Here is a 56,786-nt window from a genome sequence, read left to right as displayed (position 1 = left end):
CGCACTGATCGAGGAAGCTCTTCAGCGCCGCCACGTCCTGGCCGGCGCTCGCAAGCCGGTTTGCCAGGTCCGTACGGCGCTTGGCCTGCGCCTCCTGGGTGCTGATGCTGTCTCTCGCCTGGCGGGCGAGATCGTCGGGGCAGTCCGCGCCGCACTGATCGAGGAAGCTCTTCAGCGCCGCCACGTCCTGGCCGGCGCTCGCAAGTTGCTTGCCCAAGCGCTCACGGCGCTCAGACTCCTGTCTGGCCAGGGTTTCCTGGCTGTTGCCATCCGGCTGCTTGTTGTCGGGTTGACCGCCAATGGGCGGGGTGTTGCCAGAGAACAGCCCCCCCTCCGTGTAGATCCAGCCTCCCGCCACACCAAGGCCGATGACTGCGACGGCAGTGACGGCAAAAGCCGTGTTGCGCAGGACGTGCGAAGGCCTTGTCGAGGAAGCTTCCGACGATCTGGCCGCAACAGTCTTGGGCTTTTCGGCTTTCGGCTTCTCGGCCTTCGCCTTGGGTGTCGCCGGCCCGTCCGGCCAGTCGCGGATGGCGGCCATGTCCTCCGGCCGCCCCGCCGGATCGGGCGCCAGCATCGCCGCCAGCACGGCATGGAACTGCCTGGGAACGCCATCGAGATCGGGCACGTTGCGGCGTTTTTCGATGATGTCGAGTTGCGAGCCGGTCATGTCCAGCGCGCGGCCGCGCATCGCGGCCGCCATCACCAAAGCGAGGCTGTAAATGTCTGATTTGGGCGTGACTTCGCCGCCGAAGAGGCCGAGCTGCTCGGGCGAGACGAAATTATATTTTCCGGCAAAACTGCCGCCCAGCAAGGTTTCGCCACCGACATTGGCTGAACGCGCAATGCCGAAATCGATGATCTTGGCATTCTGGACCAGGCCGCCCGGCAGGATGACATTGTCGGGCGACATGTCGCGGTGAATGACGCCGGCAAGATGCGCCCGATGCAGGCCGTCGGCCAGCCGGCGCAGCAAGGGCATGAATTCGGCGGCAGTGAGCGGTGCATTCTTCACATGGGCCGCGAGCGACGGGCCGTCCACATACTCCATCGCCAGATAGGGTCGCGACAGCGCCGGATCGATCGAAAACACGTAGTAGCGGACGATTGCCTCGTGATAGAGATGGTTGAGGATCCGCGCTTCCTTGCGGAACAGGCCGAGAATGGTCTCGTCCTCGGCAAATTCCGGCAGAACGATCTTGATCGCCACCGGGTCGCCGGTCTGGATGTTGTGGCCCTTATAGACTTCTCCCATGCCGCCGACGCCGAGAAGTGCGTCGATGCGATAGGTCTGATTGAGTTCGGCGCCGATGCTCACGGCCGAACCGCGGATCGCGATCCGGGTTCGCTCATCGTTCGAGGACGGTTCCATCGGCGCCATTATCGCATCACAAGCGTTGTCGCGCCCCTGTCGACGACATTGACGACGACAACGGAGATATTGTCCTTGCCACCGCGCGCCAAGGCAAGTTCGAGAAGTTCGTGGCTCGCCTGGTTGGCGCTCAGCCCGGTGCTCACGGCGAGGATTTCCTCATCCTTGACATGCCCGGTCAGGCCATCGCTGCACAGGACGAAACGATCCCCCGACTTTATCACACCGGTGGCCTGTTCGAGCTCGAAATCATCGATGGCGCCGACGGCGCGGGTCACCACGTTGCGGCGTGGCCAGCTTACCGCCTCTTCCTGGCTGATGATGCCGCGATCCACCAATTCCTGCACTTCGGTATGGTCATGCGAGAGCTGCTCGATACGCTCCCCACGCATCAGGTAACAGCGGGAATCGCCGGCCCACAAGCAGCAATAATTGCCATCAACGGTCAGCAGCGCCACGACCGTCGAGCCGACGATAAGCTCGGGCCGGCCCTGGGAGCGGGCCAGCAGTTCGGCGTTGACGGTGGCGATCTCGCGCCGGAACGCCTCCGCGAATTCCATCAAGGATGCGGTCTTGCCGAGGCCTCGCGCGGCATCGCCGATCATCGCGCTGGCGAGATTGCCGTCGCGGTGGCCGCCCATCCCGTCTGCCACCATCCAGATGCCACGCGCGCCATCGGTAAAGATGCAATCCTCGTTGAAGCGACGCACATGGCCCGGATGGGTCAGCGCCGCGGTTTCGAATTTCAGATGCTCGCTGGATGCCCAAGGGTCCATCAAACAGCCTCCCCTGTCATCAGGAACGAAAAGAACTGGGCGCCGGGCTTGCCCTCAGTCACCACGAGCCTGGCGGTGTGCCCGCCAGGATGCGCCCCTTGGCCGCCATGCGTCCACCAATAGCTGCGGGCGCCGTTGCGCGCATCCCCATCCGCCATGTCGAGCGAGCGGAAAGCATCGGCAATCGGCAGGTCTTCGCCAGGCCAGAGCAGCAGACCACCATCGCGCTGCGGCGGCGGCAGGCGCGATGCCAAGGGCGGGAACGGGATCTGCGCCAGCAGATGAGACGGCTCGCGCTCGAACTGGTCATCGAGCATATGGAGCAGGAACTGCTCGCAGCCTTCGTGCCACTGGTCGAGCCCCCGCGAAGGCGGCGGCTCCAGATAGGCATCGGGCGGCTCGCAGGCGCATATCGTCAGCGGGAAATAACGCCCGACCCCGTCGACCGAGGCCATCAGCGCACCGGTCACCGGCGTGCCGAAGACCCGCCTGCCGCACCAGAAGCGCCAGATCGGAAAGCTCAGATAGATCTCTTGCCAGCGCTCGGCGAGCGCGTGCCGGCTGGCGGCGACGGCACTCTGGAGCCACTCCTCCCATTGGTCGAGGAAGGGCCGCGGCATGTTGTAGGCCACGAAGTCCCGCTTGGAGGGCAGCTTTCCGAACATGCCGCACATTGTCATCATGAGGGCCGCTCTAGAGATCCGACGGACAGGCGAATTTGAGTTGCGACAGGATGGTGAAGGGATTGTCGAGTGTATCGAAGGTCAATTGATAAGTGACTTCCCGGCCGCCGACGACGAAACGGGCCGTCGCCTTGTTGCCGGATTGGCGCATGTCGCCCTTCTGCAGCAGGCGATAGAGCGCCCAGCCGCCGGTGAAGCGCAAGCTGGGTGATGTGCCGTCGCTTTCGGGCATGGTGATCGAGGCGGTGCCGTCGGGAGAGCGGCCCGGCCATTCGAAATCCCCGCGCGAGCTCACGCCGAACGGGCTGTCGAGCTTGGTGCCGTTGACCTCGAAGCTCACCGAGGCCGTCTTCTGGCTCATCGACTGGGTCACCAGTGCGAATTTCACATTGGGCGAGGTGCCGCGTCCGCTGAAGAACGCCTCCTTGATGCGCGCCGCGTTCTGGAACTGGCGCAGCGTCTCGGGCGACAGCGCCTGGCTGAACTTCGAATTCTGCTTCCAGCCCCAGGCCGCGCCGGATGTATCCACCAGCCCCGCCAGCTTTTCGCGGAAGAAGGTATCGAAGATGCCGTTCGGCCCGAACAGGCGGCCGAACTCGCCGATCGGCACCTCCTGCTTGCTGCCGGGCGAGAAGGGATATTTGTTGCCGACGATATTGAGGCATTCGCGCGTCACGGAACCTTTCAGCGCGCCCTTGAGGTCATCGACCTTGTCGCCGACGATTTTCTGCTCGAACTCCGCCATGGCATCGCGGAACACGACGTCGAAGGGAGCTTCCAGGCGCGACGAGCTGGTGGCGATGGAGCCGAGGAAGGTCTGCATGTTCTGGCGGGCCTGTACGGCACGCTCGAAGTCCTGCTCGTCGATCAGGCTCTGGTAGAGACCCTTCAGCTGCTCGACCAGGAGGTCGATCTGGCTCTTGTCGCCGTTCTTGCGAACAAGGTCGTGATAGCGGCGGAAATGTTCCTGGATGATAGCACCGGGCACGAAAGGCGCCTCGACATTGCCGCCACGGCCGGCGGCTTTCTTGGCGGCGTCGAGGCCGATCGCTGCCATGTCATCGAGCTTGCTGCCGGCCGCTCTGGTGACAGCCTTGGTGGCGGCCTTAACCGCCGCATCCTTGAGCTTGCCGCCGACGTCGCTATCGGCGCCCTGCCGTGCTTCCGTCAGCCTGGTTTGCGCCGAGATGGACTCAAACAAGAGCTTGATCGGCGAAGCGGCGCCGGTGGCGGCCCGCAGCGTGGCATAGCCGGGCTTGTCGGCAGCGAAGCTGTTGAGTTTCAACTTCGCCAGCGCCGCCGTCCACGCCTTGATGAATTCCTGGTCGTAGATGCGGTAGAGATCGGGGCCGAGATTGGCATATTGCTCGTCGATGGCCTGCGTGCTGCCCGCCTCGCCCAGGACCCAGCGCTCATTCTGCAAAAGCGTGATGACCGACTTCATCTTGTCGAGGAACAGGGCGTAGAAGCCGTCATAAGTGAACAGCGACTGGACGCCGACGCTCTCGATGGGTGAACCGTCATTGGTGCCGAAGACGACGGCGGCATCGGGGCCGGCATTGCCCGCCACGGTCCAGTCCCTGACGCTCTGGTCGTGGGCGGTCGACTTGATGATGGCAAAGGCGCGTTCGGCCAGCGACAGCCGCGTCAAGGCCACCTGGCTCGCCTTGACGAGATCGCCATTGAGGGCGATCGGGCGCGGCGTGCCCTCGATGCCGAGCATGGCGTCGAGATGCCGGTCCAGGCTGTCGCGTGTCGCCTTGTTGGGCTCGCCCGGATAGAGGCTTTCCCAATCTCCCCGCATCCAGCCCTCGATCAGCGCGGTGTCCACCGGAATGACGGGATCGCCGCCCAGCATCATATAGACCTTGAGCGGCTCGTAGAGCTGCTCCGGCTGATCCTGCAGGTCGGCGAGCCGCTTTTCGAGATGGAAGAGGATACGCGGCCGCAGCAGCCGATCCAGCCCATCGCGATAGGCAGCCACGCTTGCCGTGCCGATGCGCTTGTGCTGGCCCAGTCCCAGTGTGTCCTTGATCTGCGGTTCGTTGTCGAGCCGGTCATAGCCCCAGGGAAAATCGCGCAGCTTGTCGAGCGGCCCGACGATCTTGAGGAAATCGGCATCGTTGATCGGATCCTCCTTGAGCAGGCCCGCCGTGTCGTTGGCATAGGCGGCGGTGGCGGCATCGGTGCGGTCGATCAGTGTCTTGTTACCGTAATAGCTGGTCAACCAGCCGCCAAGCGCAGCCAGCGTCACGCCGGCGACGAGCACATAGCCCGAGGTCTGCAAGAGGATCTTGCGACGCACTGCGGCGGCATTGGTGGAGACCCAGCCCGCCTCGCCAAACACGACCTTGGTGAGCAGGTGCTCCAGAAAGAAGCTCTTGGCTTTTCCTGAATAAGCAAGGCTGGCGCCCGCCTGCAGACCGAGATCGCGCGACAGCGAACCCAGCAACTGATCGATCGGCGTGCCTTCCTGGGTGCCGGAGGTGAAGTAGAAGCCGCGCAAGGCGGCACTGGTCTGATAGCGCGTCGGCTCGAAGATCTGGTTGAGGAAGCGGGTTATGGTGGGCTTCAGCGCCGCAAGCTGGGACGGCAGGCCGGTGAGCCTCACGCGCGAAATCGGATCAGGCTCCTCCTGCAGGCGATCGGACAATTCGGCGCTCAGCCTTGAGACCAGAAGGTCGATCTCCGGTCCGACGTCGCTGACCCGGTTTTCCTTCTTGTTCCTGGTCTGGAAGGTCGCCCCCCAAACCGCCTTGCGCTCCTCGGGGTCGAGATTGCCGAAATACTCCATGAAGCCGGCAATGAGGTCGGCCTTGGTGAAGATGACATAGACCGGGAAATCGACCTGCAGGCGATTGTTGAGCTCGGCCAGGCGCTTGCGGATGGCGACGGCGTGAGCGCCGAGTTCGGCCTCCTTCATCGACAGGAGGTCGCCGATCGAGATGGCCACCAGCACGCCATTGATGGGCTGGCGCTCACGGTGGCGCTTGAGGAGGTCGAGGAAGGAAAGCCAGCTCTTGCGGTCGGATTCGGTGTCGGAATCCTGCGTGGTATAGCGGCCGGCGGTGTCGATGAAGACGGCGTCCTCAGTGAACCACCAATCGCAGTAACGCGTGCCGCCGCTGCCCGCGATCGGGCCGGTATGGGCAGCCAGCGGGAATTTCAGGCCGCAATTCATCAGGGCCGTGGTCTTGCCGGCGCCAGGCGGCCCGACGATGAGATACCAGGGCAGTTCGTAGAGAAAGTCGCCCTTGGTGCGGCGTGAGCCCTTGAGCGTGAGCAGGGCGTCGCGCATCTTCTCGGCCAGCACGGAGGCATCCGAGCCGTCATCCTCGGGCTCCTGCACCGCGATGTTCTCGGCGAGCGCCCTGGCCGATTGCCCGTGCTTGTAGATGCGATAGGCCAGCCAGCAGAAATAGATCGCCAGCAGCAGGCCGATCAGCGCCAGCCGCAGCCAGGGACTGTCGAAGGGCTCGATGCCGGCGACGGTGACAAGCGGCAGCACCAGCCAGATCACTGCGCACAGCGCCACCACGGCCAAAAAGCTGACGACGAAGATGACCCAGCGCTTCATCACATATCCTCGCGCGGGATGAACACTTCGACGCGCCGGTTCTTGGCCCGGCCCTCGGCCGTGTTGCTGAGATCGATCGGCGCTGTATCAGCTTGCCCCGACGTCGTCAGGCGCTTGGGATCGGCAATGCCGCCGACCAGGATCTTCTCGACCGCCTGCGCCCGCTGCTCGGAAAGCTGCTGGTTGTCCTTGTAGCGCAGGGTGGCGCGCACCGGCGTGTTATCCGTATGCCCGACGATGCGGATCTGGCCGGGCTCCTTGTCGAGCGCTGCTGCGATATGGCCAATGACGGGCACGGCATCCGGGCGCAGGGTGGTGCTGCCCTTGTCGAACAGGGAATCGTTGAGGAGGCGCACCACGATGTCCTTGCCGGAATAGTCGGCCGAAGCCTTCTTGGCGGCGATGTCGTCCTTCAGGCGCTCGCGGATGCGCTCAAGCTGGGTGGTGACCTTGATCGGCGGGGGTGGCGGCGGAGGCGCCGGCACGGTGCGATAGATATGGATATCGCCATTCGGATGCAGCGCCAGCAGGCCGGCGCTCGCCGTATCGGACATGCCGCCGAGCAGCCAGCGGAACACCAGGAAGCTGAGGAGGAGCAGGCCGGCGGCGACGGAGGTGATCGCCCACAAAGGCACGGTCCGGCGCACATAGGCCGCAGCGATGTCCTGCCCCCGCCAATGTGGCGAGATATGATCCGTCACCCGCGCTTCCCGAGCGCGCAGGGTTTCGTAGAGGTCGCGGCGGATCTGCTGATGCGGGACGTCGCCGCCGGCAACCCGGTATTTGCCTTCGAAGCCGAGCGACATGCAGGCATGCATCAGGCCGAGCAGATTGTGGTTGATCTGCGGGTGCTGCCGCAGCTTGGCCAACTCGTCGAAAAAGCCGACACCGCTGTCGCGCACCTGGAAATAGCGGCTCAGCATGCTGTATTGCGTCCACAGATTGCGGTCCGAGCTCGGCAGGTTCTGCACGATGTCGTCGGCGGTGGCGCAGACAGCATATTTGGCGGTGCGCACCTGGGGTTCGGGAATGCCACGCGCATTGAGTTCGGCCTCGAAGGTCTCGATGCCCTGCGCCACCGTGCTCATCATCGGCGCAACCTGGGGAACCTGCCTGGCGATCCGGATATTGGCCAGCACCAGCAGCAGGGGCATGGCCGCTTCGAGGATGGGATTGGGCCCGCCGGTCTTGTCGCTGACGCCGAGCGCTTCGAGATCCACCGTGGCGGGCCCGATCGGCAGGGGAGGCTGGGCGCGCGGCGTCTCGGCCAGGGATTGATAGGGGTGGCCCTGAGGAGGCTGCGGCGCTGCAGCACCTGCCGCCACGCGGGGGCCGCCCCAGATGTCCTGGGCAGGCGCGGGGGTTGCGCCGGGATAAGGCACACCCTGGCCGTCACGCCGGCCGCCCGGATTGGGCTTGATCACCGTCTTTTCGGAGTCGGGGTTAGACCCGAACGGGCCCTTGCCGTTCGTCATGTGCCCACATCCTATTTCACGTCTTCCTTGACGACCCACAGATTGAGCTCAAGCCCGGGCCAGTCGCCGGAAAAATGCATGCCGATGCCGCTCGCGGTGCTGAATTCGGGCCAGAGCGGCGACATGCGGTCGAGCGCGAAATAGACGTGGCTGGTAATCGCGCGGATCTGCGCCGGTGGCGTCGGCAGATGAATGAGCCCGATGCCGGGAAGGTGGGCGTGCACGATCTCGTTCATCCGCGTATTGGGGCCGACCTTGAACAGAGCCGGGAACTGCGTCTGCAACTCGGTGAGCGAACGCTGCGCCGCCACTTCGAGCACGAAGGTCGACGCCCGGAACAGATTGCGGTCGGTCACGGTCGCCAGGAAGGCATTGGTGGCCTTCTCCACGATCTCCAGCCGGATAGCGCGGCTGATGTCGACGCTGAGGAAGCGCTGAATGTCGGCCAGCACCGGAGCGAAGGTGGTGCCGGGATTGTCATGGTCATAGGCCGGATAGTCGTTGGCGCGCCGCTCCCGCGTGGAATAGGTCGCCAGCTCCCCGGCCAGACGCAGCAACTCCACATAGAGCCGCTCAGGATGGGTGTATTTCGAACGGCGCATGTGCCGAAGCGCCGGAATTTCGCGGTTGAGCATCTGCAGCACAAAATAGTCGACGCTCTGCATGCCGCCGCTGGAGCGCGGGTCCGAGGCGAAGCGCGCCAGTTCGTCGAGCTTGGTCTCCACCCAGCCGATCACACGGTCGAGCCAGCCGGTAACGGCAGCATGGGCGGCGACCACCAGCACGGGCGGGGCAAAGCGCTCGTCGAAGACGATGGTCTTGTCGTTGACCTCGATAATCCGAGCACAGAGCATGCAGACGAAGCCCGGCTTCGGCGTCCGGCGGATCTCGTAGCTGAAGCGCGGCACCGCAACGTCGATCTCTTCCTCGATCTGCAGGGCGGAGGATGCATCGATCAGCGTCTCCGATTGCACCACATAGCGGCTGCCGCTTTCGCTCTCCGGCTCGTCGATCTCGCGGCTGTTGGGCTGGGCCATGGGCATGCACAGCCAGACGAACAGCCCGGCGGCATTTTCGGGCACCATTGCGGGTGGCGGCGGCGGGCAATCGCCGGGGAAGCGAAACGGCGTGCCGTCCGACAGGATACCCGCGGCGCGGCGCAGGCCGAACTTGCTTTGCTGCGCCAGGTCGCGATCGATCTCGATCTCGCTGAAGCCCCAGGGATAGGGCGTGATCTGGCTGGTACGGCCCTCGAGCAGATGTTCGAGATAGCGATCGCCCTGCTGCAAATGATGTGGCCGGAGGAACAGACCTTCCGACCAAGCGACTTTGCTATACCAGGACATCGATCAGCCGCCCGAAGGATTTGGTTGTGTGATTGTCAGGCTCGGCAATGCTGTCGCAAGGCCTCGCCCAAAAACGTTCGGCCGTTGCGCGAGCAAATTCTCTCGGCTTCTTGCGAACTGTGCCATATGACCTGAGGAAGTCAAGCGATCCACCGGCTTACATCGACCCTACCACTGTAGCTTAGAACAAGCGCCCGGCTCTCGCCTCCCCCATTGTGAGGTAGACAGAAAGTGGTGCGGCAGATACGAAATTTGTATTCGCGTGCTACAATCGTTCAGTGCTCTCGAAGCTGTTCCCTCAATGTCTGCGGATGCGAAGGCTGTGGCGTTTTGCGATGTATTGGACATGCCAAGCATCGCAAAGACGCGTCGAAACAAGAAATCAGAGAAAAAGGGCGTTTTGGCCAGAACGCGCCTTGCCTTAGGCTTTGCCATGGTGCCGTTCGGCTTGGTTTGGGGCCATGTCGATCGTGCCGAAGCAGCCTTTCGAGTGTGCAACCAGTCGGTCACTCTATACAATGTCGCCATCGGCGCCGAAATCGACAAGAAATTCGCCACCGAAGGCTGGTGGACATTGCCGGGCAATACTTGTGTCACGCCGATCAAGGAAGATCTGGCCGATCTCAAGCTGAGATATGTCTATATCTACGCGACGACCGCGACAGGCGACAGCGCATTCGAGGGAAACTGGGACATGTGCGTCGACACCAAACGCTTCAAGATCGAAAAGGTGCAGGACCAGCCCTGGGACTGCTGGGTGCGCGGTTTCGTCCAGGCCAAGTTCAAGGAGGTCGATACCGGCGATACCGGCTCGTGGACGGTCTTCATCCGCCCTGACGACAAACCCTGACCTGGCACGCCCCCGCCATGGACGACAAGACAGTCATAGCCGGGCAAAAATCCTCCGATCCCGCGGACCCGTCCCGGCCGACCGCGACTGAGCCGCAGACCGGACCGGCCGGGGAAGACACCAATGCCACCATCATCGTGCCGGCCAAGCCTCCCGCGCGGAGCGCGAAGAAGGCTGCCAAGCCAGTAGCCGACAAAGCCGGCCCTGCCGGGAGCGCGCCAAAGGGCGCGGATACCGCCAGGCCTGGGCCATCAGGCGCCCGCCCCGCGGGTGCGCTGGTCTATCTCACCATGGCCGCGGCCCTCCTTTTTCTCGGCCTTGGCTCGGCCGTGACCACCATCTATCTGCTTGCTCCCGATCGGACCCGCCAGCAGGTCACGGTGACGGACAGCGACCTTCAGGCCAGCCTGGTTCCGGTGCAGGGCGAGGACAATGAAGCCGAAGACGAAGCCCTGATCCGGGCGGCGATCAAGCCCCGCATCATCGATCTCAGCGGCGACCCGGTGATCGTGCCGCAGCTCGCCGACGCTCCGCGCCAGTTGATCAAGCTGGCGAGCGATACGCAGCGCAAGGCGGCGGGCAGCCTTGGCATCAAGGACGAGGTGTTCCGCCTGAAGGACGTGCTGGACCTGCCCACGCCGCAATCGCAGGTCGCGGTGCTGGGTTCGCAGGAGGATATCGCCATCGCCCAGGAGGCGCCCGCTGCCGGTGGCACGACAGACGGCGACGACAGTGCCGATGCCAGCACCGGTTCCTCCTCGATCGCGGCTTCGAGCACGAGCACGGGCGACCGCGTCGCGGATTTTGCTCAAAAGGCCAAGGCTCGGATCCGCCTCGCCGACGCGCTCAACAATCTCGGCCTGGATACCCAGCAGGCCGGTGCGGCCGGCGATGCCTTCAATGCCTTCTACAACCGCCCGATGCTCGAGGCCGATGATCGCTATGTGGTACGCGCGGTCGCCTTGAACGGCGATCCCAACCACATGCAGCCGGTGCAGGTGTCGGTCTATGCCAAGACCGAGCTCGTCGGCTCCATCGCCCTCAACGATGTCGGCACCTATGTGCGTTCCGAAGATCCCTGGTATCGGCGTGATCCCTTCGCGGCGCCGCTGGCGCCGGTGCAGGTCGATCCGGAGAACCAGCCGCGCCTGCTCGATGCAATCTATGTCACGGCGCTGCGCAACCGGCTGCCGGCCCCGGTGATCGGCGAGGCGATCATGCTGCTGTCGCGGGCCCAGGACCTGGAGCAGAAAGTGCAGCCGGGCGACACGATTTCGCTGATCTACTCGCCGGCCCCGCGCGATTCGAAGCAGGGTCTTGGCCGCATCGTCTTCGTCAGCATCGGGCGCACCACCGGCAATCTCGATTGCTATGTGATGCAGCCCCAGGCCGGCGCCCCCTTCGAATGCGTGTCGTCGGCGGGCCAGGGCAGCCTGCCCGATGGCGGCGGCATGGTCACGCCCGTCAACGGCGTGATCGTCGCCAGGTTCGGCCCGCAGGGCTCGGACACTTCGGCCGCGTCCATGAATTACGGCATCGACTGGACGGCCCCGGTAGGTTCGCCCGTGGTTGCCGCCTATCCGGGCAAAGTGACCGCCATCGGCGAGGAAAGCAATTTCGGCACGGTGGTGCGGCTCTCCCATGACGACGGCAAGACCTCGATGTATGGCTATCTCGCGCGGGCGGCGACCGGGCTTGCCGTCGGCAGCAGCGTCCAGGCCGGCGAGGCCATCGGCTATGTCGGCACGCCGGCCTCCAGCCGCGAACCGCGCCTGCATTTCGAGGTTCGCAACAATGGCGTGCCGGTCGATCCGGTCGCCGACAGCCAGGTGAGCGCCACCACCGCCAGTGCTAGCGCCGCCACTGCCACCAGCACCGCCGGTGGCGCCAACGGTGCCGTCGACCAGTTCGTCGGCCGTATCATCACCATTGAAAGCGGCAACAAGTGCAATGCCGCCAATCCGCTCTCCACCGCTGTCGGGCTCGGCCAATTCATCGAATCGACCTGGATGACCACCATCCGCCTGCATCGACCCGATCTTTTGGTCGGCCGCAGCCGCCAGGAAGTGCTGGCAATGCGCACCAATTGCGACCTCGCGCGGGCGATGACGACAGCCCATACCCGCGACAATGCCGCGGTGATCCGGCAGGCCGGCCATGCCGTCACGCCCGGCAATCTCTATCTGGCGCATTTCCTCGGATCGGGCGGAGCGGTGAAGGCACTCCGAGGCCCGCAGAACAGCCTGATCTCCGACGTGTTCGGCGCCGCCCATGTGCGGGCCAACCCCTTCGAGCAGGGCAAGACGCTGAGCTTCCTGATCGCCTGGGCCGCCAAGAAGATGGGTGCGGCGATCTCGGGCACTTCGACGCCCTCGCAGGATACGGGCACCACGACGGTCAGTAACGAGCCTTTGGCGAAATTCGCCAGCGATCCCGCCTTCGCCGCGCTCAAGACATCCGTGCTGGCGCTGTTGCAGTGATGCCGATGCCGCACAGGGAAACGCGACGATGGAAGGCCAATCTCCAGATCGCGCGAGCCTGCCTCACGAATGCCGGTTGCGGTTCGAGGCGCTCAGCTTGTCATATTGCTCGGCATAGAGCTCCAGGAAGGCGCCGAGCATGCCATGTTCGCGGCGGCCGACCCTGGCCGCCCAGCGCTCGGCATAGAGTTCCCAATAGTTGCCCTTGCCGGAAAACAGGGATTTCTTGGCATCTGCTGCGGTCTTGATGGCCTCAGGGGACAATTCGTCGAAGAGCTCGGTCAGCGCCGCCTGCATCGAGGCCAGGAACGCGACCTGATGCATCTTGAGATCGCCGAAGGCGTTCTCGAGCGCGGCCCTGCCGTCGAGGTAACCCCGGGTCCGCGGACCCAGCATGACCCGCAGGGCCTCCTCCGGGGTCGGCATGAACTTCAGCGGGTTGTTGTCCTCAGCGCTGATCATGGTGCGGTTGCCGGCACGCGACAGCGCCTTGGCCTCTGCCCGTGCCCGCAGCAGGGCCATCACATGCAGGCAGGCGACATTGAGGAGCCGTCCGGCATCCTCCGCCAGGTCGCCGGCATCGACGCCGCCGAAGATGTTCTCGGGAATGCCCGCACCGGCCGCAAAGCGGCGAATGAATTCGGCCGCACCGACATCGCCCGAAGATGGCGCCGGAACGTTCCGCTCAGCAACTGGCTTCGGGGCCTCCACGGCATCCCTGGGCTTGACCACAACCGGCGCCACCTCTTCTGCCGCCGGTTCGGCCTTGGCAGGCTCGACCGGGCCGGGATCCTCGCTTTCCCACAACGCGGCGGCCGGCGCCGGCGTCGGAATGGCCGGCATCGGAAGGGAAGGTCTGGGCTTGCGGATCGGCTCCGGCTCCTCGAGGGGCGGCGGCACATAGGCGGCCTGGTGCAGGAAATCCGGCCCACGATCAGCCTCGCTCAGCGGCGGCAATAATTGGCTCGCATCGATGGGAGGTGGTGCCTCGTGCGGGCTGTCCCAGATATCCGCGCTTGCCAGGGACGGGCCCGGGCTCGAACTCGGAGGTGGCGGAGCCGGCTGCACCGGTGCCTGTGGCAGCTTGATCGATACCGCCAGCACATAGTCGCCCACAGCCAGCCTGTCGCCATCAGCGAGACGGTAGGGGCTTTGCAGGCGCTTGCTGGAGCCGTTGAGAAAGGTACCGTTGGTCGAGGTATCGGTCAGCCAATAGGCGCCGTCGTAGAAGCGCACTTCGCAATGCTTGCCGGAGATCACCCGGTTGCGATCGGGCAAGGTCCAGTCGAGATGCTGGTCGCGCCCAAAATCGAAACCGCGCTTGTCGATCGCAAACTCCAACGGCCCGCCATCGGGCAGGCGATCAAAGTTCTCGATCCTGAGTGTCAGCATGGCGGTTGCAAAGTCCTGTCACGTCATGAGGCAAACGATAAATAGAGCGTTTTGTGGAAGAATTGATAGGCCCTTCGATCAAGAAAACGCGCCAAAACAGAGGCTTAGAGCTCAATAGGTTTCCGGGAAATCGCGCCTTGCCACGGTCAGGAACCGCCGCGTCGCAGCAGCGCCACGGCATCGCCGACCAGGTCTTCCATGCCACCAACCTGCCTGGCCATGGGCAGGCAGGCGACCAGCAACGTCAAGCCGACATTCACGGCGTGACCGGTCAGATGCGGGGGCGGCGGGACCGGATGTTCGGGATTGGGCGAGAGACTCCCCCCGCTCCAGCCCGCCGCCAGGGCGGCCCAGGCGAAGGCGCCCTTATCGGGATCGTCCATGCCTGCATCGAGGGCCGCACGGCGGGTAAACTCAATGGGTTTCTTCAGCCAGTCATCGACCAGGCGCAGCAAGTTGGCCTCCGCGCCGCTCGGCGGCTGCGGCCGCTGGCGCAACGCCAGGCTGAGCCATTGCACGGCCTCGCGGCGCGGCAGCACGAAGGCACAGAACATCATGGCCTTGCGCGCGCCGCCCTGCGCCAGCAAGGCCTCGATGAACGCGAAAGGCTCAAGGTCGAGATTATATCCGGAAAACTCGCCATCGAGGTTCGGGAAGGCGTCGATCACCTGCCTGGCCGTCGAGAACCGAAGATGCTTCATCTCGTCTCCTGCGACCGTTCGAATACAGACTCTTGGCTTGCGGTCACGCCTCGGTATCGCATCACTTCGTGCTGCGATGCGTGCTCAGCCGCACCTTGCGAACAAGTTGTGGCCGGGATGACACGAGTGAGCCAACAAGACGGCACCATTCTCAGCGCTAACTCATTGTTTAAACGTATTTTTGCAATTTCCAGCGCTTTCGTCCAACCAAAAATGCTCCGCCGGGTCGCAATCGATTCCTGAAAATCCATCGCGATCCTGCGGATCTCTGGCGTCGCGTGCCGGTTGGACGGCGGCGATACGCCCTATCGCGTTTTTCCGGAGTCGATAAGAAGCGCAAAGACTTGCAGTTACTCCCTCCACCACCAAGGTCGCGTAACCCCGGTGAGCAGTTACAGACGCTTCAGCCAATTCTTTGGATTGGCTTGGAAACAAGGAGTTGGAGCAAAGAAGCGTTCAAACTCGAACGCGTTTTGCTCTAATTGATCAGAACCAGCGCCCCCTGGACCATTAAGGGTGCTGCAGCCGAGACCTGGCCGATTGCGTTCGACTTCAGATTCATCAAGGCATCGGCCTCCAGGGTGATCATGGTCGATTTGAGCTTGATGCCAACCGGGGTCATGGTGAGGGTGCTGTTCCCCACGGTGAACTCGATCTTCTGATTGGCCTTCACCGTCCAGGTCGACATGATGGTCTCGTCCCGGCTGTTGCCGATCTTCACTTCGACATTCTGGCCGATCTCGCGCCGCTCGTCGTTCTCGACCTTGCCTTCGAGGTCGTGCTGGGCGTGGAAGCGGATCAGCTCGTTACCGGCCGTATCGTCCATGATCAGCTCGTTATAGCCCGATCCGTTGAGCGTCTGCGACTTGGTGCCCGAGACGGCGTTGAGCTTGTCCTTGACATAAGGGGCGACATTCTCGGCATTGTAGACGCTGCCCGTCACCAAGGGCTGGTCCGGGTCACCCTCGATGTAATTGACCACGACCTCCATGCCGATGCGCGGGATCTTGACGTCGCCCCAGCCGTTTCCGGCCCAGTTCTGGGCGATCCGCACATAGCGGGACTGGCTCTTGTCGCGGTCCCAGAAGAACTGCACCTCGATGCGGCACTGGTCGTCCACGTCGCTGACCACCAAGGCGGTCTGCGGGCCGTGAATGACAGGCTTGGACGTCACGGCTGGCGCCCGGAACGCAATGTCGAGCGGCTGGAACTCGTAGCTACCGGAATAGCCTTCCTCGCCGGACGCGCCCGTCGAGCGATAGGCCTGGGCGCGGAAGAGATGATGGGCCCGAACGATCAGATATTTGGTGCCCTTGCTGGCCGGGGGATTGCCATCGAGCGTCATGGTGAAGCCTGGGCAGCAGGTGACGGCATCGCCGCCGGCCATCACGCGCTTGTCGATGGCCTGCTCGGCCTCGAGCCTCACATTGGCCAGCGTGGTGCCATCGCCCTTTTCCGTATAGCGGCCAGGGTAGTCGTAGAGTTCGAGGTCGCCATGCTGGTACCGGGCGCTGGCCGCCTTTTCCGCCATCAGGTCGGTGCTGGGCTTGTGGTAGTCGTAATCGTCCAGCGTGACCTTGCCGGAGCGCAGGCGCCGGCCTTCGGCCCATTCGTTCAGCCTGTCCTTGGTCATGATGTTGTCGAGACCGACAGCTGCAAATTCGAGTGCCGCACCGCCGAGCTTGGGCTGATGCGCCGCACTCGCATCCGCCATGACGAGCTTGTGGTCGGACTCGCTGTGTTCGAAATAATAGTAAATTCCGTATTCTTCCATCAGCCTTGAGATGAAGGCAAAGTCGCTTTCGCGATACTGCACGCAATATTCGAGCTGCGGATAGCTTTCCGACAAACGTTGCTCGAACTGGATGAAGCCGCGATTGTTCAGGACCTGGCTGATGATCTCGGGCGCGGTCATGTGGCTGTAGATCTTACAATTGGTGGTCCTGGTCAGCAGCCACAGCCAGGGGCGGAGCACCAGGCGGTAATAGCGCAGATCCTGGTCCCTGCCGATCCATTGCGTCTCCACCAGCACGCCGTTGAAGCTGCGCTTGACACCCTCGTGATGGGACTGGATCTCCAGACGGCATTTGGTGCCGAGGATCTTGTCGAAATCGACCTCGCTGTCGTCGCTGACCACTTCGAGGCGATATTCGAAAAGCTCGCTGAGGCCTTCCGATCCTTCAAAACGGGTGACGACGAGCTTGTCCTTGCCAAGGCTGCTCGTGAAAGAACCCATTCGTGTGTCTTGACCGAATATTTGTGCCACAGCCTGCCCTCGCTTTACCACGTCGGCCAATCAAGGCTAGCTCTGTTCAAGTTCAACGTCCATGCCATAGGCGCTTTGTCGCCTCCCACATTTAGGGGGTCCCAGTCATAGTCCACTCATCTGGGACTGGCGGGTTTCGACATTCTTGCTATTCTTGTTCGAGGGTCGATCGCTTTCCTGAATGAGACGCCTCTCGCGCAGTTGACGAGCGGTTCAGCCGGCCGACCCTGGAGCAAACGCTTTGGGCGTATCGTCGGTTATGGTTTGAGGACGGTGCGATGAGCCCGGTTGCGCAAGATTTGAGGCAGTTGGGGCATCTGCTCGCCACCGACACTTTGGCCGTCATCGCGGCAATTGCCCTGATGAGCTGGCTGCTGCGCCGGCGGGAAGGCGTCCTGGCCTGGCTCTGCTGCGCGGGTGCCGCCTGGTGCGCGTTCAACCTTGCGGGCCTGCCCCAGATCGAAACCCGACCCTTCGGCTTTTCGGTCGGCCGGATCGCCTTGCTCTACCCCCTGCTCTTCACCACGCTCGGCCTGGCGGCAAGCCTGGTCGGTGCAAGCCTTCCTCGCGGCCTGGTGGTCGCGATGGCGCTGGCCTGTTTCGGCCTCGGCGCAGCGGCGATCCCGTTTCACGACCTGGCAACCACGCGGATCGCCGGTCTTGCGAGCCTCGGCGCAGCGCTGCTCCTGCTGGTTTTTTTTGCAACGAGGGCGGAAACGCAGATCGCTACGCCTGAAAAACTGGCGCTGGTGATCCTCTACGCGCTCGGTCTCGCGGCGGTTGGCATCGATCTTTATGCCGGAACGGTCTGGCCCGGCAAAAGCGTGCCGTTCGCACCCTATGCCGGCGTGATCCTGCTCGGCTTCAGTGGCTTCGTCATCCTGCGGCACATCCTGGCCAATGCCGAGGCACGCGAGAGGCTCAACCAGGCGCTCGGCCAACGTATCGAGACCACCAAGGCCAATCTGCTGGCAAGCGAAAGCGCGAGGCACGCCCTCGAAATCGCCCATGCGGTGAAGCTGGAGCGGGAACGCCTGATGCGGGAAATCCATGACGGCATCGGTTCGAGCCTCGTGGCGGCCCTGGCTTCGGCCGAACGCCAGGGCAAGGAGAGCACGACGGCAGTCGTGGCCCTCAAGGGCGCGCTGACCGATCTTCGCGTCGCGGTCGACTCGCTCGAGCCGGTGGAAGGCAATGTCGCCACCCTCCTCGCCAGCCTGCGCTATCGCTACGAGCCCGAACTGCGAAAATCGGGCATCGGCGTCAAATGGATGGTCGAGGACGTGCCCGAACTCGACTGGCTCGACGCGCCGAGCGCCCTGCATGTGCTGCGGATCCTGCAGGAATCGGTCAGCAACACCATGGGCCACAGCAAGGCCACCCAGCTTACCTTCAAATGCAAGATGGCGCTGCTGCAGGGACGGCCCGGCCTCCGCGTCGAGATTGCCGATAATGGCAGCGGCTTCAATATGGAGGCTCCGGCCACAGGCCGCGGCCGCAGGAACATGCTTCAACGCGCGGAGGCCCTCGGTGCCACGCTGGAGGTGCTCAGCAAACGGGGCGAAGGCACCGCCACCATCCTTTGGCTGCCGCTGGTCCGCAGGCAGGGATTGAATCTGGAGGAGGGTCAGGCGGCAGAGCGGTAGACAAGACGCTCATACGCCGAAAGTAAAGGATCGATCGATCAAAAAATACTACCGCCGGCGGCCATGGTCATCGGCAACGATCGGCGCAGCATTTCCGCAGCCTCCCCTATATGGGGGGTTGCGGGTTGAGACGCAGAACAGCATCATTTCCAAAGGCGTTTTGTCATTTGAAGGAACCACGTCAAATCGCAAAGGCGCTCCGGACCAAAAAGTGGGAGTAGAAGTGCGGTTCGGACAAATCGCACTTTGCTTCGGCACAATCCCAACAGGTAGGCCAAGATGGCAGTCTATGCCGGCATCGAAACAGAGATTTCAGCCGACGCTCCCTGCGGGCCGGATCCCGATGCCGATTCCGACGCCCAGAATTTTCTCACCGTCGCCGAAGGCCAACTGCCGGCGAGCTACCGCAGCTTCAACAAGAAGTCGTTCGAGTCCAAGCAGACGCTTGCGGATCTGCGCGTGCATCTGGAGAAATCGCGCGATCTGCGCTATCTCGTCCTGGCGGCCAAGTATCATATTCTCTCGGATGATCTGCCCGGTTTCGTCGACGCCGTCGCAGCGACCAATGCCTTGCTCCTTGCGCAGTGGGATCATTGCCATCCGACCGAGGCGGCCGGCGGCGCCGAACTGAGGTCCGCCTTCCTCAAATCGCTCGACGACTTGCCGACAGTGGTTTTGCCGCTGCAGAGCGCCACCCTGATCACTGACAAGCGCCTGGGCGCGTTGTCCATGCGCTCGGTCCTGGTCGGGGAAGGGAAATTGCCTCCGCGCGAGGGAGAGACAGCCATCGATGCCTCGGGCGTCAGGGATGCCTTTCTGCGTTTCGAGCCGCTGCAGCAATTGGTGGACCTGACGGCTCATCTCGAGGCCATCCTCGCCAATCTTGACAGCCTGCGCCAGCTTTTCATCGACAAGGCCGGGCACGAGGCGGCACCGCAATTCGAGCAATTACCGGATCTGGTGCGCGCCATTCGCACCTATGTCGGCGGCATCGTCACCACGCGGGAGCCGGGCCTTGCACCGGCTCAGCCGGCTGAAGCCGAGAGCACGCGGGAGCAGGCGCAGACTGCCTCTGCATCCTCTGCGCCCGCTCCCCTCGCGCCTTCGGATGTCGCCTCGGTGAAGGAGGCTTCCAATGCGCTGGCGGCGATCCTGGCCTATTATGCCGGCAAGGAACCGTCGAGCCCGGCAAGACTGCTCCTCAAGCAGGCACATCTGCTCGTCGGCAAGTCCTTTGTCGAAGTCATGAAGATATTGGCACCCGGCCTCGTCGAGAAAGCGAAGATCCAGATCGGTGGCACCATGCCCTTTGCCTTGAACTTCGCCCAGCTTTCGGCGCTGGCAGTCGAGGAAGGCAAACCCGACGAGACCGAGGCCGAGGCCCGCACCTATTCTGTCGGGACGCGCGGCGAGGCCTCGGCCCTGATGCGCCAGATCGAAATCTTCTACAACAATATCGAGCCGTCGAGCCCGATCCCCATGCTGATCGAGAAGGCGCGAGCCCTGGTCGCCAAGGACTTCAATGCCCTTCTCGTCGAAATCTCGCGCAAAGATGAGAAGAAGGATGACAAGTCCTGATTCAACCAGGACGACGTATCGGGTAGAATAATACCGGGAGGCACTATCAATGCCCCTGGTCCCTTTTGGCAATCTCGGTCAAATCTTAGATTTGACATCGGAAATTACCAAGTGCCCAAGCCGAGATTGCGTCAGCATTTTCGAAGCTTGGCATCATCAGACACCCGAGGAGCTATGTAAGATATTCTTATTTGCTCTTCTAAGCTTTCGGACTAAGCCGATATCACTATTTCGAGAGTAGCAGGCAATTGTTTCGAAAGCTGATATCATTGGATCAGATATAGTACAGGAGGCGTCGGTGAAGATGCTGACCTCACATCAGGACCGGGACATGCGTCATTGCCTTGACTGGCGAGCCGGGCTATCGGCCGCCGCCCTCGCCGCAGTCATGTTCGCCCTGCCGGCGAGCGTCAAGGCAGCGGAGCGGCGCGTGGCCTTCGTGGTCGGAAACAGCCATTACACGGTCGTTCCCCAGCTCAACAATCCGGACAAGGACGCGCAGGCCGTCGCAGCCGCCTTGAAGCGCGAAGGTTTCGAAGTGGTGTCGGCGCTCGATCTCGACCGCAACGAGTTCGACAAGGCCCTGCAACGCTTCATCCGTTCGCTGCCGGGCGCCGAACTCAGCGTGTTCTATTATTCCGGCCACGGCATCCAGGTGGGCGGCGACAACCGCATCATCCCCATCGATGCCAAGCTGAAGGATCCGGCCGATCTGGAGGTGGAGACGATCAACGTCAAGACGATCTTCGCCTATATGCAGCAGAACTCCAAGACACAGCTCATCTATCTGGATTCGTGCCGGAACAATCCATTCCAGTCCCGCTCGTTCCTGGTCGGCCCCGAAAAGCAGATGGCGGTCGCCGGCGTAGGCCTCGCGCCCCAGACCAGCCCGCCGAGCAGCCTCATTGCCTATTCGACCCAGCCCGGTGCTGTCGCGGAGGACGGCACCGGCGACAAATCGCCGTTCACGGCCTCCATGGTGAAATACTCCTTCACGCTGGGCGTCGACGTGCAGCGCGCGCTCGACAAGGTGACCGACGACGTGTGGGAGGCAACAAACAAGCGCCAGCGCCCGTGGTCGGTCGGCACCTTGACCCAGCCGGTCTACCTGGCCAAGCCGGTCATTCGCATTGCCGCAGCGGCACCCGTCCAGCTTGCCAAGAATACCACCGTGAAGATTGGCCCGGCGCCCAAGCAGGGATCGGACAACTTCGCCGATCAGCAGGCCCCGATACAGGTTGCCGCATTGCTCGGCGAAACCTTCAACAAGCCGCGCCGCGTTCCAATCGGTGTCGGCCAGGTCGCCATGCTGGATGACCTGCCGCTGGTGCGCGCCGCCACCGGCGCGCAGATCCAGATCGCCGCGGCTCCGAGCTTCGGTACGATGTATCTAAACGGAGCGCCGCTGGCCGAGGGCGATGTCGTCGACCAGAACGCCGTCCGCTCCATCACTTTCGAACCTTCGATCGGCTCGGAGGGCAAGGTGCAGAGCGTGCAGCTCAAGGTCGAGCAGCCTGGGGGCGAAGGCCAGGTTGTCACCGGCAAGATCGAGTCCTTCGTGCCGATTTGCGACGACAAGGCGGGCGAGCCACTCGATCCGCAAGGCGTCACTCTCGGCAAGTTGCCGAACGAGATCGACGCCAAGCCGGCCATCGCCGCCTGCAGCGAGGCCGTCGCCAAATTCCCCACTGTCGCGCGCTATAAATACGAACTCGGCCGCGCCAAGCTGGCCGACAAGGATGTCGCGGGCGCCATCGAACTCTTCAACGCGGCCGCCGATGCGGGCTATACGCGCGCCTACTACGAACTCGGCTATTTGGCCGAGCGCGGTCTCGGCCGCTCACAGGACCTGGTCGAGGCCAACCGATTGTTCAAAATGGGCGCCGAACGCGGCGATCCCTATGCCATGCTCGCTTATGGCCGCAATCTCACCCTCGGGCGCGGCGTGCCCAAATCCGTGGACGAGGGCGTCAAGCTACTCAATCGGGCCGTGGAACTCGGGCACACCTATGCCATGAACACTGTCGGTGCCATGTACTATTATGGCCAGAACCTGCCGGCCGATCCGAAGCGCGGCATCAAGTTCTACGAAGCGGCGCTGGCGCGGCACGACATCTATGCCATGCGCAACATGGGCATCGCCTATCTCGACGGCAAAGGCGTGGCGCGCAAGCCCACCATGGCGATGGAGCTGTTCAAGCAAGCCTCCGAGGGCGGACATCCCAGCGCGCCCACCAATATCGGCGCCATGTATTTCAAGGGCAATGGCGTCAAGAAGGATCTGGCGAGCGCCATAAGCTGGTATGAGATCGGTGCCGAACGTGGCGACTTCTACGCGGCATCCAATCTCGGCTGGATCTATTCCAAGGGTCCGGCGGCGCAGCGCGACCTGGAGAAGGCCGCCTGGTATTCGAGCCTCGCCATCGCACTCGACGCTTATGGCGAGCACAAGGATGAGGGAAAGAACCTCAGCGCCTTGCCGCTGGCCGAGAAGAAGAAGGTCATCGACAAGCTCAATGCCGAATTGGGCAGCGATGCGGTGGCCCCGACATCGGATGTCGACGACACCATCGTGCTGGCTGCCCGCAAGGCCTGGCAGAAGCGGAACCCCCGTCTCGACCTGTTCTGAAGCAGGGCCGCCATACCGGCAGAGCGCGGCTTTTCTCCATGGCATCGAACCTGGCTTGCCGCCAGGTTCGATGCTGCCGTCGGCATTACGCGCCGCGCCCGAGCAGCTGCGTCGACCTTTGATAGTCCGCCAACATCATCATCTTCACATCGATGCGGTCATAGTCGACCATGAAGTAGCCGCTGTCGGTCCGGATGACCGCGTCGGGATGGATCTCCAGAAGGTCCTGGGCCATGACGCCGACATAGACCGGACCACCCCAGACATAGCGGAAGCGATAGATCGTCAGGCCGCTGGGAGACTGGCCGATGGCACGGATATCGGTCTTGAGCCGGCGATCGGACCAGCCACCGCCACCGCCCGAACCACCGCCGCCGCCACCACCGCCACTTCCGCCGCCCCCGCCGCTACTGCCGGCAGGCATCCTGTCGCGTGTATCGTCGCCGGCATCCGGCTCCATGATCACGCGCCTGCGGCGGGGCATCGTCGTATGGTGAGGCCGGGCGGGCCTGATCCTCCGGCGCGGCGGCTCCGGTTCATCCACATAGATGGGTTCGTTGGGGTAACCTGACGCGCAGCCGGCAAGCACAACGGCCAGCCCGCTTCCCAAGACCCCAAACAGCAGGCCCCGCCGAACTTCAAATTTGCTCGTCATCGGTATCTCCTAAAATCTGGCGGGCACACACCGCGCCGATATGGATCATAGCAAGTCCAGCGGATTCAGGCGTGACAGCCCGCACAGAGGAGCGCGCCGAATAGGATGACGCCGCCCCTTAAACTGACCGAATGGTCAACAAAATAAACGCCGAGACGACGGCCCCGGCGCAAATATAGAACAAAACTTGTTCTTGACATAGGCGTACTCGATCTTTGCAAAGCACTCGCATGACTTAAGGCATCAACGCCGGCCGCGCACCGGGTTCATCAAACACGGCTTCAATTCCGAGGAGTTGGCTTCGCCCCTATCATGGCCAAAGTCATTCCCCTTCCGTGAGCACGTGATCTCCAAGCAGGACTCGCCTCGCCCGCGTTTTATTCCCGGATTCGGTCAAGCGGATCATGCGGCGATCGACGGCGCTCGCTCTTGGGTACAATGCCCTCGGGGCTGCCATCCGGCGGTGAGGGCGATATGTGCAAGATCATGCCGTTTTCGCACGGCCGCACGGATATCGCCCAAGAACGTCCTGCGATTTGAATGAATTACTTCAAATCGCAAAGACGTGTCTAAGCAAAAAGTCGGAGCAGATAGGGGTTCGCCCTTGAACGCGCATCACCCTAGGATGGGCGCCCCTGCAGGATGCCGATCGCCTTGTTGAGCTGGGTGTCGTCCTTCTCGTTGGCGGGCACATAGGCCGAGGAGCCGCCTTCTTCGGCCTTGTCGGCATCCGGATTCGCCAGATGGCCCTTGAGGCCGGATTCGCCCTTCGTCTCGTCGGCACCCTTGAGATCGTCCGGCACGTTCTCCTTCACCACGATTTCGGGCTCGATGCCCTTGGCCTGGATCGAGCGCCCGGAGGGGGTGTAATAGCGCGCCGTGGTCAGGCGCAGCGCGCCGTCGCCCTGCAGCGGGATGATGGTCTGCACCGAGCCCTTGCCGAAGGAACGCGTGCCGACGATGGTGGCACGCTTGTGGTCCTGCAAAGCGCCGGCCACGATTTCCGAGGCCGAAGCCGAACCGCCATTGACCAGCACGACGATGGGTTTACCTCCCGTGAGATCGGGCCCGTCTGCAGCAAAACGCTGCACGTCGTCGACGTTTCGTCCGCGTGTCGAAACGACCTCCCCGCGCCCCAGGAAAGCGCCGGAAACCGAAACGGCCTGGTCGAGCAGGCCGCCCGGATTGTTGCGCAGGTCGATCACATAGCCCTTGAGCTTGTCCTGGCCGATCTTCTTGCTCAGCTTGTCGATACTCTTCTTCAGGCCGTCGAAAGTCTGCTCGGTGAATTGAGTGATGCGGATATAGCCGATACCTCCGGCTAACTCTTCATCCCTCACCGAGGCAACCTTGACGATGTCACGCACGAGCTTGACATCGAAAGGCACTCCCTTGCCCGCCCGCAGGATCCTCAACGTGATCGGTGTGTTGACCGGCCCGCGCATCTTGTCGACGGCCTGCTGCATGCTCAATCCCTGAACCGCCTCGCCATCCAGCGCAGTGATCACGTCGCCCGCCAATATGCCAGCCTTGGAAGCCGGCGAGTCGTCGATCGGCGATACGATCTTGAGGACGTTGTCCTCCATGGTGACCTCGATGCCGAGCCCGCCGAACTCGCCCTTGGTCTGCACCTGCATGTCCTGGAAGCTCTTGGCGTCCATGTAGCTCGAATGGGGATCGAGCGAGGCGAGCATGCCGTTGATGGCCCCCTCCACCAGCTTGCCGTCATCGGGTTGTTCGACATAGTCCGAACGCACCCGCTCGAACACTTCGCCGAACAGGTTGAGCTGCTTGTAGCTGTCGGCCAACGCGGCCTGAGCCCGACCGACGAGAAGAAAATGGGGTTGCGTCAGGGCAACCGTACCGAGCACGCCGAGCGCGGCTCCCGTGGATATGAGGGCGAGATTACGCATCAGGGTCTCATCTGTTGGCGGCCAAGTTCGAGTTCGAACGTACTCGATGCGCCTTCCATTCCCTCTTCCAAATCGCCCCAGGGAAGGCTGACAACACTGATACCGCGATTATGGCTGCATTTTGTTGTTCGTTCTTCACCGTCCAAATCGTGCTCGCCCTTCAATGAATGCGGGCCCGGCGTCTCCATGGCAGACGGAGTCATGGTTGTAGCTTTTTTCCTCGAAAAGCATTTTGATCGATCCTCGAGGTCTCGGTGAGGTTCAAGGCAGTGTCGCGTATCCGGAAGGCCGTTTCGAAGCAAAGGCATGGCAACACTCCTGGCCGGATATGCCTGGGCATCGTGACCTTCCTCATGGCGCTGTCATCGGTGCTGCCGGCCGCCCCTGCTTCAGCCGGCCAACAAAGGCATGAAGCACGGCAAAGCCCCACGCCCTGCGTGGCGTTGACGTTCGATGACGGGCCGGACATGACGCTGACCCCTCTCCTTCTCGATATTCTGGCCCGGGAAAAGGTCCATGCCACCTTCTTCGTGGTCGGCAAAAGGCTGGCTTATTCGCCCGGCCTGGTACGGCGTGAATTTCTCGAAGGCCATGAGATTGGCAATCATACTTTCGACCATCGGGCACTCACCGAACTGACAGATGGCGAAGCCATCGCCGAAGTGGAACTGACGGATGAGGCGGTCATGGAAGAAACCGGCCAGAGGCCGGATGTCTTTCGCCCGCCCTGGGGCAAGATCGATGCTCGCATCAAGGCGGCCTTGCGTGGTGCCGGCCTCTGGCGCCGAATGGCACTTTGGGACTTCGATTCCTTCGACTGGCTCGACGACACAGCGTCTCTGACCAGGCTGATCGGCGCCGGAGCCCCGGCGGGAGCCGTGATCCTGATGCATGATATCCATGCCAGCACCATCGAGGCCGTGCCGGACATCATCCACACCCTCAAGATGCGAGGCTTCCGGTTCGCGACGGTCGGGCAATTGCAGGCTTGCCGGCATGGGACGGAACCGGGCGCCGTATCGACGGCGCCTCATGCCTTGCCCGCACCGTCCCGCGATGCCCCCTATGGCAGCCTGGCCCATGCCCTGGATGCCATCGCCCCCTTGAAGGAATACATCGCTCATCGGCTCGGCTCCTGACGGCATGCTCGCGGGTGAAGGAGCCTGACTGCACCGGGCATGAAGCAAAGGCGGGTCAATCGCGAGTGCGCCCGATGGCGGGCGGCACGCAAGGCGCAGGCTGGGGATGGTCGCGAGGCGGGAACCAGATCAGCCGTACCGCGTCCTAGGAACAGGTACTTCGTCCCGGTCCTGGAGTGAGGTCCATGTTCAGGCTGCTTCTCGCCCTCACATGTGCACTCGTCTGCGGTGCCACGCAGGCCGCCAAGCTCGACCTCGATGGAGTCGATCGGGCGCAATTCAGCGAGGGCGAGCCGAAGGATGTCGATCCGATGCTGATCAAGGCGCAGATCCTTCTCGATCGCGCCCGCTTTTCGCCCGGTCTCATCGACGGCCGCCTTTCGGACAACTTCACCAAGGCCGTCGCGGCCTTCCAGGCGACGAACGGCCTGGCATCCGACGGCAAGCTCACCAGGGAAACCTGGGACAAGCTCGCGGCGACCTCCGTCGCCCCCGTGCTGACGACCTATGAGGTGACCCGCAAGGACGTGCGCAGCCGCTTCACCCGGCGAATTCCCACGCGCATGGAAAGGATGGCTCGTCTCAAACGGCTCGGCTATCGCAACCTGCGGGAGCAATTGGCGGAGCGTTTCCACGTCAGCCAACAATTGCTGACGATGCTCAACCCCGGTGCCCGTTTCAAAAAAATAGGTACAAGCCTGACGGTGCCTTATGTCGGCCGCAGCGCGCAACCTCCTGTTGCTGCCAGCATCGAGGTCGACAAGGCCTCCCGCCAGATACGTGTACTCGATCCTTCAAGCAACGTCCTTGCGGTTTACCCCGCCTCGATCGGCAGCGAGGAGAAGCCGGCCCCGAGCGGCTTGGCGGAGGTCAGGCACGTGGTGCACAATCCCACCTATTACTACGATCCGAAATTCGCCTTCAAAGGGATCAAGACCAAGCGTCCCTTCACCATTGCCGCCGGGCCGAACAATCCGGTGGGATCGGTCTGGATCGATCTTTCCATCGAAAGCTATGGCATCCACGGCACGCCCGACCCCGGTAAGATCGGCACGACCTTCTCGCATGGCTGCATCCGCCTGACCAACTGGGACGCCGAGGACCTCGCCACCATGGTCAAGCCGGGCGCGAAGGTCGAATTCAAGGGGGATACGGTGCAAAGCGAGAGCGAACGCTCTCCGTAAAGGCCTGCACGTCCTGCAACCGCCTCTACCGGGTACGGCGCTCAGCTTTCATGATTCATCCAGATCTTTCTGCGCAAGCTCTCTGAAGGCGTCCGGAACGGACCGCCTTCGATCCAGCGCCGCCGTCGCATAGCCCACCGCATCGCGCCCGAAGCGTTGGCGGATGAGATCCATGGCGCGATCGGCCGACTGGCGCGCAGTTCCCTGACAGGCGCCGGGCCGCCACTTCTCGTCGGGAAGGCCGAGCGGAAGATCGAGCTGGATCTCCCGCTCCTTGTGCAAATGGGAAACGCAAACCGCAACCAGCGTGATGACAGTCTCTCGCGGGTGATCGGCAAGCGCGATGCGCACCAGCCTGGTGGCAATCTCCGCCAGCACAATCGTCGCTGCGACCGGCGCCTCCAGCGTTGCCGACCGCGTGACGGCACGCATGTCGGCAAACCGGACGCGCACGGTCACGGTCCAGCCGGCCAAGGCCTTGGCGCGAAGGCGCGAGGCGACGCGATCGGCAAGCTGAAGCACGGCCGGCACGAACACGCCTTCGATGGCGGGTTGCCGCCCCAGCGCGGATTGCGCGCCGGCGGATCGGGCTCTGTGCTGCGTGCGGATTCGGCGGGGATCCCGGTTCCAGGCGAGTGACCGGAGCTTTTCGCCAGCCGCGCGCCCCAGAAGCCGCTCGATCGAGTGGCCGGGCGTATTGGCGAGTTGGCCGATGGTAAGAATGCCACGCTCCTTGAGCCTGGCCTCGGTCACCGGCCCGACACCCCACATCAGGCCGACCGGGAGGTCATGAAGAAAGTCGAGCTCGTGAGCCGGATCGACGACGACGAGGCCGTCCGGCTTTGCGACCTGGGAAGCGATCTTGGCCAGGTGCTTTGTCCGCGCGACACCGATGGAGATCGGTAGACCCAACTCGCTCCGCACACGCTCTCGAATGGTTGCCGCGATATCGGCCGGCGTCCCGAAGAGATGGGTGCAGCCGGCGACATCGGCGAAAGCCTCATCGATCGAGATACGCTCTACCAGCGGCGTGAAGTCACCCAGGATGGCGATCGCCGCATCGCCAAGACGCTGATAGTCGTCGAAATGCCCACCAACGAAAAGGAGTTGCGGACACAGCTCCCTCGCCTTGCGGCCCGACATGCCGCTATGCACCCCGAAAGCCTTGGCCTCGTAACTCGCCGCCAGCACCACCCCGCCGCCGACGGCGATCGGCCTTCCGCGCAGATTGGGGTCGAGGAGTTGCTCGACCGAGGCATAGAAGGCGTCGAGGTCGGCGTGGAGAATGGTGGCAAGGGTTTCCATGACCCGGAATCCCGCATCACAATGTTCCTTATTTGTTCTAGACAACGCAGGCAAAGTCAAGGCCCTGGAAGCGGCTGGCAGCTCCAGCCCCCGAGCGGTAAGCCAGCGATCGCCGAAACGCTCGGTGCCGCACCAAGCGAAAGCTCGCTGGTGGTCTCGTATCCATTGCAGCGGGCGCGTGTTCATTCGCCATCGTCGCGACGGCAAGCATCAGGGCGCCACTTTCAGGACGGTACAGCCAGTCCTTCCTGTCACAGAAGGCCATAGGCGCCATGGCAGTACGCACGCCCATGGCTCAACAGACACAATCCCAGGCCCCGGCGGCAAAACCACCGCTATGATAGCCGCAGCACTGCCTATATAACTACGCCGTCGGCTAAAATCGCGACCGATTATTTCGTTTGAGTTTCTGGATATTGCATCTTGAAGAGCACTGCCCTCGCCCGCCTGTTGCAGGGGATCACGAAGCCTTCTCACGACAAGCGTCCCTCGATCGAGACCTTTGCGGATATCGACACGGACCGGCTCGCTGCCGAGCTCAATCTTGCCGGCCGGGGAAGAGAACGCGGCGGCAACGAGGAGCCTGCGACGTCATCCGAGACGATGGACTCGGTCGAGACCCAGATCATCGAGCGCATCGAGGCCGCAAAGAAGGCCGCCCATGCCACCATCGAGGATGAGTTGCGCACTTATGCCGAACGCCTGGCGGCTCTCGATTTCGAGGACAGGTTCACGCAGATCCAGCATACCGCCCCGGCAGCCGTCGGCGATTTCAAGCTGGAAGCACGCGCGGGACGCGACGACCTTTATGCGCTGCGTCGCAACCTGCGCGACCTCGACGCCGAGCAGCAGGCCTTCCGGCGCAAGCACAAGATCGACCGCACCGCCCGTGTTCATGGCGGGGCAGCGACCTTCCTGAAAGTCGCCCTCCTCATCGTGATGTTCGTGGTGGAAGCGTTCGCGAATGGCAACTTCCTGGCCAAGGGCAGCGAACAGGGCCTACTCGGTGGCGTGACCGAGGCCATCTCCTTTGCCGCCCTCAACATTTTCGGTACCTTCATCATCGGCCATTTCGGCGTCAAGCAGATCGCCCACAACAGCGTGTTTCGCAAAGGCCTGGGGGTGCTGGCCTTCTGCTTCTACGTGGCCTTTGCCCTCGGCCTCAATCTCGCCTTGGCCCATTATCGCGACGTCTCTGCCCAGTTCCTGGAGGGAGGCGGCGAGCGGGTGATGCAGGTCATGGCCACCACCCCCTTCCAGCTCCGCGACCTCAATTCCTGGCTGTTCTTCGGGCTTGGCCTGATGTTCTCCTTGGTCGCCCTGATCGACAGCCTGACCTTCTCGGATGCCTATCCCGGCTATGCCGAAGTCCAGCACCGCCTCGAAGCGGCCAGGGACGCCTATCGCGACCGCAGGGCGGAACTCGATGAAAACCTGAAGGACGTTCGCGACGAATATCAAGACAGGATGCAGGATATCAGCAGCGACCTGTCCCTGCGGCGGGGCGAGTACGAGGCCATCATCGCCAATCGCGCGCGCATGCTGAAGCTCTTCAGCCAGCATCAGGACCATCTGGAACGAGCGGCCAACACGCTGATCGGTTTCTATCGCGAGGCGAATGCCAAGGCTCGCAAGACGCCGCCTCCGGCCCGTTTCGCAAGCCCCTTCTCGCTTGCAAAGGTCAGCGTGGAGGCCAGCACCGAGGGCGAATGGAGCCTGCGCGACCTGCGATCCCGCATCGAACAGATCCAGGCGATGCTGACGGCCGAGGTGAAGGAGATCCACACCGCCTACCAGACCACCATGGACGAATATCAGCAGCTCGACGACGTGGTTCCCGAGCCGGGGATGGGTGATGGCTCGAAACAGGCGTAGGCGCTCGCGCGGTGGAAGCGGTTTGCCGCAATACATCCTGGGCGGCCTCCTGCTGCTGGCGGCCGCGGCGGTGGCGATCGGCTTTGCCTATCTCAAGCTGACGGCCAAGGTTCCGCCGAAACTCGATGCGGAGCTGTGCCCCGTCGATGGCCCGACATCCATGACTATCGTCCTGCTCGATGCCTCCGATGCCCTGCCGCCGATCGGCCGTCAGCAATTGGCGACGGAGCTCACCGATCTGGCCGAGGCCACGCCCGAATACGGCCTGTTCGAACTGCGCGTCCTCGAACCCAACGCATCGGGCGGTGCCGTGAAGTTCCGGGCCTGCAATCCGGGTGACGGTTCGAGCGTGGACGCCCTCACCGGCAACAAGGAGCTTGCCAGGCGGAAATGGACGCAGGGGTTCAAGCAACCGCTCGAACGAGCCTTGGCGGCGGATCTGGCCGGTGTTCCCTCCGACAATTCTCCGATCATGGCGACCATCCAGGCGATTGCCGTCGAGCGATTCACGGGAGCCAGGTCGGACAACGTTGCCAAGAAGCTGGTCATCGTCTCCGACATGATCGAGAACGGACGGGATTACAGCCAGTATCGCGGCGACCTCTCCTTCGCCCGTTTCAAGAAGTCGGTCGCCTACAAGCAATTCAGGACCGATCTTCACGGTGCCGAAATAGGCATCAAATATGTGCAGCGCCAGAAGCCGCCGATCGACAGCGTTGCCCATATCCGGTTCTGGCAAGAATGGATCGCCGACAATAACGGCAGGTTCGACAGCGCCGATCGCCTGCAGGGAGTGAACTGACGATGGTCCAGGACAAGGCCTGGTCGACGACCGACAGCGCCATCAGTGCCAGCCTCTTCAGCCTGTTCGTCCTGGCGGGCAGCGCCTACATCATCGCCGCCAAGCTGATGCACTATCCGGCCTTCCTGGTGACATCAGTGCCGGTTGCGGTGATGGTGGTCTACGCGCTCGTCATCGTCGTGCTGCGGCGCTTCCGCCTGCGCTTGGACCAGGCAGGCGACAACATCTACTATATGGGCTTCCTGTTCACCCTCACGAGCCTGGGCGTCTCGCTCTATCAGTTTCAGGCCGAGGGGGCAGTAGAGGAAATCGTCCGCAATTTCGGCGTCGCAATTGCCTCGACCATCGCCGGTGTCGCCCTTCGCGTGCTGTTCGGGCAGATGCGGCAGGATCCCTACGAGGTCGAGCTGGCCTCGCGCCTGGAACTGTCGGAAGCCACCCGGCGGGTTCGCCGGGAGCTGGATACCATCGTGGTCGAAATCGCGAATTTCCGCCGTTCCTCCCAGCAGATGATCATCGAGGGATTTGGGGAAGCCCGCGAGGGCGTGCGGGATGCGACCAGCAGGGCTCTCGGCGACTTCGAGGATCTGACCCGGAAGGCCGCCGGGCCGATCGAGGCCAGTGCCGATGCCAGCACCACGATCCTGAAGGCCTTTGCCAAATCGGCATTCGAGAGCGTCGAGGCGGCCAATACGAAGTTTGCCGCGGAAACTGCCAAACTGTCCGAAGGGACGGACAGGCTCACGGCGACATTGGAGGCGGTATCGGACCACCTCAAGAGCCTGCAGGTACCCGCCAACGTCATCGAAGAAAAGCTCCAGCCTTCGGTCGGGGAACTGACGCAGGCCGTCTCCCAGCTGAGCAAGAGCCTCGCAACTTTCATCGAGCACAATTCGCCGATGGCACCGACCCAGCTTCTCGATACGGAAGCCAAGCGCAATGCCCGCATCGACAATCTGGCGGAGGCGATCGCCGGCCTGACACGGCAGATGGAAGAGGCTGCCGCCGCCAAGCAGAGCAGGCCGCTGCGATATATCAGGCGCCTCTTGCGCAGATCGGCGGCGGCTGATGCGTAGAGCGACCTCCATCGGCTCCGATGGGGCGGCCTATCGGCGAGGCATCGTCCTCGGTTTGACCATGGCCGAGATCATGCTGCTGCTGGTTTTCTGCCTGCTGATCGCCCTGACGGTCATGTTCAGCCGGGAGCAGGAACGCGCCAATCTTCTTGCCGCCCGCCTGAAGCAGGCCGAAGCGGCGCTCGCAAAGGAACAGCAGACCTCGAAGGATCTCGCTGCACTCCTGGACGAGTTCAAACGTACCGGAGCAATTCCCCAGCAGCTCGATGATAGCTGGCGCAAACTGGTCGAAGCACGCGGCCTCGTCGACAAACTGCGGGAGAACGGCGTCGATCCCGACCAGCTCAAACAATATGCCGCGAAACTCAAGGACATCCTGCCCACGCTGACCGCCGATGTCTCGGGAGCCGATCTGGCAACGGCATGGCGCCAGATCGCCGAAGCGAAAAGCCGGATGACGACCATCGAGCTTGGGAATCTGACGGTCTCCGGGGTGGCCGACCTCATCGTCAAGGGTGCCAAGACACAGCAGGCCGAGCGAGAGGGGCGCGGCGAGCACGACTGGCCACCCATCATCAATCTGAGCGAAGCCAGTGGCTATAATTTCGCCATCGGCCGGGCCGACCTCACAGCGGATTTCGACAGGAAGCTCAAGACGAACGTCGTCGAGCGCGTGGCGAAGATCGTCGCCGAATATGATGTCGATGTCGTCGAGGTGATCGGCCACACCGACGAACAGGCCGTCAACAACCGTGCTTCCAACCTGGATGGCAAGCTCATCCCTGCCCTGGCGGGCAAGGTGCAGATCGACAGCCTCACTCCGGCGGACAATGCAGGCCTGGGCATGGCCCGGGCCGTGTCCGTCGCCAGGGTCCTGGAGAATGACCCTCGTCTCAAGGGCGTGACGGTCCTGCCTCTCTCCGGAGGCCAGATGATCCTGCCGGGGGACAAGGTGACCGACGGATCCGTGAGGGGCGACGTCAAGGAACGGCGCCGGATCGAGATCAGGGTGCGAAGGTCCGAAGGCAAGGCGGCGAGCGGCCTCCGGCCTGAATCAGGAACGCAACCCTGACCCGACGCGCCAAGCATCTTATACCAGTCCGGACAATGTTTGACCTGTGCCTGCAAAGGGGGCGCTGTCATTCCCGGCGCCGCCGCAGGCGGTGGGAAGGGAATCCAGGGGCCGAGAACGTCGCTCGTCACTCCTGGATCCCCTTCCCTCCCAGTCACAAGCAAAGCTTGTGACGTGCTCGCCGGGGATGACAGGTCCGTCTTTCTGCGATCGGGTATCACATGGAGAACAAAGCGCGCGTCAAGGCATGGTCGGGATCGACAAGCCCATCCAGGATATTGAAATGGTGGCGATCGGGCTCCTCGACGACATCGGTCTCGATGCCGAGGCCTCGCCAGATATTGCCGAGCAACGCATTCTGCCGCAGGAACTCGGAGGTCTCCCGGGCACCTGCCCAGCAGATCAGCTTGCTGCCGGGCAATGGCTCGAGCAGAGCCGGGCTCTCGCTTTTTGCTTCGTTCATGTCGATCTTCAGCGTCCCATTGCGGGCTATATGCATCAGCGGCCGAAGGTCGTGCAGGCCTGAAACGGAAAGCGTTCCCACGATCCGGCCGTGGAGTTCGCCGGGGAGCGGCGTCGTCTGGCTGATCATGCGCGTCACCAGCTGGCCGCCGGCAGAATGGCCGATCAGCCGGATCGGCCCCGGCACGATGCCCGCGGCCGCCACGATGGCCTGGCCGATCGACTTCGTGATATCGGCGATGCGTACCTCCGGAGCGAGCGGGTAGCTGGGTATCGCCACCGCATGGCCATGCGCCAGCGCCCCCTGCACGAGATGCGACCAGAAGCTCTTGTCGAGCGCCATCCAAAATCCGCCATGAACAAGGACGACCAGGCCCGCAAGGCCTCCCTTCGGATAGAACAGATCGAAACGCTGGCGCGGATCGTCGCCATAGGCGAGATCCAGCCTTGCACGATCCTCGGCGACGAGCGCATCGCGTGCCAGCCGGGCAGGGTCCACCCAGGCCTGCGGCCACGCCTGGCTCCCGGGGATGTTGGCTGCGTTGTCGTAAGCCCAGGTCCAGTCGACCACCCGATATCGCATCTTACTCTCGCTTTCAGGCCCGTCATCCGGCAGCGGGACTCGCCTCCCCCGATCTCACCGCCCGGAACGACCTCGTCTCAGTCATTGGCTTCCGGCGGCAGGAAATCGACGTCATGCTCGGCCGAGGCGCGTAGGACGGCTTCGACATCGGACATGTTGTGCAAGGTCTCGAACAGGTCGCGCAGCCTGCCGGCGGGCGACACCCAGAACAGCGCCCGAGCCGGCTTGTCCGACTTGTTGAAATAACCATGCGGGATGCCGCGCGGCATGCGCACCAGGTCGCCGGGTTTGGCGGTCTGCCAGGTTCCGTCGAGTTTCAGCTCCAGCTGCCCCTCCAGCAGAAAGATGAATTCATCCTGCGTCGGATGGATGTGGACCGGCACGAACTGACCGGGTTCGGAATTCGCCTCGAAAGCGAAAGTCGACCCGCAATCGGCCTTCGGGAAATAGCGCTGGCCAAGGATGTTCCATTCGACCTGCTCATAGCCCTCGCCGTGCCGCGTGATGCCGCCATCCAGTTCCGTGGTCATCGTGATCCCTCCCCTTTTGTCTAGATTCGATATTCGCAAGAAAAGGCATGCGCCGCCCGCGGGCGGCGCATGCCTTGAGATCATAACCTCGTCCAGATTTCCTGAAACGAGTCTTTTCCGCAAAATGGCCCCTCTCCCGCCGAATTCGCGCTGCGTCTCGGGCAGGCACGCCGGCGGCAGCGCACGAAGCGCCGTGTGCTCGCAGAAGTGTCGTCTGCGCCCTACATGGCAGCCTGCTTTCGCGCCGCCGCACATTCGGCAGCAAGGAAATCGAGCAGCGCACGAACCGACGGCAGCAAGCCTCGCCGTGAGGGAAAAACCGCATGAACGATGCCGGCATTGGGTCGCCAGTCCGGCAGGACATGGACGAGCTGTCCCGCAGCAACGTGCCGCCAGACGGCCATGGTGGGCAGTTGCGCCACGCCCACGCCGGCAAGCGCCGCATCGCAAAGTGCGGCCATGTCGCCGGTCACCAGCCGTGGCAGATGCCTGACCTTGGCGCTTTGCCCATCGGCATGTTCGAGCTGCCAGTGATACTCGCGCTGCGGAGGCCCGAGGGTGGCGCTCGGCAGGCGGTCCAGATCGGCCGGGGAGGCTATGGGGCGCCCGGCCAGAAGGCCTGGGCTGGCCACCAGGCATTGCGTGCTTGTGTCGAGCCGCCGCATGACGAGTTCAGTCGGTTCAAGGGGCGGGAAACGCACGCGAATGGCCACGTCGAAGCCTTCGGCAATCACGTCGACGCGCCGGTTGGTGCTTTCCAGATGGATCTCGATGGCCGGATACGCAGCAAGAAAGCGCGCAAAGAGCGCCCCAAACTGAAAATTGATCAGCGCTACCGGGCAACTTACCCGGATGATGCCACGCGGCTCGGCCTGCACCTGCACGATCACCTGTTCGGCGGCCTCGGCCTCGACCAGCATGGCAACACAACGATCGTAATATTCACGGCCGATCTCCGTGACGGAAAACCGGCGAGAAGAACGATTGAGCAGTCGCACACCCAGCCGATCTTCCAGTTGCTGGATGCGCCGGCTGAGCTTGGACTTCTGCATGCCGCCGGCTCGCGATGCCGCAGCGAATCCGCCGTGATCGACCACCTGCACGAAATAAAAGAGGTCATTGAGATCCTGCATCGTCCCATTGATAGGACGCTGCATCGGGTTAAGCAATCTTCCGAGCCAGTCGTCCCGCTGATATTTCCAATTCTGCCGGTTCTGCCTTGGAAGCCGGGCTGGTTTTCCCAATCGGGGCGGCCGAAGCGCCCGCGCCGTTCTGCCCGCCGAGAATACTTCTCCGCGCGGAAAGGAAGTCGGGCGCCTGCAGAAGAAAGGAACGACCCATGTCGAGCGAACCCGTGCGCGATCCGCAATCGGATCAACTGCTGACACCGCAGAATGCAGCTTTCATCATCATCGATTATCAGCCGGTCCAGGTGAATTCGATCGCTTCGATGGATCGCCAGCTGCTGCTCAACAACATCGTTGGCTGTTCGAGGGCGGCAGTCACCTACGGGCTGCCGATCGTCCACTCGACCGTGAACGTGCAGACAGGTCTCAACAAACCGCCCGTTGCACATATCCGCAAGGTGCTGGGCGACTATCCCACCTATGATCGGACCAGCATCAACAGTTGGGAGGACATTGAATTTCGCAAGGCCGTCGAGGAAACCGGCCGAAAGAAACTCGTCATGACCGCTCTGTGGACGGAGGCCTGCCTCACCTTCCCGGCGCTGGACGCATTGGCTGAAGGTTACGAGGTCTATGTTCCTGTCGATGCGGTCGGGGGGACCTCGGTTGCGGCGCATGAGGCAGCGCTGCGGCGCATCGAACAAGCGGGCGGCAAGCTCATCTCGACCGTCCAGCTCTTCTGCGAACTTCAACGCGACTGGAAGCGCAGCCAGACCGTTCCGGCATTCCTGGATCTGTTCATCCAGACGGGCGGGACCCCCGGCATCCAGTTCACTTACGACAAGGCCGAATAGCATTCGCCCTAGCGTACCCGCCAGTCCCTGTGAGGTTACGGGGGCTGGCCGGCATGGATCGGCATTTGGTGGAATAGAGCCGCCTTGATTATCGGCCTCGCCGCCGCATCTGCCATCTCGAGGGCCGATCGTCCTCGGCCTGTCCCAGTCCGTATAGAATGTCCGCCACGGTGGTCTTCAGCTTGGCGGCCAGCTTCACCGCAACGTCGGGAGGGATCGATTCTCGGCCGGCCGCCCATGTCTCAAGCTGGGCGAGATCCACGCCCACCCGCCTTGCCAGCCATGAAGGGTCCATGCTGGCCTGGCTCATCGCCTGAGCCAGGCCATTGGGATATTCAGCGGCCATCTTGAGTCACAAGTCCGTGGGGAAGCCTATCGCTATCATCATAGTCACCTTGGGCGGTGAATATGACAGAAAGAAGCCCGCTCTATGCACTCCAGCCCTCGGCTTGACCTTGCCCCCAAGTTTTAAGCTATCTCGGGAGCTTGGTAAGTCTGCCCGCGATGCTGGAGCAATTGGCAGGCTGCTTCCAGGAGAAGGTCAATTCAGCCATCACCGCAATGCCTGTCGGCGGCTCATCCGGCTGCCGCCAGCGGGTCGCGCAGCCTGGTGATGGCATCGACCAGGAAGTTGCAGGCGACGAAGATCGCCGCGGTGAAGATGGTCGTGCCGATCACCACGGGAAAATCCCCGTCCAGCGCGGCGTTGATCGCCAGCCTGCCGACACCGTCGAGGCCGAAGATCTGCTCGGTAACGATCGCCCCGCCCATGATCACCGCCAGTTCCAGCCCCGCCAGGGTGATGATGGGGTTGAGAGCGGCCTTGAGCGCGTGACCGACCTGGATGCGCCATTCGCTGAGCCCCTTGGCCCGGGCGGTGCGGATATAGTCCGCGCCCAATACGTCCAGCATGGCGGCGCGCACCACGCGCTGGAAGATGCCGATCTCTGCGATCGCCAGCGTCAGCCAGGGCAAGGTCAGATGACGGGCCCATTCGAAGGGATTGTCGAAGAACGGCACATAGCCGCTGCTCGGGAACCAGTCGATGCCCATGGTCGAGAGCTGGTAGAACAGGAAGAAGGACAGCAGCATCCCGGAGAGGAAGGTAGGGACCGACAGGCCGACATAGGCGATGGCCGCCAGCGCATGGTCGAGCAGGGAGCCCGGCCGCCGCGCCGCCAGGATGCCCAGCACCAGCGAGACCACCATCCAGATGACCAGCGCTCCCAAAGCGAGCGAGAAGGTCACCGGCACTTTGTCGAGGATCAGCTCGGTGACGCCCGTCTGCTTGCGGAAGGAATAGCCCAGACCCGGCGGCCAGTGCGCGAGCCCCATCGCCGCACCCTGAATGTCCGGCCCACGATAGAGATATTGCCAGAGCTGGACATGCCAGGGCTCATCGAGGCGCAGCGCATGGGCGACCGCATCGATCGCCTGCTGATTGGCATTGCGCGGCGCCAGCATCACCGCCGGATTCCGGTAGGCGAGGCGCGTGATAAAGAAGGCGATGACGAGGACGATCAGCAAAGTGGAGATCGCCCGTACGGCGAGGCCGAGAATGAAGCGCAGCATGATCCCTCCCTCAACGCCGATGGGGATCGAGGACGTTGCGCAGGCCCGCGCTCAGCGTGTTGAAGCCCACCACCGTCAGGAACAGGGCGATGCTCGGCCCGAGCAGGAACCAGGGCTGCAACTGGTAGAGCGAGGAGCGCTGGGCATCCGCGATCATGTTGCCCCAGCTCGCCGTCGGCGGCTGGATGCCGACGCCCAGAAAGGACAAGGTCGCCTCGGCCACGATGTTGTTGGGCAATTGCACGGCCCAGTAGACCAGGGCGACCGGCGCGACATTGGGCAGGATCTCCCGGATCAGGATCCGCCGGCGGCTTGCCCCCAGGGTCTGCGCTGCCTCGACGAAGGGGCTGTGCCGAAGCGAGAGCACCAGCCCCCGAGTCAGGCGGGCGAAATAGGTCCAGGAGAACAAAGCGATGATCAGCACCACCACCAGCACGGGATCGGCGATCGGTTGGCCGTTGGCGCCGCGGTTGAGCGCCAGCAGGCTGAGCGCCGTCACCACGAAGGGAAAGGACAGGGCCACGTCGATGCCCTGCGAAATCACGCGGTCCGCCAGCCCGCCGAAATAGCCGGCGATCAGGCCGATCGAAGTGCCCACCACCATGGCGAGCGTCGTGGCAGGGATTGAGACCAGCAGGGAGATGCGCGCGCCATAGAGGGTGCGGACCAGGACATCGCGGCCATCGCCGTCGGCGCCGAGCGGAAAGGCCCAGCCCGGCCCAATGGGCAGGCCATCTTCCGACAGGGCGATATCGCTGAATTGCTCCGTCGGCCCATGGCCGAGCCAAAGCGCCACCAGGGGCGCCAGCAGCGCGGCGGCCACCACCGCGAGCACCAGCAAGCCGCCGAACCGCACGGAGGGTTCGGCCAGCACCGCCGCTATCCCGGACGGAACCTGCCGCACCGCGCGGTCCGGCTCGGACCTGCCGGCGAGCGCCGTTTCGGTGACGTCAGCCATGCACGGCCAGCCTTCTGGGCTCGTCCGCTTCCCTGGCCCTGCGTCCCGGAATCGCGGCGATCAATGCCTGGGTATAAGCTTGGGTTGGATGGCGGAAGACCTGCGCGGTCACCCCCTCCTCCACGATGCGGCCGGCCTGCAGCACCAGCACGCGATCGCACAGATCGGCCACCACACCCAGATCATGGGAAATGAACAGGATGGAGACGCCGAGCCGGCTCCTGAGTGAGCGCAGCAGCGCGATGATTTTCGCCTGCGTGGTGATGTCGAGAGCCGACACCGGTTCATCCGCCACGATCACGCGCGGCTCCAGCGCCACCGCGCGGGCGATGGCGATCCGCTGGCGCTGCCCGCCGGAGAGCTGGGCGGGGTAGCGGTCGAGCACGTCCTGGGGCAGTTCCACCACATCGACGAGGTCGCGGGTGCGCGAACGGATCTGGGGCGCGGACAGATCCGTGTTGATGATGAAGGGCTCGGCCAGGATGGCGCCGATCCGCCGCCGCGGATTGAGGCTGCCATAGGGGTCCTGGAACACCATCTGGATAGCGGAACGTTGCTGTCCGGCGAGGGTCATGGCGCCGGCATGGGCATAGACATTGTTGCCGAGCCGGACCTGGCCTTCGTCCGGCCTGTCCAGTCCCACGACGATGCGGCCGATGGTCGACTTGCCCGAACCGGACTCGCCGACCACGCCGAGGATCTCGCCCTCGCGCAAGGCAAACGAGACCCGGTCGAGCGCCTGCAGCGTGCCCTCGGCCTTGCCGCCTCGGCGAAACCAGCGGGAAATCCCCTCCACCGTCAGCAGGGGCTTGGTCTCCACGGGTGCGGCGGTGCCGAGGGCCAGCCCGTGGCGCGCCGCTCCCAGCAGCAGCCTGGTATAGGGTTCCTTCGGTGCGCCATAGATGCGCGCCGCCGGCCCCTGCTCCACCACGCTTCCCCCGCGCATCACCACCACGTCGTCGGCGATGTCGTTGACGACGCCGAGGTCATGGCTGACGAAGATCAGGGCCATGCCATGGCGCTCCTGCAATTGGTGCAGGAGCGTGAGGATGGCGGCCTGCACCGTCACGTCGAGCGCCGTGGTCGGCTCGTCGGCGATCAGCAGGTCCGGGCCGAGCGCGATCGCCATGGCGATCATCACGCGCTGGCGCATGCCGCCAGAGAACTGATGAGGGTAGTCGTCAAGGCGCCGGGCGGGATCGCGAATGCCGACCTCGTCGAGCAGATCGAGGATGCGCGTGTGCAGGGCCGACCGCCCCACGCGCTGGTGGGCCGTGATCGCTTCGCCGATCTGGCTGCCGATCGTCTTGAGCGGATGCAGGTTTGAGAGCGGATCCTGGAAGACGAAGCCGATCTGCACGCCCCTCAGGCGGCGCAGCCGGCCGGCCGACAGGCCGAGAAGCTCTGTGCCACGATGGCGGACGCTGCCCGTCACCGCCGCCGAGGGCGGCAGCAGGCCGGTCGCCCCCAACAGCGACACGCTCTTGCCGGAGCCGGATTCGCCGACGATGGCCAGGGTCTTGCCGGCCTCGACGGCGAAGGAGACGCCGCGCACCACCCGCGTGGGATGCCGGCGCGTTCCAAAGCTCACATCCAGATTATCGACCGAGAAGATCGCCATGGCCGCCTCTCCTGCACCCTGCTGCTATTTGCGCAGGGCGATGTTGGTAATGTCGGCCTGCACGGCGAGCGAGGACCAGGTCCACAGCGCGATGCGATCGGAGGTGATGGCGACCTTGCGCTTCTCGAACAGGGGGATCCAGGGCAGGTCGGCGGAGACGAGGCGATCGGCCTTGGCCCAGACCGGGCCGGGATCATCGGAGGGGAAAGCTTCGGCCGCCAATCTGTTGAGCTCCTTGTTGGAGTAGCAGATCGCATAGACGTTGCCGGTGCCGCAGGGCGAGGCATCCGAATTCAGCCAGCCCCCGAGCAGCATGCGGGTGCTCGGTCCCTGCCAGTCGGGTGCGAAGGCGCCGCCGAGGAAGATGTCCCAATGGCTCTTGGGGTCCTGGATGTAGGAGCGGTACTGCGAGCTCGGCACCGGGATGAGGTTGAGGGTGAAGCCCGCCGCGGCAAGGTCTTCCTTGAGCGTCACCGCGATGGCCTGCACCTGCGCCGTGGTCTGGTAGACCGCATCCAGCGTCACGCCATCGGGATAGCCGGCCTTGGCCAGCAGCTCCTTGGCCTTGGCGGGATCACCTGCGCTCTTGGGTGTGGCGTAGGGATCGAAGGGCTCATGGCCGAGGATCGTCGAAGTGATGATCTGGCCGAGCGGGAGAGCGGCGATCGAGCCGCCCTGGCGCTGGACGAGATGGGCCTTGTTCACCGCATAGGCGAGGGCCTGGCGCACTTCGAGCTTGCGCAGGGCAGTGGCACCGGGACCGGTGGCTTCCGGCCGGGCGTTGACAGTGATGAAATTGGCCGAGCCGCTGTTGGATGCATGCAGATAGGGGCTCTTCTGCGCCTGGTACTGCCGGATCGCAGCCAAAGGAGGCACGTCGAGATAGAGCGACAGGTCGGCTTCACCGGCGCGGATCTTCTGCACCACGGCATCTTCGGTATTGGTGGTGAAGTCGACGACGATCTCATCGACATAGGCCTTGCGAGCCGGATCGGCGGCATGATTGTAGTTGGCCACCTTCTTGAGAACGAGCTTCTGGCCCTGATCGTAGGTCGCCACGTAATAGGGACCGCTCGAAGGCAGGTTCTTCCTGAACTCCAGCGAATCCGGGAAATATTTGGAGGCGATTTCCGGCGGCAGCGGGCTGACGAAGTTCATCGACAGGATGTTGAGGAAATCATAGTTCTTGCTGTCGGAACGCAGCACCAGCGTCCTGTCGTCCGGCGCGGAGACGCCGGCGATGTCATGCGTATCGGTAAAGGCCTTGGTGGCGGCGAGATCGCCCGTCGGTACCTTGGCGAACTGCTTGCAGTAGTCGGCGAAGCCCGCAAAGGCGAGGTTGAAATAGTTGATGGCCGCGACCTGCTTGTTGGGATCGCAGAAGCGCTTGATGCCGTAGACGAAATCCCCCGCCGTGATCTTGCGCGTGATCGGGCCCGAATAGGTGATGCCGTCACGAAGATGGAAGGTGTAGGTCTTGCCGTCGGGGCTGACGTCCCAGGACTCGGCGAGGTCGGGCACCAGCTTGGTGTCGTCCTTGATGTCGCCCGGCGCGCCCGGATAGGTCACGAGCTGGCGGGTCACGGCCCGCAGGATCTCCCAGGAATCGGTACTGTAGCCGGTCAAGGGGTCGAAGGCGTCGAGATCGGGGTCGAGCGAGGCGATGCGCAGCGTCCCGCCATAAGGGACCTCGTCGGCCGCCTGTGCCGTGCTGGGGGCGAGGCTGCCTGCCAGCAGCAGGGCCGCCCCCACCGCCGCAAAGCAAGCCGCCGAGCCGAGCAGCCAAGAACGGGCGAAAAGCCGGGATTTCATAGTCTGTTTCCTGATGTTTCGAAGGAGGGACGAAGGCCCTGCGCCATCGGGCGTGGGGCCTAGAACACGGTGCCCGCGTGGGGCTGGGCCGGTGTGGCGAACAAGGTATCGAGCGTGGACAGCACCGCCTCGCTCTCGGCCTTGACCCGGCCGGCCCTGGCGAGCTGCCACCAGCGCGTGCCGCCGAGATAGGTCGTTGCCAAGGCGGCGACATCGAGCTCGGCCTGTGCCGGAGCATCGGTCGGCACCGCACCCTGCGCCGAGATGCGGAACCGGCCATTGTTCTCGGCGAAAAGAGGGTCGCTGACGGCGAGCACCACCTCGCCTTCACCGGCATAGCGGCGCGTTTCCAGGGCCTGGCGCACGTCGAGAAGACGCAGCCAGGTCTCGTCCCGCTGCCCGGTCACACGGGCCTGCCGATGGTTTTCGAACAGCCACGGCAGGGCGTCATCCACCGGCCGGCCTGGGAAGAGGATGCGGTGCACCAGATCGACATTGAGAAGATGGCCAATCAGAGCGCCATAGGCGGCATCGTCGGCCGCGACCAGATCGTCGACGACGAGGGTGCGATCCGAGCCGGCGAACCATTCGTCGAGACCGATCGGATGGTAGCGCACATAGCCGCTCTCCCGCCCTTCCTCGCCCGCCACCACGACATAGGCCGGCGCCTTGGACAGGTCCTGGCGCAGGCGCTGGAAGCGCCACCAGGCGTGCCAGCGTGCGATGGCGCCGGCCCGGGCGGTGCCGGCCTGAGCATGGATGGCGGGCAGCAGCGACCAGGCTTCGTCCGGCTCGACGAAACGCACCGGCAGGCCGCGCGCCACGCCCGGCCGCAGTCGGGCCCCTTCGGTGGCAAGGTCGAAACTGACCTGCGAACTGGCGATACCATAGCCGAAATGGGCGTAGATGCGCGCATCCGAAGCCCGCAGCGTAGCGATGGCATCGCCGCGCGAACGCGCCTCTGCCAATTGCCTTTCCAGAAGAGCGGTGCCGATGCCCCGCCTGGTATGGGTGGGCAGCACGCCGACATGGGTGACGGCGGCATGGGCGAGCCGTCCGCCGCCCGGAACCGTCAGGGTGCTGGCATAGGAATTGACGGTGCCGACCAGCGTGCCTGACAGGAAGGCGCCGAGGGTGCGACCCGGCTCATAGATGTCGGCGACGAAGCCGGCATCGATCGGCCCGAAATTCGGCAGACCCACCATGGCGGTGCGGAACAGCCGGGCCGCCTGGATCAGTTCCGGGACGTCATCCAGAACTCTTACCCGGGCGGGCGCCGGGCTCGGTGCCCTGACGGCCGAGAGGTCTACGGCGTGCAGCGACATGGCGTTCAGGCCTTCGCCGGCGGGGTGAAGACGCGTGGCTTCGGCAGCGTCTGGTTGAGCGCGAACTCGCCGATTTCACGCAGGCGGTAGGACACCGGGTCATGCACCGTATGGGTACGCACATTGCGCCAATAGATGTCGAGACCGTATTTGTTGGCCGTCGAGCGCGCACCCGTCGCCTCATAGATATCGGCGGTGACCTCGAGCGAGACCTTGGTGGCGATGACCTTGGCCTGGTCGATCACAAGGGCAAGCTCGCCCCAGGCCTGCGCCGTCAGCGCCGGGCCAGCCAGCAGCGCCGCCTGATAGAGGGCTGCGGCCTTGTCCGCCAGGGCGACGCCGGCGGCGATGCCCGCCGACAGGCGCCCGAAGAGCTGGAGATGGTAGGGATCCTCGGTGGCCCTTTCCAGCCCCGACTCGGGCCAGGGCCGGCCATGGCTGCGCACATGGGCGGAGGCGGCCTCGAGCGCACCCTCGGCAATGCCGAGATAGAAATTGACGAAGATCAGCTGGCTGAACAGCACGCGCAGCCCGTCGCGCTGCTCGACATCGCCGGCATAATGATCCAGACCCGACAGGAGGTCCGCATCGGTCGCCTCGACCCTGTCGAAGATCACCGAGCCGCTGGCGGTGAGGCGCTGGCCGAGATTGTCCCAGTCGCCCTCGAAGCTGATGCCCTTGCGCGAGGGCGGGATCTGGAAATGCACCCGCTTCTCGCCGTCCCAGACGGTAACGGTGAGGATCTGGGCGATCGAGGCGCCGGTGGCGAAGGTGCGCCGCCCGCTGATCAGATAGCCGTTCGCGGTCTTTTCCAGCTCGGCCTTGGGATCGCGCGGATTGCTGACGCCGCCCTGAAACCAGCCCTCCTCGCCGACGCCGCGGGCCGTGGCCTGCCATTGCTCGGGCGTGCCGAGGATGTAGCTCCACACCCCATTGGAATAGTGATAGGCGATCAGCTGCCCGATCGAGCCGTCGGCTGCAGAGATGATACGGCTGATCTCGAGTGCCTGCGCGAGATTGGCGCCGGCGCCGCCCAGGGCCCTGGGCACGGCAAGGCCGAGGAGGCCGGCCTTGCGCAAGAGCTCGATTTCCTCGAACGGATCCTGGTTGGCACGGTCGCGTTCGAGCGCAGTGGCCGCGAGTTCGGCGGCAACACTTTCGGCGCGGCTGCGCCACTCCGCGAATTCCGCCTCCGAAAGGCCGGCATAGATCTCGATGGCGGGGGCATCCCTGCGCGTATCGCGCAAGGCGCTCACGGTTGCGTCATAGGCCACTTGTCTCGTCCTCGTTCAAAGCTGTCGGCACATTGGGGGGTCACTCGGCCGCGGTCGCGGCCGGCACGTCCCGCGCAGGGACGAAACGGGTGAAGTCGCGGAAGGAAGCACCGCGATGATCCTCGCGCAGCCGGCGCTGGCCCTCGCCCTGGAAGCGTTCGCGCAGGGTCACCGGCGTCGCCGGTCGCTCGCGGATGCGGCCGCGCTGGCGAAGCTCGGGCACGATGAAGCGGATGAAGTCCTCGAAGGAGCCGGGGCTGATGGCATAGGCGAGATTGAAGCCGTCGATGCCGGTCTCGTCGGCAAGGCGCTCGAGCGCGTCGGCCACCTTCTTGGGCCCGCCGACCAAAGTGGGATGAATGCCGCCCACACCGATATAGTCGGCGACGTCGCCCACGGTCCAGCGCCGGTCGGCATCGATGCTGGTGAGGCTGGACAAGGCCGAGCGGCCGGCATTGGTCTCGATATATTCGATGGGATGGTCGAGCGGATATTGCGACCAGTCGACCCCGGTCCAGGCCGAGAACAGGGCAAGCGCCGCCTCCACGCTGGTGTAGGAGAGATAGTCGCGATATTTGGCCTCGGCTTCCTCGTCGGTTGCAGCCGTCACCACGCTGATGGCGGTGATGAACTTGATGGCATCGGGCGCCCTGCCGAGCTCGACGGCACGCGAGCGGATCTGCTCGATGCGCCGGCGGATCGAGGGCGAATTGGTACCACCCAGGAAGACGACTTCGGCATTGCCAGCTGCGAATTCGCGCCCGCGCGTCGAAGTGCCGGCCTGGTAGAGCAAGGGCGTGCGCTGGGGGCTCGGCTCGGACAGATGCGCGTCCGGCACGGTGAAATAGGTGCCGCGATGATGGATGGCATGGACCTTGGCCGGATCGGTATAGATCCCCCGCTGGCGATCGCGGATGACCGCATCCTCCTCCCACGATCCCTCCCACAGCTTGTAGGCGACGTCGACGAACTCCTGGGCGCGGTCATAGCGCTCGTCATGCTCGATCTGGCGCTCGAGGCCGAGATTGCGCGCGGCCGACTCCAGCACGGAGGTGACGACGTTCCAGGCGATGCGCCCCTTGGTGAGGTGGTCGAGCGTGGTGAATTTGCGCGCCAGCAGATAAGGCTGCTCATAGGTGGTCGACACCGTGATGCCGAAGCCCAGATGCCTTGTGGCCGCCGCCATGGCCGAGACCAGCAGCAGGGGATCGTTGACGGGGGATTGGGCGGCGGTGCGCAGCGAGGCATCGGGCGTGCCGGCATAGACGTCCAGGTGCCCGAGCGCATCGGCCAGGAACAGTCCGTCGAAGCCACCTTCCTCGAGCAGCCTGGCGAGGCCGATCCAATAGTCGATGCTGGTATAGGTGTCGGCGCGGTCGTCGGGATGGCGCCACAGGCCCGCCGAGACGTGGCCGACCACGGCCATGCCGAAGCCATTGAGCAGAAAAGGTTTCTTGGCGGCAATCGGCTGTGATGAAACGGACATCGTTCAAACCATTCACGAATAATAGGTGGGTGGAGGAACCGTCCCGTTGAGGGCGTAATCGCCGACTTCCAGGACCTTGTAGTGCACGGGGTCGTGCAGGGAGTGGGTGCGCACATTGCGCCAGTAGCGATCGAAGGAGAGTGCCCTGGTGGTGGCCCGTGCGCCCATCAGTTCGAACAGGCGGGAGGTGACCTCCAGCGCCACTTCGGTCGAATGCACCTTCGACTGGTAGGCGATGGCGGCGACCTCGCCTCTTTCGCGCTCGGTCAGCTCGCTCCCGCGTTCCGCCGCGCGCTGGGCCGCCTCGCCTGCCGCATCCGAGAGGGCCACGGCCGAGGCCAGCGCGACGGAGAGCCTGCCGAAACGCTCGACCACCAGCGTGTCCTCGCTGGCCTTGCCGGCCGGGGAGGAAAGCCAGGGCCGCGAGCGCGTGCGGATATAATCGCGTGCCTCCTCGAAGGCGCCGAGCGCCGTGCCGAGATAGAGTTCGCCAAAGGCGAGCTGGATGATGGGCACATGCAGGGTCTCGGCCGGCGTCTGCGGAGCGCCCTCGCGACGATGCGCGACAAGATCGTCCAGGCTCACCGCGACATTGTCGAAGCTGGCGCTGCCGGAGACGGTGAGGCGCTGGCCCATATTGTCCCAGTCATGGCCGAAGCTCAGCCCCGGCGCGGGATTGGGCACCACGAACTGGCCGATATGGCCGCCGGCGTCATTTCCGGCGATCGTCGTCCCCGGCGTGAAACGCACCCAGACATGCAGGGTGTCGGCTACAGCCGCGCCGCTGGCGAAGGGCTTGGACCCGTTGAGCACGAAGCCCGTGCCCTGCGGCGTGGCGCTGATGAGCGGTTCATAGGCGGCCTGGGCCACGCCGCCATGGAACCAGCCCTGCCGGAGGAAGCCCTCCGCGCGCCGGGCAAACAATGCCCGGTTCGCGCCATTCCGGCCCAGGGCCGTGCCGAACAGATGGTAGGTGGCGATCTGGGCGATGGAAGTATCGCCCTTGGCCAGGATGCGGATGATGCGCAGGACCTGCCGGGTGCTGGCACCGCCTCCGCCGATCGCCTCGGGCAGGAAGATCGTCAGGAGACCGGCCTGGCGCAACAGCTCGATCTCCGCCACCGGATCGGCACCGGCGGCATCGCGCGCCGCCCCTGTCCTTCTCAATTCCGCGGCGACCTGCTCGGCCGCCTCGACCCAGAGCCGGAACCGCTCCTCCCCGCTCAGGCCTGCCCGCGCTCCATCGGCGCTCATGACCGGGCCTCAGCCGCCTGGGTTGCCGGGAAGGCAAAGCGGGCCGCTGGATGGTCGGGCGGCACCCGCGGGGAATCGGTACCGAACAGGCGGCTGCGCAGCGCGCCGGCCCGGCGTTCGCGCAGGCGCCCGCGCCGGTCGAGCTCGGGCACGACATGCTGCGCGAAATCGCGGAAGCTGCCGGGATTGACGATGTGGATGAGATTGATGCCATCGGTATCGGTCTCGGCGAGCCAGGCGTCGAGATTGTCGGCGATCCGGGCCGGCCCACCCACCAGCGTCTTCACCCGGCCGAAGCCGCCATCGGGCAGGAAGGCCTCGCGCAAGGTCCAGCGCCGCCCGGAGGCCGGATCGTCGAACATGCGCAGCAGGGATCGATTGGCGTTGGTGTCCTGATAACGCAGCGGCTCATCGAGGGGATGGCCGGCAAAATCGATGCCGGTGCTCGCCGAATAATGGGTGATGGCGCCCTCAAGGCTGTAGTAACGCAGGTAATCGTCGAGTTTCGCCTGGGCCGCCTGGTCGTCCTCGCCCGTGACGACGGCCAGTGCGCTGATGAAGCGGATGGCCCCTGGAGCCCGGCCCGCCTCGCGGGCCAAGTCCTTGATGCCAGCGACATTGCGCCGGATGCCGGCGGCATCGGCCCCGGCGACGAAGACCACCTCGGCATGACGGGCGGCGAAAGCCTGTCCGCGTGGCGAGCCGCCGGCCTGGAAGATCACCGGCACGCGCTGGGGGCTGGGCTCGGAAAGATGCGGGCCGGGAACAGTATAGTAGTGGCCGCGATGGCCGATGCCGTGCACCTTGGAGGGATCGGTATAGAGCCCTTCGGGATGGTCGGCGCTGCCGCGGTCACGCAGGACGGCATCGTCCTCCCATGAACCCTGCCAGAGCTTGTAGGCTACTTCGAGGAATTCGTCGGCGCGATCATAGCGCTCATCATGGGGGTACTGGGCCTCCAGCCCCAGATTGCGGGCGGCGCTGTCGAGCTGGGAGGTCACCACGTTCCAGGCGATGCGCCCGCGGGTGACATGGTCCAGCGTGGTGAATTTGCGGGCGAGCAGATAGGGCTTTTCGTAGCTGGTCGAGACGGTGATGCCGAAGCCGAGATCGCGCGTGGCCGCCGCCAGGGCCGAAACCAGCAGCAGGGGATCGCCGAGGGGCGATTGCGTGCCCGTTCGCAACGAGGCCTCGGCGCTGCCGCCATGCACGTCGAGCAATCCCAGCGCATCGGCGATGAACAGATTGTCGAAGCGGCCTTCGTCGAGGATGCGGGCGAGCTCGAGCCAATAGTCGAGATCGGTATAACGGTACGTCTGATCCTCGGGGTGTTGCCACAGCCCGTAATTGACATGGGAAACCGAGTTCATGGTGAACCCGTTCAAAATGATCGGTTCGGCGGACACGACGCAAATCATCCATTGGTAGGGAAATTGGCTCGCCGGGATGGCCGCGCCCGCTGTCGCCGCAGGCTGCGTCCGGCAAATCGATGGAGGTATGTTTGCGCATAAATTATATATTGTCTATATATTTTATATTCTTTTTATTGACGCCGGCCGTTGACCCGCCCTAGCATGGGTTCAAGCCGCAAGACCTGCCTGAATCAGGCGGCAAATCGCGGTGCTTCAATCAATCTGAGGTAGAATCCATGAGCTTTCGACCGCTCCATGATCGCGTGGTCCTGCGTCGCCTGGAAGGCGAGGAGAAAACCAAGGGCGGCATCATCATACCTGATACCGCCAAGGAAAAGCCCCAGGAGGGCGAGGTCGTCGCCGTCGGTCCCGGCGCGCGCGACGAGAACGGCAAGCTTCAGCCGCTGGATGTGAAAGCAGGCGACCGCGTGCTGTTCGGCAAATGGTCCGGCACCGAAGTCAAGATCGACAGCCAGGATCTGCTCATCCTCAAGGAAGCGGACATTCTCGGCATCATCGCCTGACATCCCCTCCCCCTTTTCACAGCCAGACAAGCCTTCGAGCGCTTTCGTCGCTTCCGGGCCTGAAGGAATCCAATCATGGCAGCAAAAGACGTCAAATTCTCCTCCGATGCCCGCGAGCGCCTGCTGCGCGGCGTCGACATCCTGGCCAATGCCGTCAAGGTCACCTTGGGTCCGAAGGGACGCAATGTCGTGATCGAGAAGTCGTTCGGCGCGCCCCGCATCACCAAGGACGGCGTCACCGTCGCCAAGGAGATCGAGCTCGAGGACAAGTTCGAAAATCTCGGCGCCCAGCTCCTGCGCGAAGTCGCCTCCAAGACCAATGATCTTGCCGGCGACGGCACCACCACCGCCACGGTCCTCGCCCAGGCCATCGTGCGCGAGGGTGCCAAGGCGGTGGCGGCCGGTTTCAATCCGCTCGATCTCAAGCGCGGCATCGACCTCGCCGTCACGGCCGCGATCAAGGACATCGAAAAGCGCGCCAAGAAGGTGAAGTCGTCCGAGGAAGTGGCCCAGGTCGGCACCATCTCGGCCAATGGCGACAGCTCGATCGGCGCCATCATCGCCACCGCCGTCGACAAGGTCGGCAATGAGGGCGTGATCACCGTCGAGGAAGCCAAGAGCCTGGAAACCGAGCTCGACGTCGTCGAGGGTCTGCAATTCGACCGTGGCTATCTCTCGCCCTATTTCGTCACCAATGCCGAGAAGCTGGTGGTCGAGTTCGAGGACCCCTACATCCTCATCCACGAAAAGAAGCTGTCTTCGCTCCAGCCCTTGCTGCCCGTGCTCGAAGCGGTGGTGCAGACCGGCAAGCCCCTTTTGATCATCGCCGAAGACGTCGAGGGCGAGGCGCTCGCCACCCTGGTGGTCAACAAGCTGCGCGGCGGGCTGAAGGTCGCCGCCGTCAAGGCACCGGGCTTCGGCGATCGCCGCAAGGCCATCCTGGAGGACATCGCCGTCCTCACCGCCGGGGAGACCATCTCGGAGGATCTCGGCATCAAGCTCGAAAACGTCACGCTCTCCCAGCTCGGGCGCGCCAAGCGCGTGCGCATCGAGAAGGAAAACACCACCGTCGTCGACGGTGCCGGCAAGAAGAAGGACATCAGCGCCCGCGTCGCCCAGATCAAGGCGCAGATCGAGGAGACCACCTCCGACTATGACCGCGAGAAGCTGCAGGAGCGCCTGGCCAAGATCGCCGGCGGCGTCGCGGTGATCCGCGTCGGCGGCTCGACCGAGGTCGAGGTCAAGGAGAAGAAGGATCGGGTCGACGACGCGCTCAACGCCACCCGCGCTGCCGTCGCCGAAGGCATCGTGCCCGGCGGCGGGGTTGCGCTGCTGCGGGCCAAGGCCGCCGTCGCGGAGCTCAGAAGCGAGAACGCCGACGTGCAGTCCGGCATCAACATCGTGCTGAAGGCCCTGGAAGCGCCGATCCGCCAGATCGTCGAGAATGCCGGCGTCGAAGGCTCGATCGTGGTCGGCAAGATCACCGAGAACAAGTCGGCGACCTTCGGCTTCAACGCCCAGACCGAGACCTTCGTCGACCTCCTGGAGGCCGGCATCGTCGATCCGGCCAAGGTGGTGCGCACCGCCCTGCAGGATGCCGCCTCGATCGCCTCGCTGATCGTCACCACCGAGGCCCTGGTGACCGAGCTGCCCAGGGAAAAACCGCCGGTCGGCCCGCCGGGCGGCGGCATCGGCGACTTCTGACGCCGAGATCAGGCAGGCGGATCGCTCCGGCCTTCCGCCTGCCGCGACGCGCCGTCTCCCGGCACGTCCGCTCCTCTGACTGGAATGAATGGAAGATTACGATGCGGTTCGTTTCCCTGGGCCTCGGGCTGAGCCTTGCCGGCGCCCTGTTCGCCCTCGTCCACGGCGCGGCCCTCGCCGACGATGCCGATAAATATGGCGGCACGCTGATCGTCGCCCAGAACGCCGAGATCACCAATCTCGATCCAGGCCGGGAAGGCGGTTGGGAGACCTTTCGCATCGCCCGCCACATCCACGAGCCGCTGGTGACCGAGGACCTGTCGAAATCCGGCGCGGAGGTAAAGGTCCCGCCCCTCAAGCCGGCCCTCGCCGAATCCTGGGAGATCTCGCCGGACGGGCGGGTCTACACCTTCCATTTGCGTCGCGGGGTCAAGTTCCATGACGGCACCGATTTCAACGCCGAGGCCGTGGCCTTCAACATCCGCCGCGGCTGGGATCCGAAATTCGAGTTCTACGACAAGATCAGCGCCGCCAACCTCGCCTACACCTATTCCTCGCTCAGCCGGATCGACACGCCTGACGACCACACTCTCGTCCTCACCTTCGCCGAACCGTTCAGCCCCTTCCTGCGGATGCTCGCCCAGGGCAGCGGCGGTTCGGGCGGTATTGCCAGCCCCGCGGCCATCCGCAAATACGGCAATGACGGCTATGCCGAGCATCCCGTCGGCACCGGTCCCTTCCGCTTCGTCGAACGGGTACGCGGCCAGAAGGTCGAGATCGAGCGCTTCGACGGCTACTGGGGCGACAAGCCCTTCCTCGACCGCATCATCTTCCGGCCGATCATCGACGGTAATGCCCGTGTCGCCGCTTTGGAGACAGGCGAGGTCGACATCATCTCCTGGCCGCCGCGCGACAGCGTGGCCAAGCTGAAGGCGGAGGGCTTCAGTGTCGACAATGTCGACCTGCCTTCGGTCTATTACTACACCTTCAACACCGCCAACGAGACCTTCAAGGATCCGCGCGTGCGCCAAGCGCTCGCTTTGTCGATCGACCGGGCCGCACTGGCGCGCGACCTGCTCAAGGATACGGCCGGCCCCGCCTATGGCATCCTGAACCCGGGGAGCGATGCCTTCGACCCCTCCTTCCGCGACTATCCCTACGATGTGGAGAAAGCCAGGCAGTTGCTAGCCGAAGCCGGCCACCCCGGCGGCGTCAGCGGCCTCCTGGAGATCTATGCGGGCGGTGAGCCGGTGGCCGAATGGATCCAGCGCGACGCGGCCAAGGCCGGCATCAAGCTCGAAATCCGCTCCTATGACTGGAACAGCTTCCTGGCCCGCAACAAGAAGAACGGCCCCGAGGTTGCCCTGACCTCGATGGAATGGGGCTTTCTCACGCCCTATTGGCTCTACATCGTCGCCCACAGCCAGAGCAGCGGCAATACGGGCAACTACAACAATCCGGCGTTCGACAAGGCCGTCCATGAGGCGATCACCGCCGTCAAGGCCGAGGACATCAGGGACAAATGGCGCGAGGCCAACCGGATCCTGGCCGCAGACGTCGGTAAGCTGCCGATCTATTACGAGCGCACCCACTATGCCGCGGGCAAGAATGTCGGCGGCTTCGCCACCCCTGCCCAGGATTGGTATGATCTCAGCCATGTCTGGCTGAAGGAAAAGCAATAGGCCGGGGGTGCCGGGATGATCGCCCTCATCGCACGCCGCGCCGCCGCTTCACTGGCTATTCTGGTGCTGGTCACCTTCCTGGTCTTCCTGGTTGTTTATTTCAGCCCGGGAGACCCGGTGGCGATCATGCTCGGCCGCGACGCCTCGGGCGAGACTGCCGACCAGATCCGCCGCGATCTTGGCCTCGACAGGCCCTTCCTCGTTCAGTATGGCGCCTGGCTGTGGGGCCTGCTGGGCGGCCATTTCGGCACCTCCATCACCATGCATGTGCCGGTGCTCGACATCCTCGTCCCCGCTTACGTCAACACCTTCATCCTGGCCCTGGCGAGCCTGGTGATCGCGCTGACGGTCGGCGTCCTGCTCGGCGTGCTTTCCGGCCTGCGGGCCGGGGGCTGGTTCGACCGGCTTGCAGCCGCCATCAGCGAGGGCCTGGCGGCGACGCCGGTGTTCTGGCTCGGCATCATGCTGATCTGGCTGGTCTCCAAGCAGCTGCGCTGGCTGCCGTCGTCGGGCATGTACAATCTCAGGGGTTCCCATTCCCTGGCGGACCTTTTCGCCCATCTCGTCCTGCCGGCCTTCTCCGCCGCCGTGCTCGCCATCGCCATCATCATGCGCCTGACGCGCGCCAGCGTCATCGATGCGCTCAATGCCGACTATGCCAGGATGTTCGCCTCGGCCGGCATGTCGACGCCGAGGCTGCTGTTCACCCAGATCGCCCGCAACATCCTGGCACCGATCGTCAGCATCGGCGGGCTGCAATTCGGCACGCTGTTCGGCGGCGTCATCTTCGTGGAGACGGTGTTCGCCTGGCCCGGCCTCAGCGCCCAGCTCTACAACGCCATCACCGCCCATGACATCCCGGTCATCCAGACCGGCGTCCTGATGATTGCCGCGACCTTCATCGTGATCAACCTGATCGTCGACCTCGCTTTGGTCTGGCTCAATCCGCGAGCGAGAGCCTGATGTCATTCTTCCAGGCCTCAAACGCCCTCGGGGCATCGCCCACCGAAACGCCGACGCGCCGGCGCCGGATCGATCGCGGCATCATCGGCCTTGCCATCATCGTCGCGGTGATCGGCCTGGCAGCCCTGGCGCCCCTGATCTCGCCCTATGATCCCGACATCGGCGAAGGCGCCCTCCGTCTCGCACCGCCCGGCACGCCGGGCCATTGGCTCGGGCTCGACGGCCAGGGGCGCGACATCCTCTCCCGCCTGATCTGGGGCGCGCGCCTGTCCCTGATCGCCAGCATCGTCCCGGTCGCCATCGCCTTCATCGTCAGCCTTGGTCTCGGCCTCGCCGCCGGCTTTGCGCGCCAGCCCTTGGGCGCGGTGATCATGCGCGGCATCGACGTGCTCTTCGCCTTTCCGATGATCCTGTTTGCCATCGCCATCGCCGCCCTGCTCGGCCCGGGCCTGATCACGATCATCGCCACCATCGCGCTGTCGCTGGTGCCCTATATGACGCGCGTGGTCTATTTCGCGGTGCTGGCGGAAACCGGGCGCGAATATCTGGATGCGGCGCGCCTGCTCGGCGCCGGCCGCTCGGCCATCCTGTTCGGCGAACTCCTGCCCAACGTGCTCTCGCCCGCCATCATCTACGCCACCACGCTGATCGGGCCGATGATCGGCTTTTCCTCAGGCCTCAGCTTTCTCGGCCTCGGCATCCAGCCGCCCTTGGCCGATTGGGGACGGATGACCGTGGACGGCGTCGGCGTGTTCGCCGAGGGCGCACCGCATGTGGTGATCGCGCCCGGTGTCGCCATCATCATCGTCTCGCTGGCCTTCAACTGGCTCGGCAGCGGCCTGCGGAACTGGCTGGACCCTCATCATCACGCGTAATCGCACTCGCTGAAGGAGCAGCCATGTCGATCATTGCCCCCATTGCGCATCACACGGTTCAGGCATCGCCGGGCCCTTCCGAGCTTTTGCGGCTCACCGATCTGCACGTCGCCATCACCACGCCCCGCCGCACCATCCAGGCCGTCAGGGGCGTCGACCTCGATCTCCAGGCGGGCGAGATTCTCGCTCTGGTCGGTGAGTCCGGCTCGGGAAAGACCATGACGGCGGCCTCCATCGTCGGCCTGCTGCCGCGTCCCGCCGCCCGGATCACACAAGGCCGCATCCTCTTCCAGGGCCGGGATCTGCTCGCGGCCGGCACGCGCGACCGCCAGCGCATCCTGCGCCAGGACATCGCCTTCATCGTGCAGAGCTCCCTGACCTCCCTGAACCCGACCTCCACCATCGGCCGCCAGCTTGGCGACATGATCGCCTTCCGCAACGGCCTCGGCCGCAGCCAGGCCCGCCGCGAAGCCGTGCGCTGGCTCGGCGAAGTCGGCATCGACGCGGCGGAGCGCGTCATGGCCTCCTATCCGCACAGGCTGAGCGGCGGCATGCGCCAGCGCGTGCTGATCGCCATGGCGATCAACAGCCGCCCCAAGCTCATCATCGCCGACGAGCCGACGACGGCGCTCGATACCGCCACCCAAAAGCAGATCCTGGCCCTGCTGGCCCGCATCCGCGACAGCTACGGCACCGCCATCCTGCTGATCACCCATGATTTCGGCGTGGTGTCGTTCCTGAGCGACCGCATCGCCATCATGCAGCACGGACGCATCGTCGAGACCGGGCCGACAGCGCGGGTGCTGGCGGGCCCCCAACATCCCTACACGAGGACACTGATCGACGCGGTGCCACGCCTCGACCATCCCCTGCCCCGTCCAGCGCCCAGCGTGATGAGCGAGCAGGATCAGCCGGCCCTCCTGGCCCGCGCAGCCGGACGATAAGCGATGGCGGCACCTCCCCTCCTCCAGGTCCA

General features: G+C 64.1%; 43 protein-coding genes. 18 read left to right on the top strand and 25 right to left on the bottom strand.

The features are described 5' to 3' along the window. The 6 genes from QM672_RS27930 to tssK all read right to left on the bottom strand — a co-directional run. Window positions 1–1,372, bottom strand: a 1,372-nt coding sequence (locus tag QM672_RS27930) for a serine/threonine-protein kinase (protein WP_415086539.1), incomplete at its 3' end; no start/stop codon positions are given. An 8-nt stretch (window positions 1,373–1,380) separates the two neighbouring features. Continuing rightward, entirely contained in the window at window positions 1,381–2,148 is a 768-nt protein-coding gene (locus QM672_RS27925; RefSeq protein ID WP_311943567.1) for a PP2C family protein-serine/threonine phosphatase, read from the bottom strand. Continuing rightward, a complete protein-coding gene (gene tagF, locus QM672_RS27920; protein ID WP_311943569.1) occupies window positions 2,148–2,831 on the bottom strand; it encodes a type VI secretion system-associated protein TagF in 684 nt (227 codons plus the stop codon). The genes QM672_RS27925 and tagF overlap by 1 nt, the downstream gene beginning before the upstream one ends. Before the next feature lie 10 nt (window positions 2,832–2,841). Further along, complete coding sequence (gene tssM / locus QM672_RS27915) at window positions 2,842–6,408, bottom strand: type VI secretion system membrane subunit TssM (protein WP_415086536.1); 3,567 nt, start codon at window positions 6,406–6,408, stop codon at window positions 2,842–2,844. Continuing rightward, window positions 6,408–7,883: a type IVB secretion system protein IcmH/DotU gene (gene icmH, locus QM672_RS27910; RefSeq protein ID WP_394312830.1), complete on the bottom strand. Its 1,476-nt coding sequence runs from the start codon at window positions 7,881–7,883 to the stop codon at window positions 6,408–6,410. The genes tssM and icmH overlap by 1 nt, the downstream gene beginning before the upstream one ends. A gap of 11 nt (window positions 7,884–7,894) precedes the next feature. Continuing rightward, window positions 7,895–9,229 (bottom strand): type VI secretion system baseplate subunit TssK, encoded by a 1,335-nt coding sequence (gene tssK, locus QM672_RS27905; protein WP_311943575.1) that lies wholly within the window; start codon window positions 9,227–9,229, stop codon window positions 7,895–7,897. A gap of 301 nt (window positions 9,230–9,530) precedes the next feature. Here tssK and QM672_RS27900 point away from each other — a divergent pair, with 301 nt between their 5' ends. Then, window positions 9,531–10,079 carry a DUF1036 domain-containing protein gene (locus QM672_RS27900; RefSeq protein WP_311943577.1) on the top strand — a complete coding sequence of 183 codons (549 nt, stop codon included), beginning with the start codon at window positions 9,531–9,533 and terminating at the stop codon, window positions 10,077–10,079. A 17-nt stretch (window positions 10,080–10,096) separates the two neighbouring features. After that, window positions 10,097–12,559: a peptidoglycan DD-metalloendopeptidase family protein gene (locus QM672_RS27895; protein WP_415086533.1), complete on the top strand. Its 2,463-nt coding sequence runs from the start codon at window positions 10,097–10,099 to the stop codon at window positions 12,557–12,559. Window positions 12,560–12,622: 63 nt separating this feature from the next. Here the strand turns inward: QM672_RS27895 and tagH are convergent, their stop codons facing one another. From tagH to QM672_RS27880, 3 genes are all read right to left on the bottom strand, one after another. After that, window positions 12,623–13,951: a type VI secretion system-associated FHA domain protein TagH gene (gene tagH, locus QM672_RS27890; RefSeq protein WP_367624586.1), complete on the bottom strand. Its 1,329-nt coding sequence runs from the start codon at window positions 13,949–13,951 to the stop codon at window positions 12,623–12,625. Window positions 13,952–14,097: 146 nt separating this feature from the next. Further along, entirely contained in the window at window positions 14,098–14,652 is a 555-nt protein-coding gene (locus tag QM672_RS27885; protein WP_415086531.1) for a DUF6931 family protein, read from the bottom strand. 478 nt (window positions 14,653–15,130) lie between these two features. Further along, on the bottom strand, window positions 15,131–16,888 hold the full coding sequence (locus tag QM672_RS27880) for a type VI secretion system Vgr family protein (RefSeq protein ID WP_311943585.1): 1,758 nt from the start codon (window positions 16,886–16,888) through the stop codon (window positions 15,131–15,133). Between the two features lie 308 nt (window positions 16,889–17,196). Here QM672_RS27880 and QM672_RS27875 point away from each other — a divergent pair, with 308 nt between their 5' ends. The 3 genes from QM672_RS27875 to QM672_RS27865 all read left to right on the top strand — a co-directional run bounded on the left by QM672_RS27875 (window position 17,197) and on the right by QM672_RS27865 (window position 22,771). Beyond that, window positions 17,197–18,564: a sensor histidine kinase gene (locus tag QM672_RS27875; RefSeq protein WP_415086528.1), complete on the top strand. Its 1,368-nt coding sequence runs from the start codon at window positions 17,197–17,199 to the stop codon at window positions 18,562–18,564. A 279-nt stretch (window positions 18,565–18,843) separates the two neighbouring features. Beyond that, window positions 18,844–20,142 carry an ImpA family type VI secretion system protein gene (locus QM672_RS27870; RefSeq protein WP_367624590.1) on the top strand — a complete coding sequence of 433 codons (1,299 nt, stop codon included), beginning with the start codon at window positions 18,844–18,846 and terminating at the stop codon, window positions 20,140–20,142. A 304-nt stretch (window positions 20,143–20,446) separates the two neighbouring features. Then, a complete protein-coding gene (locus QM672_RS27865) occupies window positions 20,447–22,771 on the top strand; it encodes a caspase family protein (protein WP_415086526.1) in 2,325 nt (774 codons plus the stop codon). An 85-nt stretch (window positions 22,772–22,856) separates the two neighbouring features. Here the strand turns inward: QM672_RS27865 and QM672_RS27860 are convergent, their stop codons facing one another. Together QM672_RS27860 and QM672_RS27855 are read right to left on the bottom strand one after the other, a co-directional pair. Continuing rightward, the gene (locus tag QM672_RS27860; RefSeq protein WP_311943594.1) at window positions 22,857–23,255 is read right to left on the bottom strand and encodes a tail fiber domain-containing protein; all 399 of its coding nucleotides are present in this window, start codon (window positions 23,253–23,255) and stop codon (window positions 22,857–22,859) included. 791 nt (window positions 23,256–24,046) lie between these two features. Continuing rightward, the gene (locus QM672_RS27855) at window positions 24,047–25,339 is read right to left on the bottom strand and encodes a S41 family peptidase (RefSeq protein ID WP_367624592.1); all 1,293 of its coding nucleotides are present in this window, start codon (window positions 25,337–25,339) and stop codon (window positions 24,047–24,049) included. Between the two features lie 353 nt (window positions 25,340–25,692). Here QM672_RS27855 and QM672_RS27850 point away from each other — a divergent pair, with 353 nt between their 5' ends. Both QM672_RS27850 and QM672_RS27845 read left to right on the top strand, forming a co-directional pair. Further along, entirely contained in the window at window positions 25,693–26,478 is a 786-nt protein-coding gene (locus QM672_RS27850; protein WP_367624608.1) for a polysaccharide deacetylase family protein, read from the top strand. Between the two features lie 185 nt (window positions 26,479–26,663). After that, the gene (locus QM672_RS27845; protein ID WP_415086523.1) at window positions 26,664–27,662 is read left to right on the top strand and encodes a L,D-transpeptidase family protein; all 999 of its coding nucleotides are present in this window, start codon (window positions 26,664–26,666) and stop codon (window positions 27,660–27,662) included. 48 nt (window positions 27,663–27,710) lie between these two features. Here the strand turns inward: QM672_RS27845 and dinB are convergent, their stop codons facing one another. Further along, complete coding sequence (gene dinB, locus QM672_RS27840) at window positions 27,711–28,967, bottom strand: DNA polymerase IV (RefSeq protein WP_415086521.1); 1,257 nt, start codon at window positions 28,965–28,967, stop codon at window positions 27,711–27,713. A gap of 423 nt (window positions 28,968–29,390) precedes the next feature. Between dinB and QM672_RS27835 the strand changes: the two genes are divergently transcribed. Genes QM672_RS27835 through QM672_RS27820 form a run of 4 tightly spaced genes read left to right on the top strand, consistent with a single transcriptional unit; the run spans window position 29,391 to window position 33,792 of the window. Continuing rightward, window positions 29,391–30,842 (top strand): hypothetical protein, encoded by a 1,452-nt coding sequence (locus QM672_RS27835; RefSeq protein WP_415086519.1) that lies wholly within the window; start codon window positions 29,391–29,393, stop codon window positions 30,840–30,842. A 22-nt stretch (window positions 30,843–30,864) separates the two neighbouring features. Beyond that, a complete protein-coding gene (locus QM672_RS27830) occupies window positions 30,865–31,644 on the top strand; it encodes a hypothetical protein (RefSeq protein WP_394312852.1) in 780 nt (259 codons plus the stop codon). 2 nt (window positions 31,645–31,646) lie between these two features. Continuing rightward, window positions 31,647–32,720: a hypothetical protein gene (locus QM672_RS27825; RefSeq protein WP_367626787.1), complete on the top strand. Its 1,074-nt coding sequence runs from the start codon at window positions 31,647–31,649 to the stop codon at window positions 32,718–32,720. Continuing rightward, on the top strand, window positions 32,713–33,792 hold the full coding sequence (locus tag QM672_RS27820) for a hypothetical protein (protein ID WP_415086517.1): 1,080 nt from the start codon (window positions 32,713–32,715) through the stop codon (window positions 33,790–33,792). The genes QM672_RS27825 and QM672_RS27820 overlap by 8 nt, the downstream gene beginning before the upstream one ends. A 217-nt stretch (window positions 33,793–34,009) precedes the next feature. On the opposite strand, the gene QM672_RS27815 is transcribed toward QM672_RS27820, so the two are convergent. The 3 genes from QM672_RS27815 to QM672_RS27805 form a co-directional block, all read right to left on the bottom strand. Continuing rightward, window positions 34,010–34,837, bottom strand: a complete 828-nt coding sequence (locus tag QM672_RS27815) for an alpha/beta hydrolase (protein ID WP_415086515.1) — start codon at window positions 34,835–34,837, stop codon at window positions 34,010–34,012. A gap of 77 nt (window positions 34,838–34,914) precedes the next feature. After that, complete coding sequence (locus QM672_RS27810) at window positions 34,915–35,367, bottom strand: cupin domain-containing protein (RefSeq protein ID WP_311943612.1); 453 nt, start codon at window positions 35,365–35,367, stop codon at window positions 34,915–34,917. 221 nt (window positions 35,368–35,588) lie between these two features. Then, window positions 35,589–36,500 (bottom strand): LysR substrate-binding domain-containing protein, encoded by a 912-nt coding sequence (locus QM672_RS27805; protein ID WP_367626785.1) that lies wholly within the window; start codon window positions 36,498–36,500, stop codon window positions 35,589–35,591. Window positions 36,501–36,706: 206 nt separating this feature from the next. Between QM672_RS27805 and QM672_RS27800 the strand changes: the two genes are divergently transcribed. Beyond that, the gene (locus QM672_RS27800; RefSeq protein WP_311943421.1) at window positions 36,707–37,348 is read left to right on the top strand and encodes a hydrolase; all 642 of its coding nucleotides are present in this window, start codon (window positions 36,707–36,709) and stop codon (window positions 37,346–37,348) included. 88 nt (window positions 37,349–37,436) lie between these two features. On the opposite strand, the gene QM672_RS27795 is transcribed toward QM672_RS27800, so the two are convergent. The 10 genes from QM672_RS27795 to QM672_RS27750 all read right to left on the bottom strand — a co-directional run bounded on the left by QM672_RS27795 (window position 37,437) and on the right by QM672_RS27750 (window position 50,068). Continuing rightward, window positions 37,437–37,694 (bottom strand): helix-turn-helix transcriptional regulator, encoded by a 258-nt coding sequence (locus QM672_RS27795; RefSeq protein WP_311943413.1) that lies wholly within the window; start codon window positions 37,692–37,694, stop codon window positions 37,437–37,439. 230 nt (window positions 37,695–37,924) lie between these two features. After that, window positions 37,925–38,920, bottom strand: a complete 996-nt coding sequence (locus QM672_RS27790) for an ABC transporter permease (RefSeq protein ID WP_415086511.1) — start codon at window positions 38,918–38,920, stop codon at window positions 37,925–37,927. Window positions 38,921–38,930: 10 nt separating this feature from the next. Continuing rightward, a complete protein-coding gene (locus tag QM672_RS27785; protein WP_367626782.1) occupies window positions 38,931–39,878 on the bottom strand; it encodes an ABC transporter permease in 948 nt (315 codons plus the stop codon). Continuing rightward, window positions 39,871–41,499, bottom strand: coding sequence for a dipeptide ABC transporter ATP-binding protein (locus QM672_RS27780; protein ID WP_415086509.1), 1,629 nt, complete (start codon window positions 41,497–41,499; stop codon window positions 39,871–39,873). The genes QM672_RS27785 and QM672_RS27780 overlap by 8 nt, the downstream gene beginning before the upstream one ends. A 24-nt stretch (window positions 41,500–41,523) precedes the next feature. Further along, the gene (locus tag QM672_RS27775) at window positions 41,524–43,311 is read right to left on the bottom strand and encodes an ABC transporter substrate-binding protein (protein WP_415086507.1); all 1,788 of its coding nucleotides are present in this window, start codon (window positions 43,309–43,311) and stop codon (window positions 41,524–41,526) included. A gap of 59 nt (window positions 43,312–43,370) precedes the next feature. Continuing rightward, complete coding sequence (locus QM672_RS27770; protein ID WP_415086505.1) at window positions 43,371–44,636, bottom strand: GNAT family N-acetyltransferase; 1,266 nt, start codon at window positions 44,634–44,636, stop codon at window positions 43,371–43,373. 5 nt (window positions 44,637–44,641) lie between these two features. Beyond that, a complete protein-coding gene (locus QM672_RS27765; RefSeq protein ID WP_311943402.1) occupies window positions 44,642–45,910 on the bottom strand; it encodes an acyl-CoA dehydrogenase family protein in 1,269 nt (422 codons plus the stop codon). A 40-nt stretch (window positions 45,911–45,950) separates the two neighbouring features. Next, complete coding sequence (locus tag QM672_RS27760; protein ID WP_311943399.1) at window positions 45,951–47,396, bottom strand: LLM class flavin-dependent oxidoreductase; 1,446 nt, start codon at window positions 47,394–47,396, stop codon at window positions 45,951–45,953. Between the two features lie 12 nt (window positions 47,397–47,408). Beyond that, window positions 47,409–48,650, bottom strand: a complete 1,242-nt coding sequence (locus tag QM672_RS27755; RefSeq protein WP_415086502.1) for an acyl-CoA dehydrogenase family protein — start codon at window positions 48,648–48,650, stop codon at window positions 47,409–47,411. Further along, window positions 48,647–50,068 carry an NtaA/DmoA family FMN-dependent monooxygenase gene (locus QM672_RS27750; RefSeq protein WP_415086500.1) on the bottom strand — a complete coding sequence of 474 codons (1,422 nt, stop codon included), beginning with the start codon at window positions 50,066–50,068 and terminating at the stop codon, window positions 48,647–48,649. The genes QM672_RS27755 and QM672_RS27750 overlap by 4 nt, the downstream gene beginning before the upstream one ends. Before the next feature lie 230 nt (window positions 50,069–50,298). Here QM672_RS27750 and groES point away from each other — a divergent pair, with 230 nt between their 5' ends. The 6 genes from groES to QM672_RS27720 all read left to right on the top strand — a co-directional run bounded on the left by groES (window position 50,299) and on the right by QM672_RS27720 (window position 56,754). Beyond that, the gene (gene groES, locus QM672_RS27745) at window positions 50,299–50,586 is read left to right on the top strand and encodes a co-chaperone GroES (RefSeq protein WP_311943393.1); all 288 of its coding nucleotides are present in this window, start codon (window positions 50,299–50,301) and stop codon (window positions 50,584–50,586) included. 75 nt (window positions 50,587–50,661) lie between these two features. Continuing rightward, window positions 50,662–52,290, top strand: a complete 1,629-nt coding sequence (groL, locus tag QM672_RS27740; RefSeq protein WP_394312870.1) for a chaperonin GroEL — start codon at window positions 50,662–50,664, stop codon at window positions 52,288–52,290. Between the two features lie 101 nt (window positions 52,291–52,391). Continuing rightward, window positions 52,392–53,972 carry an ABC transporter substrate-binding protein gene (locus tag QM672_RS27735; protein ID WP_311943389.1) on the top strand — a complete coding sequence of 527 codons (1,581 nt, stop codon included), beginning with the start codon at window positions 52,392–52,394 and terminating at the stop codon, window positions 53,970–53,972. 15 nt (window positions 53,973–53,987) lie between these two features. Next, on the top strand, window positions 53,988–54,935 hold the full coding sequence (locus QM672_RS27730; protein ID WP_311943387.1) for an ABC transporter permease: 948 nt from the start codon (window positions 53,988–53,990) through the stop codon (window positions 54,933–54,935). Then, the gene (locus QM672_RS27725; protein ID WP_415086496.1) at window positions 54,935–55,810 is read left to right on the top strand and encodes an ABC transporter permease; all 876 of its coding nucleotides are present in this window, start codon (window positions 54,935–54,937) and stop codon (window positions 55,808–55,810) included. Before QM672_RS27730 ends, QM672_RS27725 begins: the two co-directional genes overlap by 1 nt. Window positions 55,811–55,833: 23 nt before the next feature. Continuing rightward, window positions 55,834–56,754, top strand: coding sequence for an ABC transporter ATP-binding protein (locus QM672_RS27720; RefSeq protein WP_415086494.1), 921 nt, complete (start codon window positions 55,834–55,836; stop codon window positions 56,752–56,754). Window positions 56,755–56,786: the final 32 nt, after the last annotated feature.

It is taken from the genome of Labrys sp. (in: a-proteobacteria) (assembly GCF_047605565.1).
Classification (GTDB): Bacteria; Pseudomonadota; Alphaproteobacteria; order Rhizobiales; family Labraceae; genus Labrys; species Labrys neptuniae.
The sequence above is the reverse complement of the archived record's forward strand: the minus strand, read 5'-3'. Positions and strand labels throughout refer to the sequence as shown.

What these genes read in the sequence shown, in the direction of transcription:
- QM672_RS27925 (WP_311943567.1), bottom strand. Translation starts at nt 2,148, where the DNA reads ATGGACCCTTGGGCATCCAGCGAGCATCTGAAATTCGAAACCGCGGCG.
- tagF (WP_311943569.1), bottom strand. Translation starts at nt 2,831, where the DNA reads ATGATGACAATGTGCGGCATGTTCGGAAAGCTGCCCTCCAAGCGGGAC.
- tssM (WP_415086536.1), bottom strand. Translation starts at nt 6,408, where the DNA reads ATGAAGCGCTGGGTCATCTTCGTCGTCAGCTTTTTGGCCGTGGTGGCG.
- icmH (WP_394312830.1), bottom strand. Translation starts at nt 7,883, where the DNA reads ATGACGAACGGCAAGGGCCCGTTCGGGTCTAACCCCGACTCCGAAAAG.
- tssK (WP_311943575.1), bottom strand. Translation starts at nt 9,229, where the DNA reads ATGTCCTGGTATAGCAAAGTCGCTTGGTCGGAAGGTCTGTTCCTCCGG.
- QM672_RS27900 (WP_311943577.1), top strand. Translation starts at nt 9,531, where the DNA reads ATGTCTGCGGATGCGAAGGCTGTGGCGTTTTGCGATGTATTGGACATG.
- QM672_RS27895 (WP_415086533.1), top strand. Translation starts at nt 10,097, where the DNA reads ATGGACGACAAGACAGTCATAGCCGGGCAAAAATCCTCCGATCCCGCG.
- tagH (WP_367624586.1), bottom strand. Translation starts at nt 13,951, where the DNA reads ATGCTGACACTCAGGATCGAGAACTTTGATCGCCTGCCCGATGGCGGG.
- QM672_RS27885 (WP_415086531.1), bottom strand. Translation starts at nt 14,652, where the DNA reads ATGAAGCATCTTCGGTTCTCGACGGCCAGGCAGGTGATCGACGCCTTC.
- QM672_RS27880 (WP_311943585.1), bottom strand. Translation starts at nt 16,888, where the DNA reads ATGGGTTCTTTCACGAGCAGCCTTGGCAAGGACAAGCTCGTCGTCACC.
- QM672_RS27875 (WP_415086528.1), top strand. Translation starts at nt 17,197, where the DNA reads ATGAGCCCGGTTGCGCAAGATTTGAGGCAGTTGGGGCATCTGCTCGCC.
- QM672_RS27870 (WP_367624590.1), top strand. Translation starts at nt 18,844, where the DNA reads ATGGCAGTCTATGCCGGCATCGAAACAGAGATTTCAGCCGACGCTCCC.
- QM672_RS27865 (WP_415086526.1), top strand. Translation starts at nt 20,447, where the DNA reads ATGCTGACCTCACATCAGGACCGGGACATGCGTCATTGCCTTGACTGG.
- QM672_RS27860 (WP_311943594.1), bottom strand. Translation starts at nt 23,255, where the DNA reads ATGCCCCGCCGCAGGCGCGTGATCATGGAGCCGGATGCCGGCGACGAT.
- QM672_RS27855 (WP_367624592.1), bottom strand. Translation starts at nt 25,339, where the DNA reads ATGCGTAATCTCGCCCTCATATCCACGGGAGCCGCGCTCGGCGTGCTC.
- QM672_RS27850 (WP_367624608.1), top strand. Translation starts at nt 25,693, where the DNA reads ATGGCGCTGTCATCGGTGCTGCCGGCCGCCCCTGCTTCAGCCGGCCAA.
- QM672_RS27845 (WP_415086523.1), top strand. Translation starts at nt 26,664, where the DNA reads ATGTTCAGGCTGCTTCTCGCCCTCACATGTGCACTCGTCTGCGGTGCC.
- dinB (WP_415086521.1), bottom strand. Translation starts at nt 28,967, where the DNA reads ATGGAAACCCTTGCCACCATTCTCCACGCCGACCTCGACGCCTTCTAT.
- QM672_RS27825 (WP_367626787.1), top strand. Translation starts at nt 31,647, where the DNA reads ATGGTCCAGGACAAGGCCTGGTCGACGACCGACAGCGCCATCAGTGCC.
- QM672_RS27820 (WP_415086517.1), top strand. Translation starts at nt 32,713, where the DNA reads ATGCGTAGAGCGACCTCCATCGGCTCCGATGGGGCGGCCTATCGGCGA.
- QM672_RS27815 (WP_415086515.1), bottom strand. Translation starts at nt 34,837, where the DNA reads ATGCGATATCGGGTGGTCGACTGGACCTGGGCTTACGACAACGCAGCC.
- QM672_RS27810 (WP_311943612.1), bottom strand. Translation starts at nt 35,367, where the DNA reads ATGACCACGGAACTGGATGGCGGCATCACGCGGCACGGCGAGGGCTAT.
- QM672_RS27805 (WP_367626785.1), bottom strand. Translation starts at nt 36,500, where the DNA reads ATGCAGGATCTCAATGACCTCTTTTATTTCGTGCAGGTGGTCGATCAC.
- QM672_RS27800 (WP_311943421.1), top strand. Translation starts at nt 36,707, where the DNA reads ATGTCGAGCGAACCCGTGCGCGATCCGCAATCGGATCAACTGCTGACA.
- QM672_RS27795 (WP_311943413.1), bottom strand. Translation starts at nt 37,694, where the DNA reads ATGGCCGCTGAATATCCCAATGGCCTGGCTCAGGCGATGAGCCAGGCC.
- QM672_RS27790 (WP_415086511.1), bottom strand. Translation starts at nt 38,920, where the DNA reads ATGCTGCGCTTCATTCTCGGCCTCGCCGTACGGGCGATCTCCACTTTG.
- QM672_RS27785 (WP_367626782.1), bottom strand. Translation starts at nt 39,878, where the DNA reads ATGGCTGACGTCACCGAAACGGCGCTCGCCGGCAGGTCCGAGCCGGAC.
- QM672_RS27780 (WP_415086509.1), bottom strand. Translation starts at nt 41,499, where the DNA reads ATGGCGATCTTCTCGGTCGATAATCTGGATGTGAGCTTTGGAACGCGC.
- QM672_RS27775 (WP_415086507.1), bottom strand. Translation starts at nt 43,311, where the DNA reads ATGAAATCCCGGCTTTTCGCCCGTTCTTGGCTGCTCGGCTCGGCGGCT.
- QM672_RS27770 (WP_415086505.1), bottom strand. Translation starts at nt 44,636, where the DNA reads ATGTCGCTGCACGCCGTAGACCTCTCGGCCGTCAGGGCACCGAGCCCG.
- QM672_RS27760 (WP_311943399.1), bottom strand. Translation starts at nt 47,396, where the DNA reads ATGTCCGTTTCATCACAGCCGATTGCCGCCAAGAAACCTTTTCTGCTC.
- QM672_RS27755 (WP_415086502.1), bottom strand. Translation starts at nt 48,650, where the DNA reads ATGAGCGCCGATGGAGCGCGGGCAGGCCTGAGCGGGGAGGAGCGGTTC.
- QM672_RS27750 (WP_415086500.1), bottom strand. Translation starts at nt 50,068, where the DNA reads ATGATTTGCGTCGTGTCCGCCGAACCGATCATTTTGAACGGGTTCACC.
- groES (WP_311943393.1), top strand. Translation starts at nt 50,299, where the DNA reads ATGAGCTTTCGACCGCTCCATGATCGCGTGGTCCTGCGTCGCCTGGAA.
- groL (WP_394312870.1), top strand. Translation starts at nt 50,662, where the DNA reads ATGGCAGCAAAAGACGTCAAATTCTCCTCCGATGCCCGCGAGCGCCTG.
- QM672_RS27735 (WP_311943389.1), top strand. Translation starts at nt 52,392, where the DNA reads ATGCGGTTCGTTTCCCTGGGCCTCGGGCTGAGCCTTGCCGGCGCCCTG.
- QM672_RS27730 (WP_311943387.1), top strand. Translation starts at nt 53,988, where the DNA reads ATGATCGCCCTCATCGCACGCCGCGCCGCCGCTTCACTGGCTATTCTG.
- QM672_RS27725 (WP_415086496.1), top strand. Translation starts at nt 54,935, where the DNA reads ATGTCATTCTTCCAGGCCTCAAACGCCCTCGGGGCATCGCCCACCGAA.
- QM672_RS27720 (WP_415086494.1), top strand. Translation starts at nt 55,834, where the DNA reads ATGTCGATCATTGCCCCCATTGCGCATCACACGGTTCAGGCATCGCCG.